General features: G+C 72.0%; 51 protein-coding genes (2 of these 51 running past the window's edge). 21 read left to right on the forward strand and 30 right to left on the reverse strand.

The features are described from left to right. Positions 1-273 carry the end of a DNA recombination protein RmuC gene (gene rmuC, locus ACVCAG_RS26920; RefSeq protein ID WP_440085649.1) on the forward strand. Its footprint begins 1,032 nt before the window's first position, so 273 of the gene's 1,305 nt are visible here — the last part of the coding sequence; its start codon lies beyond the left edge, outside the window; its stop codon occupies positions 271-273. A 142-nt stretch (positions 274-415) separates the two neighbouring features. Further along, complete coding sequence (locus ACVCAG_RS26925; protein ID WP_440085586.1) at positions 416-955, forward strand: DUF6542 domain-containing protein; 540 nt, start codon at positions 416-418, stop codon at positions 953-955. A gap of 109 nt (positions 956-1,064) precedes the next feature. On the opposite strand, the gene ACVCAG_RS26930 is transcribed toward ACVCAG_RS26925, so the two are convergent. Beyond that, positions 1,065-2,033: a 4-hydroxy-3-methylbut-2-enyl diphosphate reductase gene (locus ACVCAG_RS26930; protein WP_440085587.1), complete on the reverse strand. Its 969-nt coding sequence runs from the start codon at positions 2,031-2,033 to the stop codon at positions 1,065-1,067. 112 nt (positions 2,034-2,145) lie between these two features. Between ACVCAG_RS26930 and ACVCAG_RS26935 the strand changes: the two genes are divergently transcribed. Further along, entirely contained in the window at positions 2,146-3,660 is a 1,515-nt protein-coding gene (locus ACVCAG_RS26935) for a hypothetical protein (RefSeq protein WP_440085588.1), read from the forward strand. A gap of 27 nt (positions 3,661-3,687) precedes the next feature. After that, positions 3,688-4,896, forward strand: coding sequence for an exodeoxyribonuclease VII large subunit (gene xseA, locus ACVCAG_RS26940; protein WP_440068353.1), 1,209 nt, complete (start codon positions 3,688-3,690; stop codon positions 4,894-4,896). On the opposite strand, the gene ACVCAG_RS26945 is transcribed toward xseA, so the two are convergent. Next, positions 4,874-5,341, reverse strand: a complete 468-nt coding sequence (locus tag ACVCAG_RS26945) for a GNAT family N-acetyltransferase (RefSeq protein WP_440085589.1) — start codon at positions 5,339-5,341, stop codon at positions 4,874-4,876. The genes xseA and ACVCAG_RS26945 overlap by 23 nt on opposite strands. A gap of 188 nt (positions 5,342-5,529) precedes the next feature. Here ACVCAG_RS26945 and ACVCAG_RS26950 point away from each other — a divergent pair, with 188 nt between their 5' ends. Further along, positions 5,530-5,760: an exodeoxyribonuclease VII small subunit gene (locus tag ACVCAG_RS26950; RefSeq protein ID WP_350971911.1), complete on the forward strand. Its 231-nt coding sequence runs from the start codon at positions 5,530-5,532 to the stop codon at positions 5,758-5,760. Positions 5,761-5,994: 234 nt separating this feature from the next. Here ACVCAG_RS26950 and ACVCAG_RS26955 read toward each other — a convergent pair whose 3' ends face one another. The 5 genes from ACVCAG_RS26955 to ACVCAG_RS26975 all read right to left on the reverse strand — a co-directional run bounded on the left by ACVCAG_RS26955 (position 5,995) and on the right by ACVCAG_RS26975 (position 10,983). Next, positions 5,995-7,032 (reverse strand): hypothetical protein, encoded by a 1,038-nt coding sequence (locus ACVCAG_RS26955; protein WP_440085590.1) that lies wholly within the window; start codon positions 7,030-7,032, stop codon positions 5,995-5,997. Between the two features lie 218 nt (positions 7,033-7,250). Then, positions 7,251-8,384: an FAD-dependent oxidoreductase gene (locus ACVCAG_RS26960; RefSeq protein ID WP_440085591.1), complete on the reverse strand. Its 1,134-nt coding sequence runs from the start codon at positions 8,382-8,384 to the stop codon at positions 7,251-7,253. Between the two features lie 78 nt (positions 8,385-8,462). Further along, positions 8,463-9,341: an RNA polymerase sigma-70 factor gene (locus ACVCAG_RS26965; protein WP_440085592.1), complete on the reverse strand. Its 879-nt coding sequence runs from the start codon at positions 9,339-9,341 to the stop codon at positions 8,463-8,465. A gap of 464 nt (positions 9,342-9,805) precedes the next feature. Further along, on the reverse strand, positions 9,806-10,339 hold the full coding sequence (locus ACVCAG_RS26970) for a DUF4245 domain-containing protein (protein ID WP_440085593.1): 534 nt from the start codon (positions 10,337-10,339) through the stop codon (positions 9,806-9,808). A gap of 38 nt (positions 10,340-10,377) precedes the next feature. Continuing rightward, on the reverse strand, positions 10,378-10,983 hold the full coding sequence (locus ACVCAG_RS26975) for a TetR family transcriptional regulator (RefSeq protein ID WP_440068346.1): 606 nt from the start codon (positions 10,981-10,983) through the stop codon (positions 10,378-10,380). A gap of 82 nt (positions 10,984-11,065) precedes the next feature. Between ACVCAG_RS26975 and glpX the strand changes: the two genes are divergently transcribed. Further along, entirely contained in the window at positions 11,066-12,100 is a 1,035-nt protein-coding gene (glpX, locus tag ACVCAG_RS26980; protein WP_440085594.1) for a class II fructose-bisphosphatase, read from the forward strand. A gap of 6 nt (positions 12,101-12,106) precedes the next feature. On the opposite strand, the gene ACVCAG_RS26985 is transcribed toward glpX, so the two are convergent. Then, a complete protein-coding gene (locus tag ACVCAG_RS26985; RefSeq protein WP_440085595.1) occupies positions 12,107-12,709 on the reverse strand; it encodes a DUF1707 SHOCT-like domain-containing protein in 603 nt (200 codons plus the stop codon). A gap of 286 nt (positions 12,710-12,995) precedes the next feature. Here ACVCAG_RS26985 and ACVCAG_RS26990 point away from each other — a divergent pair, with 286 nt between their 5' ends. Continuing rightward, on the forward strand, positions 12,996-14,162 hold the full coding sequence (locus ACVCAG_RS26990; protein WP_447190488.1) for an MFS transporter: 1,167 nt from the start codon (positions 12,996-12,998) through the stop codon (positions 14,160-14,162). Positions 14,163-14,172: 10 nt separating this feature from the next. Here the strand turns inward: ACVCAG_RS26990 and iolD are convergent, their stop codons facing one another. The 7 genes from iolD to pdxR all read right to left on the reverse strand — a co-directional run bounded on the left by iolD (position 14,173) and on the right by pdxR (position 22,504). Next, the gene (gene iolD / locus ACVCAG_RS26995) at positions 14,173-16,014 is read right to left on the reverse strand and encodes a 3D-(3,5/4)-trihydroxycyclohexane-1,2-dione acylhydrolase (decyclizing) (RefSeq protein ID WP_440085597.1); all 1,842 of its coding nucleotides are present in this window, start codon (positions 16,012-16,014) and stop codon (positions 14,173-14,175) included. Positions 16,015-16,033: 19 nt separating this feature from the next. Continuing rightward, positions 16,034-16,852: a 5-deoxy-glucuronate isomerase gene (gene iolB, locus ACVCAG_RS27000; RefSeq protein ID WP_447190489.1), complete on the reverse strand. Its 819-nt coding sequence runs from the start codon at positions 16,850-16,852 to the stop codon at positions 16,034-16,036. A gap of 79 nt (positions 16,853-16,931) precedes the next feature. Beyond that, complete coding sequence (locus ACVCAG_RS27005; RefSeq protein ID WP_447190490.1) at positions 16,932-17,816, reverse strand: class I fructose-bisphosphate aldolase; 885 nt, start codon at positions 17,814-17,816, stop codon at positions 16,932-16,934. Beyond that, positions 17,813-18,778 carry a 5-dehydro-2-deoxygluconokinase gene (iolC, locus tag ACVCAG_RS27010; RefSeq protein WP_440085600.1) on the reverse strand — a complete coding sequence of 322 codons (966 nt, stop codon included), beginning with the start codon at positions 18,776-18,778 and terminating at the stop codon, positions 17,813-17,815. The genes ACVCAG_RS27005 and iolC overlap by 4 nt, the downstream gene beginning before the upstream one ends. Further along, positions 18,775-19,794, reverse strand: a complete 1,020-nt coding sequence (locus tag ACVCAG_RS27015; RefSeq protein ID WP_447190491.1) for a TIM barrel protein — start codon at positions 19,792-19,794, stop codon at positions 18,775-18,777. The genes iolC and ACVCAG_RS27015 overlap by 4 nt, the downstream gene beginning before the upstream one ends. A 50-nt stretch (positions 19,795-19,844) precedes the next feature. Next, a complete protein-coding gene (locus tag ACVCAG_RS27020) occupies positions 19,845-20,822 on the reverse strand; it encodes a Gfo/Idh/MocA family protein (protein WP_447190492.1) in 978 nt (325 codons plus the stop codon). Positions 20,823-20,965: 143 nt separating this feature from the next. Beyond that, positions 20,966-22,504: a MocR-like pyridoxine biosynthesis transcription factor PdxR gene (gene pdxR, locus ACVCAG_RS27025; RefSeq protein WP_447190493.1), complete on the reverse strand. Its 1,539-nt coding sequence runs from the start codon at positions 22,502-22,504 to the stop codon at positions 20,966-20,968. Between the two features lie 67 nt (positions 22,505-22,571). Between pdxR and ACVCAG_RS27030 the strand changes: the two genes are divergently transcribed. Then, positions 22,572-23,543 carry a DMT family transporter gene (locus ACVCAG_RS27030; protein WP_440085604.1) on the forward strand — a complete coding sequence of 324 codons (972 nt, stop codon included), beginning with the start codon at positions 22,572-22,574 and terminating at the stop codon, positions 23,541-23,543. On the opposite strand, the gene ACVCAG_RS27035 is transcribed toward ACVCAG_RS27030, so the two are convergent. Next, complete coding sequence (locus ACVCAG_RS27035; protein ID WP_440085605.1) at positions 23,449-23,817, reverse strand: hypothetical protein; 369 nt, start codon at positions 23,815-23,817, stop codon at positions 23,449-23,451. The genes ACVCAG_RS27030 and ACVCAG_RS27035 overlap by 95 nt on opposite strands. A 248-nt stretch (positions 23,818-24,065) precedes the next feature. Here ACVCAG_RS27035 and ACVCAG_RS27040 point away from each other — a divergent pair, with 248 nt between their 5' ends. Next, the gene (locus tag ACVCAG_RS27040; protein WP_440068323.1) at positions 24,066-25,718 is read left to right on the forward strand and encodes a FumA C-terminus/TtdB family hydratase beta subunit; all 1,653 of its coding nucleotides are present in this window, start codon (positions 24,066-24,068) and stop codon (positions 25,716-25,718) included. Between the two features lie 26 nt (positions 25,719-25,744). Here the strand turns inward: ACVCAG_RS27040 and ACVCAG_RS27045 are convergent, their stop codons facing one another. Further along, positions 25,745-27,085, reverse strand: coding sequence for an AAA family ATPase (locus ACVCAG_RS27045; RefSeq protein WP_440085606.1), 1,341 nt, complete (start codon positions 27,083-27,085; stop codon positions 25,745-25,747). Positions 27,086-27,328: 243 nt separating this feature from the next. On the opposite strand from ACVCAG_RS27045, the gene ACVCAG_RS27050 reads away from it, so the two are divergent. The 9 genes from ACVCAG_RS27050 to ACVCAG_RS27090 all read left to right on the forward strand — a co-directional run bounded on the left by ACVCAG_RS27050 (position 27,329) and on the right by ACVCAG_RS27090 (position 39,305). Further along, positions 27,329-28,513, forward strand: coding sequence for a protein kinase domain-containing protein (locus tag ACVCAG_RS27050; RefSeq protein WP_440085607.1), 1,185 nt, complete (start codon positions 27,329-27,331; stop codon positions 28,511-28,513). Between the two features lie 35 nt (positions 28,514-28,548). Continuing rightward, on the forward strand, positions 28,549-30,387 hold the full coding sequence (locus tag ACVCAG_RS27055) for a protein kinase domain-containing protein (protein WP_447190494.1): 1,839 nt from the start codon (positions 28,549-28,551) through the stop codon (positions 30,385-30,387). Positions 30,388-30,510: 123 nt separating this feature from the next. After that, on the forward strand, positions 30,511-31,902 hold the full coding sequence (locus ACVCAG_RS27060; RefSeq protein WP_440085609.1) for an aspartate ammonia-lyase: 1,392 nt from the start codon (positions 30,511-30,513) through the stop codon (positions 31,900-31,902). 29 nt (positions 31,903-31,931) lie between these two features. Then, positions 31,932-32,318, forward strand: coding sequence for a tautomerase family protein (locus ACVCAG_RS27065; protein ID WP_440085610.1), 387 nt, complete (start codon positions 31,932-31,934; stop codon positions 32,316-32,318). Positions 32,319-32,507: 189 nt separating this feature from the next. Further along, positions 32,508-33,254, forward strand: a complete 747-nt coding sequence (locus ACVCAG_RS27070) for a 3-hydroxybutyrate dehydrogenase (protein ID WP_440085611.1) — start codon at positions 32,508-32,510, stop codon at positions 33,252-33,254. Positions 33,255-33,348: 94 nt separating this feature from the next. After that, positions 33,349-35,343 (forward strand): helix-turn-helix domain-containing protein, encoded by a 1,995-nt coding sequence (locus ACVCAG_RS27075; protein ID WP_447190495.1) that lies wholly within the window; start codon positions 33,349-33,351, stop codon positions 35,341-35,343. Between the two features lie 151 nt (positions 35,344-35,494). Then, the gene (locus tag ACVCAG_RS27080) at positions 35,495-36,814 is read left to right on the forward strand and encodes an MFS transporter (RefSeq protein WP_440085613.1); all 1,320 of its coding nucleotides are present in this window, start codon (positions 35,495-35,497) and stop codon (positions 36,812-36,814) included. Between the two features lie 20 nt (positions 36,815-36,834). After that, the gene (locus tag ACVCAG_RS27085) at positions 36,835-37,878 is read left to right on the forward strand and encodes an alpha/beta fold hydrolase (RefSeq protein ID WP_440085614.1); all 1,044 of its coding nucleotides are present in this window, start codon (positions 36,835-36,837) and stop codon (positions 37,876-37,878) included. 2 nt (positions 37,879-37,880) lie between these two features. After that, entirely contained in the window at positions 37,881-39,305 is a 1,425-nt protein-coding gene (locus ACVCAG_RS27090; RefSeq protein WP_440085615.1) for a tannase/feruloyl esterase family alpha/beta hydrolase, read from the forward strand. An 85-nt stretch (positions 39,306-39,390) separates the two neighbouring features. Here the strand turns inward: ACVCAG_RS27090 and ACVCAG_RS27095 are convergent, their stop codons facing one another. Further along, complete coding sequence (locus tag ACVCAG_RS27095; protein ID WP_447190496.1) at positions 39,391-41,367, reverse strand: glycosyltransferase family 2 protein; 1,977 nt, start codon at positions 41,365-41,367, stop codon at positions 39,391-39,393. Positions 41,368-41,427: 60 nt separating this feature from the next. After that, positions 41,428-42,171, reverse strand: coding sequence for an aggregation-promoting factor C-terminal-like domain-containing protein (locus ACVCAG_RS27100; RefSeq protein WP_440085617.1), 744 nt, complete (start codon positions 42,169-42,171; stop codon positions 41,428-41,430). 313 nt (positions 42,172-42,484) lie between these two features. Between ACVCAG_RS27100 and ACVCAG_RS27105 the strand changes: the two genes are divergently transcribed. Genes ACVCAG_RS27105 through ACVCAG_RS27115 form a run of 3 tightly spaced genes read left to right on the forward strand, consistent with a single transcriptional unit; the run spans position 42,485 to position 45,266 of the window. Beyond that, positions 42,485-43,159, forward strand: a complete 675-nt coding sequence (locus ACVCAG_RS27105) for a response regulator transcription factor (protein WP_344921373.1) — start codon at positions 42,485-42,487, stop codon at positions 43,157-43,159. A gap of 50 nt (positions 43,160-43,209) precedes the next feature. Continuing rightward, positions 43,210-44,607: an ATP-binding protein gene (locus ACVCAG_RS27110; protein WP_440085650.1), complete on the forward strand. Its 1,398-nt coding sequence runs from the start codon at positions 43,210-43,212 to the stop codon at positions 44,605-44,607. Then, positions 44,604-45,266 carry a hypothetical protein gene (locus ACVCAG_RS27115; RefSeq protein WP_440085618.1) on the forward strand — a complete coding sequence of 221 codons (663 nt, stop codon included), beginning with the start codon at positions 44,604-44,606 and terminating at the stop codon, positions 45,264-45,266. Before ACVCAG_RS27110 ends, ACVCAG_RS27115 begins: the two co-directional genes overlap by 4 nt. Before the next feature lie 163 nt (positions 45,267-45,429). On the opposite strand, the gene ACVCAG_RS27120 is transcribed toward ACVCAG_RS27115, so the two are convergent. The 11 genes from ACVCAG_RS27120 to ACVCAG_RS27170 form a co-directional block, all read right to left on the reverse strand. Next, on the reverse strand, positions 45,430-46,773 hold the full coding sequence (locus tag ACVCAG_RS27120; RefSeq protein ID WP_440085619.1) for a PhoH family protein: 1,344 nt from the start codon (positions 46,771-46,773) through the stop codon (positions 45,430-45,432). Positions 46,774-46,994: 221 nt separating this feature from the next. Beyond that, positions 46,995-47,762, reverse strand: a complete 768-nt coding sequence (locus ACVCAG_RS27125) for an isoprenyl transferase (RefSeq protein ID WP_344750149.1) — start codon at positions 47,760-47,762, stop codon at positions 46,995-46,997. Between the two features lie 79 nt (positions 47,763-47,841). After that, positions 47,842-48,318, reverse strand: coding sequence for a hypothetical protein (locus tag ACVCAG_RS27130; RefSeq protein WP_440085620.1), 477 nt, complete (start codon positions 48,316-48,318; stop codon positions 47,842-47,844). Positions 48,319-48,406: 88 nt separating this feature from the next. Then, positions 48,407-49,414, reverse strand: coding sequence for a DUF7064 domain-containing protein (locus ACVCAG_RS27135; RefSeq protein ID WP_447190497.1), 1,008 nt, complete (start codon positions 49,412-49,414; stop codon positions 48,407-48,409). A gap of 139 nt (positions 49,415-49,553) precedes the next feature. Further along, positions 49,554-50,336 (reverse strand): TIGR04222 domain-containing membrane protein, encoded by a 783-nt coding sequence (locus tag ACVCAG_RS27140; RefSeq protein ID WP_440085622.1) that lies wholly within the window; start codon positions 50,334-50,336, stop codon positions 49,554-49,556. 194 nt (positions 50,337-50,530) lie between these two features. After that, the gene (locus ACVCAG_RS27145; protein ID WP_447190498.1) at positions 50,531-51,070 is read right to left on the reverse strand and encodes a hypothetical protein; all 540 of its coding nucleotides are present in this window, start codon (positions 51,068-51,070) and stop codon (positions 50,531-50,533) included. Next, the gene (locus tag ACVCAG_RS27150) at positions 51,063-51,878 is read right to left on the reverse strand and encodes a DUF692 domain-containing protein (protein WP_447190499.1); all 816 of its coding nucleotides are present in this window, start codon (positions 51,876-51,878) and stop codon (positions 51,063-51,065) included. The genes ACVCAG_RS27145 and ACVCAG_RS27150 overlap by 8 nt, the downstream gene beginning before the upstream one ends. Positions 51,879-51,967: 89 nt before the next feature. Further along, the gene (locus ACVCAG_RS27155) at positions 51,968-52,930 is read right to left on the reverse strand and encodes a TIGR04222 domain-containing membrane protein (RefSeq protein WP_447190500.1); all 963 of its coding nucleotides are present in this window, start codon (positions 52,928-52,930) and stop codon (positions 51,968-51,970) included. A gap of 396 nt (positions 52,931-53,326) precedes the next feature. After that, positions 53,327-55,126, reverse strand: coding sequence for a phosphoenolpyruvate carboxykinase (GTP) (locus tag ACVCAG_RS27160; protein WP_440085626.1), 1,800 nt, complete (start codon positions 55,124-55,126; stop codon positions 53,327-53,329). 290 nt (positions 55,127-55,416) lie between these two features. Continuing rightward, positions 55,417-55,944, reverse strand: coding sequence for a hypothetical protein (locus tag ACVCAG_RS27165; protein ID WP_440085627.1), 528 nt, complete (start codon positions 55,942-55,944; stop codon positions 55,417-55,419). Between the two features lie 132 nt (positions 55,945-56,076). Next, positions 56,077-56,349 carry the 3' end of an NlpC/P60 family protein gene (locus tag ACVCAG_RS27170; protein ID WP_440085628.1) on the reverse strand. It continues 1,002 nt past the right edge of the window, so only the last 273 of its 1,275 coding nucleotides appear in the window; its start codon lies off the right edge, out of view; its stop codon occupies positions 56,077-56,079.

Below are 56,349 nucleotides of genomic sequence, written 5' to 3' on the forward strand. Positions count from 1 at the left end.
AGCAGCATGGGACGCAACGTCGACGCCCTGGGCCGCTCGCTGAGCCGGGCCGTGGAGTCGTACAACAGGACGGTCGGCTCGCTGGAGACCCGGGTGCTGGTGAGCGCCCGCAAGCTGAACGATCTGGGGCTGGTCGAGACCGACCTGGACACGCCGCAGGCGGTCGAGGACCTGCCGCGCGCCCTGACCTCGCCGGAACTGCTCACGCAAGAGGAGCCAAGCTCACCTCTCGTATCCCGCCTGAACGGTAGGTTGGCCAACGACCTGCCCTAGAAACTGTTCCCTGACGGCTCCGGCGGCCGGACACTGGAGACATCGGGGTCGACGACGCGGAGGTCCGCGAGGGCCGGGCAGGGTCAAGGGGGCGAGTGGTGGACGAGCGAGGCGGCGTGCAGCCGGCCGGCGGGGTGATCGCATGAGTGAGCTTGACCGGACCGCGGGCATCCGGCTGACCGTCCGGGGCGCGCTGGCCTTCGTACTGGCGTCCACGCTGGTGGGCAGCCTGCTGCAGGCGTTGCTGGGAGTGGCGGCGCTGACCGGGGCGGCGTTCGTGGCCGGTTGCGTGGCCGCCGCGTCGCTCGTGAACCGCCGGGACCTGCTGTCGCTGGTGGTGTCCCCGCCCCTGGTCTTCTTCGTGACCACCGCGCTCATCGAGGCGGTCCGCTCCCTGTTCGCGGCCACCCCCGTCCAGGCCTTCGGCCTGGGCATGTACACGGCGCTGTCGCAGGGAGCCCCCTGGCTGTTCGGCGGCTCGTTCCTGGTGCTGGTCATCGCCTGGCGCCGCGGCCTGACCCGCTGCGTCCGGGAGCTGCGCGAGGAGCTCAAGGCGACCAAGGCCTCGGTCCCCCGCCCGAGGAGCGGCGGCGACGGCGGCGACGGCGGCACCGCCTTCGCCCCCGAGCCCGAGGGATACTTCGAGCCCAAGGTGTACGGCACCCCGCGCGAGGGGCAGTAGCGGCCGGGTGTGAGGCCTCGCCGGTGAGCGAGGCCTCGCCTGAGGGTCCCCGGGTGACGGGGTCTCCCGAGGGGGCGCCTGATCGGAGCCGCGTGATCCGGATCCGTGATCAGACCGTGGCGCGCAGGTCCTTGCGCAGCTCGTGCGGGAGCGCGAAGCGCACGCTCTCGTGGACGGACTCGACCTCTTCGACGTCCTCGAAACCGTTCCGCGCCAGGCGGGCCAGGACCTCGGCGACGAGCTCCTCGGGCACCGAGGCGCCACTCGTCACGCCGACCGTGGTGACGCCGTCGAACCAGGCGTCGTCGATGAGCGAGGCGTCGTCGACCAGGTAGGAGGCGTCGGCCCCGTGGTCGAGGGCGACCTCGACCAGCCGCTTGGAGTTGGAGGAGTTCTCCGAGCCGACGACGATGACCAGCTGGGCCTGGGCGGCGATCTCCTTGACCGCGACCTGGCGGTTCTGGGTGGCGTAGCAGATGTCGTCGCTCGGGGGGTCGATCAGGTTGGGGAAGCGCTCCTTGAGCCGGGAGACCGTCTCGGTCGTCTCGTCCACCGACAGCGTGGTCTGTGACAGCCAGACCAGCCGATCGGGATCCTTGACCCGCACGGTGTCGACCGAGTGCAGGCCGTCGACGAGCTGGACGTGGTCGGGCGCCTCGCCCGCGGTGCCCTCGACCTCCTCGTGGCCCTCGTGGCCGATGAGGAGGATGTCGTAGTCCTGGGAGGCGAAGCGCTTGGCCTCGTTGTGCACCTTGGTCACCAGGGGGCAGGTGGCGTCGATCGTCTTGAGGCTGCGCAGGGCGGCCTCCTGGTGGACGGCCGGGGAGACCCCGTGGGCGGAGAAGACGACGATGGCGCCCTCGGGCACCTCCTCGGTCTCCTCGACGAAGATCGCCCCGCGCTGCTCCAGCGTCTTGACCACGTGGGTGTTGTGGACGATCTGCTTACGAACGTAGATCGGGGCACCGTACTGCTCCAGTGCCTTCTCCACGGCCTGCACCGCACGATCAACCCCCGCGCAGTAACCACGGGGCTTCGCCACTAGTACGCGTCGGGTCGCGGGGGTGTCTGAAGTCATGCTCTTATGCTACGTGGACACGCCCGCGAGACAGCCCATACGTCCCACAGGTTCATGCGGCACAAGTCTTGCCACACTAGCCTTCTCGATACAGACCTCCCAGGGAGACGATATGTCAGTCCCCGACATGATCCGCAATGTCACACAAAAGGCAAAAGACCTGCCGCTGCACATGTTGCAGAGCGCGCTGAGCGGGGTCGGCCAGGCCCTGCTCCTCGGCGACCGCGTCCGGAACAGGTTCAAGGGCACCTCCGGCCAGGGCGAGACCGACGAGCCCCTCGGGACGGCCGGAGACAGCCCCGCGAAGACCGGCGAGAAGACCGCGGACCAGGCGGGGGAGCCCACCCGCCGCGAGCCCGTCATCTTCGCGCCGCGCCCGGAGAAGGCCGCGAGCAGGCCCGCCGCCGAGAGCAACGGGACCAGGACCACTCCCGACCCGGTCATCTTCAGCCCCACCAAGCCCGACACCGCGACGCCCTCCGCCCCCGAGGTCAAGGCTCCCGAGGCCGGGGCCGAGGCCGTCGACGCCCCGGCCGCCGCCGGAACCACCGAGGCACCCGCCGCTCCGGAGGCCGAGACCGCCACGGCGAAGCCCGCCGAGACCGTCGCCGCGGAGGCCCCCGCCGCGGAGCCGAAGACCACGCAGGCCCCCGCCGCCCCGGAGGCGAAGACCACGGAGGCCCCGGCCACCGCCGAAGCCGCCGAAGCCGCCGAAGCCGCCGAAGCCGCCGAAGCCAAGGTCGCGGAGGCCCCGGCCGCCGAGCCCACCAAGCCCGCCGAGCTCGAGGTCACCGAGAGCGCCGCCACAAAGGCCACAAAGGCCACAAAGGCCACGGAGACCACCGCCCCCGAGGCACCCGCCGCCGATGCCGAGGCTCCCGCCAGGAAGCCCAGGACCACCCGGGCCAAGGCTCCCGTCGCGAAGCCCGAGGCCGCGGAGCCCCAGGCCGCCGAGGCGAGCGCGGTCGCCGAGACCCCCGCCAAGAAGCCCCGGGCCACCCGGGCCACCCGGGCCAAGGCCAAGGCTCCGGCCAACGAGGCCGCCGCGCCCGAGACCGTGGAATCCAAGGCCGTGAGTTCCAAGGCCGCGCGGTCCAAGGCCGCGCAGTCCGGGACCACCGCGCCCGAGGCCGCCCAGACCGCTCCGAAGGCCAGGGCGACCAGGACCCGCAAGACCGCCAAGGCCGCCCCCGCGGAGACCGTGGCCGAGAACACGACCGAGAGCGCGGAGAGCGGCGCCCTGACGAGCGCCACGGAGAGCAGCACGGCGAACGCCTCCGCGGAGGCCGTGCTCGAGACCCCCTCGGCGGTGAAGGTCGAGGTGACGAAGGTCGAGACCGCGAAGCCTGAGACCGCGGACGCCGCGGTGGTCGAGGTGACGGAGACCAGGGCCGCGGTCCCCGAGGCGGCCGAGGCGACCGGTTCCTCCACGGCGACGACCGGCACGCCCGCCGAGCCGCTGCCCGGTTACGCGGAGCTGACGGTCGCGTCCCTGCGGGCGCGGATGCGCGGCAGGACGGCCGAGCAGATCCTGGAACTGATCACCTACGAGCGGGCCACCACCAACCGCGAGACCGTCGTGCGGATGTACGAGAACCGCCTGGCCAAGCTGGAGACCGCGGAATAGTCACGTCCGGCGCGTAGGCTCCCGGCCATGAGCTCGAAGACCACCCCTGAGCAGCCCCTCCCGGTTCGCACGGTGTTGCAGATGGTCGGCGGCTGGATCGGCAAGCTCGGCACCGTCTGGGTCGAGGGGCAGATCACCGAGCTGACCGCCCGCGGCGGCACGGTGTTCCTGACGTTGCGTGACCCGGTGGCCAACGTGTCGGCCCGGGTCACCTGCCCGCGCGGCGTGTACGAGGCGACCCTCCCCCGGCCGGTGGACGGCGCGAGGATCGTGGCCCACCTGAAGCCCGACTTCTGGGTCAACAAGGGTTCCTTCGCGTTCACCGCGCTGGAGTTGCGGCCGGTCGGGGTCGGCGAGCTGCTGGCGCGGCTGGAGCGGCTGCGCCAGCTGCTGGCCTCCGAGGGGCTCTTCGGTGTCGACAGGAAGCGGCGGCTGCCGTTCCTGCCGGGCACGGTCGGCCTGATCTGCGGTCGTGACTCGGCCGCCGAGCGCGACGTGCTGGAGAACTCGCGGCGCCGCTGGCCCGCCGTGCGGTTCAAGGTCGAGCCGGTGGCCGTGCAGGGGCCGTACGCGGTCGGCGAGGTCACCGAGGCGCTGCGCAAGTTCGACGCGGACGGCGAGGTCGACGTCATCGTGGTCGCGCGCGGCGGCGGGTCGATGGAGGACCTGCTGCCCTTCTCGGACGAGGCCCTCGTCCGGGCGGTGGCGGCGTGCCGCACGCCCGTGGTCAGCGCGATCGGCCACGAGCAGGACAACCCGCTGCTCGACCTCGTCGCCGACGTGCGCGCGTCCACGCCGACGGACGCGGCGAAGAAGGTCGTGCCGGACGTCGGCGAGCAGATGACGCTGATCCGCCAGCTCCGCGACCGGGGCCGCAGGGTGGCGGGCGGCTGGCTCGACCGCGAGACGGCCTGGCTGGCGGCGGCCCGCTCCCGGCCCTCTCTCGCCGACCCGGTGCGCGAGGTCGAGCGCAGGGCCGAGCAGGCCGAGCAGCTCAGAGACCGGGCGAGACGCTCCCTCACCGCCTCCCTGGACCGCGCCCAGGATTCGCTGGAGCACCTGCGCGCCCGCCTGGTCTCGCTGTCCCCGGCCGCCACGCTGGAGCGCGGCTACGCGATCGTGCAGCGCCCCTCGGGCGATGTCGTACGTCTCGCGAGCGAGGTCTCCCCCGGTGACGAGCTGACGGTGCGCTTCCCCGACGACCGGGTGACGGTCAGGAGTGAGACCGCCACGTGAGCGAGGGATAGCCGTCGTCGACGAAGCCGAACTGCCGGTAGAGGGGCTCGGCGTCGGAGGTCGCGTGCAGGTCGACCCTGTGGACCCCGCTGTCGCGGTACCACTCCAGGAGGGCTCCCATGATCGCCCGGCCGTGGCCCCGGCGCCGGTGCCGGGGGTCGGTGGCCATGCCCTGGACGTAGCCGTAGCGGCCGTCGGGGAGGGAGGGGCCGGGGAAACGCTGGAAGATGAGGCCGATCCCGCAGGCCGCCAGTCCTCGGGGGGCGTCCACCACGTAGACGGCCGTGTCGGAACTGCCCAGCCGCTCCTCAAGGCTCTCCGCGTAGGCCCCCTGCCACTCCTCGTCGATGGGGTAGGTGCCGTCCTGAGCCATCCGGTCGGCCAGGACCTCACGGAGACGCACCAGCTCGGGGATGTCCTCGGGGGTCGCGTCGCGAACACTCATCCGAGCATCCTCCCAGCCGTACGCCGCGGTGGAGCGACCGGGGAGGCGCCTTGTGGATCACCCGCGGGCGGCCGGTACGGCGAGCCGGGGCGCCGCCGGGTGGGCGTCACCGGTGAGACCGTGCCGTGACCACGCCGGGTGGACGTCACGGGCTGAAGATCCCCGGGACACGACCTAAGGTGGGAGGTGTGGCCGATGAGAAGACACCGTCGTACGAGCAGGCGCGCGAGGAGCTGACCGAGGTGGTCCGCAGCCTTGAGGCGGGCGGGCTCACTCTGGAACAGTCGATCGAGCTCTGGGAGCGCGGCGAGAGGCTGGCCGCGGTCTGCGAGGAGTGGCTCCAGGGGGCCAGGGTGAAGCTCGCGGCGGCCATGGCGCAGCGGCGGCAGCCCGACCCCGCCGGAGACGCCCCCTTCTGAGCCTTCTGAGCGGCCCGGTCCGAGCGCGCCCGCGCCAACGGTCACCTCGTGTTCGGCGTCGTCCGGACGGTCCTCGCGGTCACGTGACGGTCCGGCCCGGAGCTCCCGGTCGAGGGCGAGGAGTCTGGCCGCCGTTCCTTGAAGCGTCCGCCAAAGCGGCTTCTCCCGAAGAAACTCCACCCGGCCGTGGCGCACCGGGTCACCGTCCCCGTCGGCACGGGCGGCCCGGGACGGTCACATCACGGCCACCGCCGTCGCCTCGGGTCGCGGACGGCGGGCGGCGCGGCGGTCCGCGACGAGGAGGGACAGCAGGCCGGCGAGGGTCCAGAATCCCAAGGTGAGGGCGGGGGCGCCGGCTCCGGTGCCGTCGAAGAAGCCGATGGCGCGCACGAGGCTGCCGGAGGCGCCCGGGGGGAGCAACTGGCCGAGGGTGGCCCAGCCGGTGGGCAGCCAGTGGGGGCCGGCCAGGCCCGACAGCGGGTTGCCGAGGAACATCATCACGGCGGCGCCGGCGCCGAGGCCCGCCAAGCCGAACAGGGACTCCAGCGCGAGGAAGGGGATCGACAGCGCGGCCATGCCAAGGGCCAGCCCGAGCGCGGTGAGCCAGTAGGTGCCGTGCAGGGAGCCGAACCCGTACTGCAGGACGGCGGCGACGGCGGCTCCGGCGACCAGGGCGAACAGGATCACCCCGGCCAGGCGGCGGCGCAGGCCGGCGTGCCCGGGGAACAGGCGCAGCAGGGCGACCGCGGGCAGGATCCCGCCGATGAGCAGGGGGAAGGCGCCGGCGGTGAATCCGGCACCGCGGGGGTCGTCGGCGGGGAAGGGCACCACGTCCTGGACGGTGGCCCCGCTCCGCTGCCCGGCGGCCATCGCGGTGCCCAGAGCGCTGATCGCCGCGCCGGCCTGCTGACCGGCCGCGCTCGCGGTGTAGACGGTGATGCCGTCGGCACCGAGAGCGAGCCCGCCGACGACATCGCGCTGCTCGATGGCGCTCTGGAGGGCCCGCGGGTCGGAATAGACGGTGACGTCCCAGGCCTCGCCGTCCAGGCCGCCCTGGACGGCGTGGACGGCCTGCCGCGGTCCGGTCAGGCCGAGGGGCACGTGGTGGGGACCGCTGTTGAGGGAGGGGAGGGCGAAGGCGCACAGCATCACGAGGAGCACCGCGGTCAGCCCGACGACGACGCCGAGCAGCGTGCGCACCGTGGCGGGGGGCCGCGGACCGGACGGGGCGTCGGGGCCGGTGGCGGGGTGGGTCATGGGGGTGGCGGACATCGGGAATCTTCTACTTTCGGCTGTCGGGGAGGCGTTGTCGGCCGGTTGCCGGCCGGTTGCCGGCCGTCTTCTGTCCGGCTGCGCCGGTGGCCGTGTATCCGGCGTCTCCGGCGTCTCCGGCGTCTTCAGGGGTGCAGAGGCGTTGGGGCATGGTCACGCGGGGCCGCGGAGATCGTGTCCCACCCGGATCCACCGGTCGGCGGATCCGGGCGGGAGCGTCACCCCTGCCTGGCGCCGATCACGGTCACGGCGGGGTGGCGAAGGTTGTACCAACCGGTGACGCCGAGCACGAACTTCTTGAGCATCGCCACCGGGCGACCCGTGCGCACCTTCCCGTGGGGGCTGCCGTCGAGGTCGGTGGGCTGGAGGAGGCCGTCCCACTCGCCGAGGCTGACGCACAGGGCGTCGGCCTTGACGCGCAGCGGCTTCGGGCTACGCCCGGCCATACGGGCTGTGATCGCGTGGAAGGCGCACGCGGCCGCCAGCCCCCCGGGTCCGCAGCCCATGCGCAGCACCTGTCCGTCCTGGGTGTGCGCGGCGGCGGCGTCCCCGATGCCGTAGACCTCCGGGTGCGACCGCGAGCGCAGGGTTCCGTCCACGACCATGCGGCCGTGGTCGTCCACGGCCAGCCCGGCCTCGCGCGCCAGCTCCGGGACCGTGAAGCCGGTGGTCCACGCCACCGTGTCGGCGGCGACGTGCTCGCCCCCCTCCAGCAGCACGCCGTCCGCGCCGACCTTGGCGACCCTGGCGTGTTCCCACACCTGGACGCCGAGGCGGCTCAGAGCGCGGTGCAGGTAGTCACGGCCCTGCTCGGACAGTTCCTGGCCCAGCGCTCCGCCGGTGACCAGCCGCACCGTGCGGTCGGGGTAGGTCTCGGCCAGCGCGGTGGCCGTCTCCAGACCGGTCGGCCCGGCGCCGACCACGGCGACCGTGTCGGCGGTGCGCATCCGGTCGCGCAGCCGCTCGGCCTGTTCCCCGCCGGCGACGGTGTAGGCGTGCTCGGCCACCCCGGGGACGGTGTCCAGGTCGGCGCGGCTGCCCAGCGCGTACACCAGCAGGTCGTAGCCGATCGGTTCGGCGCCACCGGCCAGTTCCACCCGCCTGCCCTCCGTGTCGACGCGCGTGACCCGGTCGACGATCAGCCGGACGCCGGTGCCCTCGAACAGTCCGCGCAGCGGCAGGTGGCGCACCCTCCGGCCGGAGGCGAGCTGGTGGTTGCGCATCCGCTCCACGAACCGGTCACGGTCGTTGACGATCGTGACGTTCGCGCCGGTGCGCCTGGCGAGCAGCTTGGCGGTCGTGACGCCGGTGTATCCGGCGCCCAGGACCGCGATGTTCGGTGTCGTCGTCATGAGCGTTCTCCATCCGTCGTTCGACGCTGGATGAACGGGATACGGCGGCGATTCGTGACACCTCGACCCGAGAAACGATTACATCTTTTGCTTCGCGATGAAGGTGAGCTTGTCTGGGTTGGCGATGGTACGGAGGGTAACGACGCGGTCGCCGTCGAACTCGAGGGCGGTGACTCCGGACAACCGGCCGTCCAGGTACACCATGAGGGCGGGCTCCCCGTTCACCACGTCCGGTACGAGGCGGATGCGCTGCGCGTACTCGGCGAGGACGCGCAGGTAACGCAGGACCTGCTCCCGGCCGACCAGCGGACGCCGCACCGCTCGCGCCTTGCCGCCACCGTCGGCCCAGGCGACGACGTCCTCGGCCAGCATCCGCTCCAGCGCCGGCACGTCACCGGCCAGCGTGGCCTCCAGGAACCGCTCCAGGAGTTTCCGGTGCTGCCCGGACGGGGCGGTGAACCGCTTGCGCTCCTCGGCGACATGCCGCTGCGCCCGGCGGTACAACTGCCGTGCGTGCGGCTCGCTCACCTCCAGGATCTCCGCGACCTCGCGGTGGCTGTGACCGAACGCCTCGCGCAGCACGAACACCGCCCGTTCCGGCGGGGTGAGCCGCTCCAGCAGCACCAGCATCCCCAGCGACAGCGACTCCCGCTGCTCCACCGTCTCCAGCGGGCCGAGCGCGCCGCCACCGGTGACGACCGGCTCGGGCAGCCACGTCCCGACATAGCGCTCCCGCTGCGCCCGCGCCGAGGTGAGCCGGTCCAGGCACAGGTTGGTGACCACCTTGGTCAGCCACGCCTCCGGCGAGATCGCCGTGTCGCTGCGCTCCCAGCGCAGGTAGGCGTCCTGCACCACGTCCTCGGCCCCTGAGGCCTCCCCGAGCAGCCGGTAGGCCACCCCAAACAGGCGCCCGCGGTTGGCCTCGAACCGCTCCAGCCGCTCCTCGGTCACGCCCATGACCGGCTCCCGCCCGCGCGTGGCGGGATCCGGGCCGCTATGGCCGGGCCCGCGCTCCGGCCGCGCGTGTCAGGGGGGAAGGACATCACGGACGCGCTTCCGCTCGGCTCCCGCAAAGATCGGACACTCGATCAGCGTAACCGCCGGTCGGGTCGCCCTCTTCTTCCCCTGTCACCACACGGGTCCGGAGGCCCCCGGCACGCTCGTGACCGGCGCCGTCCCGTTCGTCACCGGCATTGCCTGCGGCGTCGGAGGCGGAACGGCGCGCCCATGGCATGTCCGGCGGAACGGAGGCGGAACGGCACGCCCCACGGCATGACCGGCGGCGGCGGCGGATGTGGAGCGGCGCGCCCGATGGCCGGGACCCGCGACGAGAGGAGCCGGCGTGCGGCGAGCGCGGAACCGGGCCGGGCCGGGCCGGGCCCCAGAGTGAGCGCGATCTTCGACCTGCGGGGAAACGGGCCTCAGGAGGTGACTCTCGGCTGCTGCTTGAGGGATCCGGCCAGGGCGGACAGCTCGTCCCACGGGGCGGTGCCGGTGACGACGATCGTGACGTCCGGCAGGAACCGGACGAGGGAACGCTGGTTCTTGTCCTCGCGGAGGCGCTGCTCCCAGGTCACGCCGTTGATCTGGACGGTGCCGGTGACCGTGGAGGTGTTGGAGAGCCGGTTGGCGAACCCGGCCGCGGGCTTCTCGTTGCTCTGGGCGAGCATCGCGTGGAAGCGCTTGGCGGTGGCGAAGCCGAGCCTCCAGGTCGTGACGCCGTTGACGTTCGTGTTCCTGGAGCTGTTCGGGACCCATCCGGTGGCGACGGGCTCGGGTGCCCACACCTGGAAGGGCGCCGTGCGTCGCAGGTCGGCCAGGGCGATCGAGTAGTCGACCCTGGGAATGTGCTCGGTTCTGCTCTGCGGCGTGACCAGCAGGAACAGGCCGACGGCGCCCAGGCAGACCGCCATCGCGAACACGTAGCCGTAGAAGCCCTGAGTGAACTTTTGCACGACTGTCGACACTATCCGTTCGGGAGGGCGGTCCGGCCTCAGGGGCGGCGGATCTGGGCGATGATGGTCAGCACGTCCTCGGCCAGGGCCCGGGAGGCGTCCTCGTCGTCGGACAGGGCGACCTCGGAGACCGCGGCGGCGAGTGCGCCGGTGAGGACCACGACCAGCGCTCCCTCGTCGCCCTCGAACAGGGCCGCGTTGCGCTTGGCCCACTGCCTGAGCCGGTCGCGCATGATGAGCTCGAACCCCGGCGGCCCGTCTCCGCGCAGGAACAGCGCGGAGATCTCCCGCTCGGTCAGGCAGCCCTCCAGGTAGGCGCGGGCCCCGGCGATGAACAGCCGCATCGGGTCGCTCTCACCGTCGGCCCTGGAGTCCTGGACCGCCTGCTTGGTCCGCTGGGTCTGACGGGTCTGGAACTCCTCGAAGAGGGTGAGGTAGAGATCGGCCTTTCCGGAAAAATGGTGGTAAAGACTTCCGACACTCGCTCCCGCGCGGGCGACCACGTCGGTGACCCCGGTCTCGGCGAAACCGCTCGTGACGAAGATCTCCCTCGCGGCGGACAGGAGCGCGACGCGCGTGGCGGCACCCCGCTCGGAGGTCCGCGCACCCACGCCCTTCACCAGTCGTTCCGTGTCGCTGCTCATGGTGGGCACATTATCCTCCGCCGACCGGTCAGAGGGGCGCCAACTACGATCGTTGCATTGACCACGAGAGGGGTTTCCCACCATGTCCGATGAGACGTCCGTTCCCGACGCCCTCGCCACGGGAGAACACGCACCCGATCGCAACCTCGCTCTGGAACTGGTCCGGGTCACGGAGGCGGCCGCGATGGCCGGCGCCCGCTGGGTCGGGCGGGGTGACAAGAACGGTGCCGACGGCGCCGCGGTGAACGCCATGCGCCAGCTGATCAACACGGTGTCCATGAGCGGCGTGGTGGTGATCGGTGAAGGCGAGAAGGACAACGCGCCGATGCTCTACAACGGCGAGCACGTGGGCGACGGCAGCGGCCCGGCGTGCGACGTGGCCGTGGACCCGATCGACGGCACCCGGCTCACCGCACTCGGCATGCCCAACGGCATCTCGGTGATCGCGGTCAGCGAGCGCGGCTCGATGTACGACCCGTCGGCCGTCTTCTACATGGACAAGCTGGTCACCGGCCCCGAGGCCGCCTCTTCGGTCGACATCAACGCCCCGGTGGCCGACAACATCGCCGCGGTGGCCCGCGCCAAGGGCGGCGAGCCCTCGGACGTGACCGTGGTCGTCCTCGACCGGCCCCGCCACGAAAAGATCATCCGTGAGATCCGGGAGGCCGGAGCCCGGATCAGGCTCATCACCGACGGTGACGTGGCCGGTGCGATCATGGCGGCCCGGGTGGGCACGGGAGTCGACCTGATGCTCGGCATCGGCGGCACCCCGGAGGGCATCATCGCCGCCTGCGCGCTCAAGTGCCTGGGCGGCGTCATCCAGGGCAGGCTCTGGCCGCAGGACGACGCCGAGCGCCGCCGGGCGCTGGACGCGGGCCTCGACCTCGACGCCACACTGAGCACCGACGACCTGGTCAGGTCCGACGACGTGTTCTTCGCGGCCACCGGGATCACCGACGGTGAGCTGATGCAGGGCGTCCGCTACCGCGCGGGGAGGGCCATCACCAACTCCCTGGTCATGCGCGGCCGTTCCGGGACGATACGGAAGATCGAGAGCGAGCACCAGCTCTGGAAGCTGCGGGCCTACAGCGCGATCAACTTCGACAGCGCCAGCTGAGCGGCGTCAGCGGCGGAACCAGGAGCGGCGAGGACGCTTGGGAGACTTGGCCACGATGCTCCCGAGCGTGACGACGCCGGTGATCTCGATGACCGGCCCGTCGGGCGAGGCCGGGACCTGGTTCTTCTTCCCGCCCATGAACGCCGAGGCGGGCATCTCGATCCGCACGCCCTCGGGGACGATCAGGGTGAGGGTGCCGCCCATCACGGTGACGTGCAGGGTCACGTGGCTGGACTGGAGCAGCGCGTCACGCAGGTCGAGCTTGACGTTGGCGCAGATCGCGGTGGCCGTGAACCTGGTCGGCACGACCCAGCGGCCCGAGCGCTCCTCGGAGCCGAAGAACGCCGTCACCGGGCGGACGTCGGTGCGGAGCGGCTGCGCCTCGGGCGGCAGCAGGTCGGCGGTGAGCGCGGAGAGCTCTCCCAGCGTGCGGACGCGGTAGAGGGCCTCGGTGCGCTCGTCGTGCTCCTCGTGGTCGAGGCGCCCGTCGGCGAGCGCGTCGCCCAGCACGGCGGCCACCCTCTCGCGGTCGGCGTCTCCGGCCCTCAGGTCGGCGGGGCGGGGCTCGGGGGCGTAACGGCGGACGGCGGGGGGACGGGGACTCTCCACCCTTCGACCATAATCCCTGCCGGGGCTCCGGCAGCGGCGCGAGAGCACCGGCGTGCCCCGGACGTTCGGGCCCACGACGCCGCGGGCCCGTTCGCCGGCGGGTTCTCCGGTCACCCCGATCCCGGACACGGCGAACCCCGGCCTCCTCCGCTTCGAGCGCCCCCGTCCGGTCCCCCGCCCTCGACGGCACCGGTGAAACCGGCAGGTGACCGGCCATTGACCCCCGGATGGCCCGCCCATACCCTGACGTGAACTTGAATCCCCCTCATGTTCCCCGGAGGTCGTCATGCCGACCCCACGTGACCGGCAGGCGCGCGTGGCGACCTGGGCGGCCTTCTTCGTCCAGGGCCTCTGCCTCTCCACCCTGCTCACCCATGTGATCGACCTCCAGCGCAGGTTCGGGCTCAGCGACGGCGATCTCATCCTGGTCCTGCTGCTCGTGCCGGTGATCGCCGGTGTCGGCAGCGCGGTCGCGGGTCTCCTGGCGAGCCGGTACGGCAGCGCCCCGGTCCTGCGGATCTCCCAGGTCGGCGTCTGCACCGCGGTGGTCCTGTCGGGCTGGAACGACCAGCTCGTCGGCCTGTACGCGCTCAGCGCCGTGTTCGGCCTGTTCCTCGGCGCGGTGGACGCGGCGATGAACATGCAGGCGGTCGCGGTCGAGCGCCGGTACGGCGTGAGCGTGCTGACCGGCTTCCACGCCGTGTGGAGCGTCGGCTCGATGCTGGGGGCCGGATTCAACTCCGCCTTCAGCGAGCTCGGCGTGGAACTGCGCTGGTCCTTCTCCGTCCCGGTGCTGATCGGCGCGGTGATCTCAGTGATCATGCTTCCCCGCCTCTACGGGCGGGAGGAGGAGAGGTCCACCGAGCGGGCCGCGCACGTGGCGGCCCGGGTGCCGTGGCGGCCGATCATCCCGCTCTGCCTGGCGATGGCGTTCCTGTACGTCGGCGACGCGGCGGTCTCCGACTACAGCACGGTCTACATGGAGAAGGCGCTGGCGGCGAGCGGCTGGCTGGTGCCGTTCGCCTACTTCGTCTACCAGGCGACCATGCTCCTGGCCCGGGTACCCGGCGATCTCGCCGTCCGCAGGTACGGCCCTGCGCCGGTGGTCCGGGTGGGCGCGGTGATCGCGGCCGTGGGCACGCTGGGGGTCGTCGTGGCGCCCGGCGTCGCGGTGGCCGTCGTGTCGTTCGGCCTGATCGGCGTCGGCCTGTCCGTCATCGCCCCGCTGTCGTTCTCGGCGGCGGGCCGGATGGGCGCCGGGGCGGAGACCGCGATCGCGCGGGTCAACATGTTCAACTACGTCGGCTTCCTCGTCGGTGTCGCCGTGGTCGGGACGCTCAACGACACGGTGGGCATCCGGGTCGCCTTCGTGCCCGCCGCCGTCCTGGTGGCCCTGATCGTGTTCCTCGCCAGGGGCTTCCGGCCGGACCCGGAACCCGCCGCACGGCCGTAGCCCGGGGACCTCACAGGTAGGTGCGCTGGTCCCGTTTGGCCTGTTCGTAGGCGGCGCGGGCCCGCCGCGCCTCCGGCAGCCCCGACACCTCCGCCACCGGGACGTCCCACCAGGCCGTGGTCTGCGGAGCGGGACCCGGCACCGTCTCGACGTACACGACGGTGGTGCCGACGGCCTCCCTCGCCTTGGTGAGCGCCACCCGCAGGGATTCGGGGCCGTCGGCGCGGATCACGTCGGCGCCCAGGCTGGCCGCGTTGGCGGCCAGGTCGACCGGGAGGAGGGCCCCGTCCAGCGCGCCCCCGGCCCCGCGCATCCGGTAGGCGGTGCCCAGGCGCCCCGCGCCGACCGCCTCCGACAGCCCGCCGATGGAGGCGAAGCCCCGGTTGTCGACCAGCACCACGACGAGCTTGACGCCCTCCTGCACGGCGGTGGCGATCTCCTGGGCCATCATCAGGTAGGACCCGTCGCCGACCAGCACGAACACCTCGCGCTCGGGCGCGGCCAGCTTCACCCCGAGCCCTCCGGCGATCTCGTAGCCCATGCAGGAGTAGCCGTACTCGACGTGGTAGGACTTCGGGTCGCTCGCCCGCCACAGCTTGTGCAGGTCGCCGGGCATCGATCCGGCCGCGTTGACCACCACGTCCGAGGGCCGGGCCACCTCGTTGACCATGCCGAGCACCACCGGCTGGGTCAGCGCGTCCCCGGTCGTCAGCAGGGAGACCTGCTCCTGCCACTCGTGGGTCAGGCGCGTCGCCCTGGCGGTCCAGCCGAGGTCGGCGCTCCAGTCGCCGAGGTCCAGGGCGCGCAGTGCCTCGCGGGCGTCGGCGACGAGCATCTCGCCGGAGTGCTTGGCGGCGTCGAAGGCCGCGACGTTGACGTTGAGGAACGCGGCCTCGCCGAACAGGGTGCGGGAGGCGGTGGTGAAGTCGGTGTAGCGGGTGCCGACCCCGATGACCAGGTCGGCGTCGCGGGCCAGGTCGTTGGCGGCGGCGGTGCCGGTGTGCCCGATCGCGCCGACCGCGCAGGGGTGGTCGTAGGGCAGCGTCCCCTTGCCCGCCTGGGTCTCCCCCACCGGGACGCCGTGGTCGGCGGCGAACGCGGCCAGCGTCTCCCACGCCTCGCTGTAGACCACCCCGCCCCCCGCCACGATCAACGGCCGTCGCGACCGCCTGACCAGCTCGGCCGCCCGCGCCAGCGCGGCGGGTTCGGGGACGGGGCGCGCCACGTGCCACACCCGGCGGGCGAACAGCTCCTCGGGCCAGTCGTACGCCTCCGCCTGCACGTCCTGCGGCAGCGCCAGGGTGACCGCGCCCGTCTCGGCCGGGTCGGCCAGCACCCGCATCGCGGCCGGAAGGGCCGCGAGAAGCTGCTCGGGCCGGTTGATCCTGTCGAAGAACCGGGAGACGGGACGCAGCGCGTCGTTGACGGTCACGTCGGGGAAGCGGGGATCCTCCAGCTGCTGCAGGACCGGGTCGGCGGCGCGGGTGGCGAAGACGTCGCCGGGCAACAGCAGCACCGGGATCCGGTTGATCGTGGCCAGCGCCGCCCCGGTGACCATGTTGGTGGCGCCGGGGCCGATCGAGGAGGTGCAGGCGAAGGTGGACAGCCGGTTGCGGGCCCGCGCGTAGCCGACGGCGGTGTGCACCATGGCCTGCTCGTTGCGCGCCAGGTAGTACGGGAGGTCGCCGTCCGTGCCCGCCCCTCGCTCGGCCAGGGCCTGCCCGATCCCGGCGACGTTGCCGTGGCCGAAGATGCCCAGGCATCCGGCCACCAGCCGGTGTTCCGCTCCGTCGCGCTCCGACCACTGGTTCGCGAGGAACCGCAGGAGCGCCTGTGCCACGGTGAGTCTCATCACAATGCCTCACAAGGTCTTACGGGGCCTTTGTCATCGGAAGCCTCGGGTCGATCGGCTGCTGTGCCCACGAGGAGCGGATCCAGGCGTGCCGGGGGTCGTCGCAGAAGGCCATCGACCGTTCGGGCGCGGGCCCGGCCAGCACGTTCAGGTAGTAGAGGTCGTAGCCGGGGGCCGCCATCGACGGGCCGTGGTAGCCGCTGGGCACGAGCACCACGTCTCCGGCGGCCACCTCGGCCAGGGTGTCGTGCGTGCCGTACACCCGCTGGTAGCCGGGGCCGCCCTCGAAGTAGTAGATCTCCTCGAGCACGGCCTCGTGCTCGGAGGCCGTGTCGTGCTTGTGCGGTGGGTACGACGACCAGTTGCCGCCGGGGGTCAGCACCTCCACCGCGACGAGTTTGTCGCAGTCGAAGGCGTCGGGGGCGCAGAAGTTGTTGACCTGGCGACTGGCCGGCCCCGTCCCGCGCACCTCGACGGGGACCGCCCGCGCGGGACCGTACCGTACGGGGAAACGCCTGGTCGCGCGGGCGGCGGGGAGGGCGAAGCGGCCCTCGCCGGTGATCCGCGCGGTCGCGCCGACGGGCAGGTACGCGAAGTCGGTGACCGCGTGGAAGACCGAGGTCCTGCCGTCCAGCGTGAGCCGCTCCCCGTCGCACTCGACCACGCACGTGCCCGACAGCGGCAGGACCAGCATCTCCTCGTCACCGGTGTCGAACTCCACGCCCTCGCCGGACAGGCAGAGCACGCGGAGCCCCGCGTACGTCCACCCGGCCGCCTCCGGGGTGATCGACAGCGCCCACGGCGCCCGCGCGGTGCTTCCCGCGGGAACGAAGGTCATGGCCGCTCCTCGCCGTCGCCGCCCCGGTCCGGTCTCCCGTGCGTGCCCTCGCCGATGCGGTTCCGGCCCGATCTCCCGTTCATGTCACCTCCAGCATCGCCGCGGCGGTGTCGACGGCCGCGGCCACGTCGTCATCGGAGGGATACAGCAACGCGCGGCCCACCACCAGACCCCGCACGCCCGGAAGTCGCAGAGCCTCGCGCCAGGCCGCGTAGGTGAGCTCCGGCGCGCCGCCCGGGTCGCCCCCCAGGAGCAGCGTCGGCAGCGTGGTGGCCCGCATCACCCGTTCCATGCCCTCCACGACCGGGATCTTGAGCCAGGTGTACGCGGAGGTCGCGCCGAGCCCCTGGGCGACGTGCATGGACCGGATGACCCCCTCGGGCGACAGGTCGTGGGTGATCGCGCCGTCCCCCGCCCGCCGGGACCAGAACGGCTCGACCATCGCGACCAGGCCGTGCGAGGCCAGCTCGGTGACGGCCCGGCCGCACGATTCCAGGGTGCGGGCGGTGGCGGGGTCGTCCATGCCGATCCGGCAGAGCATCTTGCCGCCGTCCAGACCCATCCGGCCGATCGAGGAGGTGTCGTAGGCGGTGAAGCGGTCGTCGAACTCGAAGGCCGACCCGTGCAGGCCACCCCGGTTCATCGACCCGATCACGACCTTGCCCTCCAGCGCGCCGAGCAGCAGGAGGTCCTCGACGATGTCGGGGGTGCCGAGCACGCCGTCCACGCCGGGCCTGGCCAGCGCCACGCACAGCCGGTCCAGCAGCTCGACGCGGCTCTCCATCGCCCCGGGACGGCTGCCGACGCCGACGACCCCCCTGGCCGTGTGGTCGGCAGCGATGATCAGGAGCCGGTCGCGTTCCTCCAGCGGCCCCCCGCGCCGCCGCGCCCGCGCCGCCTCGGCGATCCGCCCGGGAAACCGCGCCCGCGTGTCGATGAGCGCCCGGTGCTCCTGCTCGTTCATGCGCCTCCCGCCTCCGCCCGACCGCCACCGCTCGCGCCGAGCACGTCCATCACCTCGTCGATCCGTGGCATCGCCGGGGCGCAGGCCAGCCGTCCCGCGACGATGGACCCGGCCGCGTTGGCGAACCGCAGCGTGGTCTCCAGGGGCCAGCGTTCGAGGAGGCCGTGGCAGAGGGCACCGCCGAAGGCGTCTCCCGCGCCGAGGCCGTTGACCACCTCCACCGGCACCGGCGGCACCTCCACCGTCTCGCCCGCGGTCATGCCGAGCACCCCGCCCGCCCCCCGCTTCACGATCGCGAGCTCGACGCCCGCCGCCAGCAGCGCCGCCGCCGCCTCGTGCGGCTCGCGGGTGCCGGTCGCCACCTCGGCCTCGTCCTGGTTCCCCACCGCCACCGTGACGTGGCGCAGGGCCTCGCGCACCTGCTCGCGGGCCTCCTCCGCGCCGGACCAGAACATCGGGCGGTAGTCGAGGTCGAGCACGGTGTGCGGCACGCGTCCTCTGGCCCGCCAGGCCGCGAGGTGCGCGCTCCTGGAGGGCTCCTGGGACAACCCGGTGACGGTCGCCCAGAACAGCCGGGCTCCCGCGACGGCCTCCAGATCCAGCTCCTCGGGGAAGATCTCCAGGTCCGGGGCCTTGGGGAAGCGATAGAAGTAGAGGGGGAAGTCGTCCGGCGGCCGGATCTCGCAGAACGTCACCGGGGTGGGCAGGTGCGCGACCGGGGTCACGTAGCCGTCGTCGACCCCGTACTCGCGCAGCGCGTCGTGCACGAAGAGCCCGAACGGGTCGTCCCCGGTCCTGGTGATCACCGCGCTGGAGCGGCCCAGCCGGGCGGCGGCCACGGCCACGTTGGTGGGACTGCCGCCCAGATACTTGCCGAAGGTCTCGACCTCGCGCAGCGACACCCCCACCTGCAGCGGGTAGATGTCCACCCCGGCCCGCCCCATGGCCAGAACCTCGATCATGCGCGTCCCCCGCCGGGCGGCTCGCCGCTCCCGGTCCCGCCGCTCCCCGGCCCGCCGCTTCCGGACGGCCCGGCCTCGTCGCCGGTGAGCTTCCTCAGGTACGCCAGGCTCTCGCGGACGTTCTCCTTGGGGTCGCCGGAACCCCTGGGCGCGTCGGGGCCGCCGGGATCACCGTCGGGATCACCGCCGGAATCACCGTCGGGATCACCGTCGGGATCACCGTCGGCGGAGCCCAGCACGACGTCCTGCTCCAGGACGTACCAGCCGTCGTACCCGGCCCTGGTCAGGCCGCCGACGATGGCGGGAAGGTCCACGTCGCCCCGGCCCAGCGGGCGGTAGAGGCCGTCCTTCACCGCCCGGGTGTAGGTCAGCTCGCCCGCCCTGACCCGCCCGGCCGTGGCGGCGTCCACGTCCTTGAGGTGGACGTGCGCGATCCGCTCCGCGGCGTGGGAGACCAGTTCCGCGGGGTCGGTGCCGCCCGCGAGGAGGTGGCCGGTGTCGAGGCAGAGCGGCATAGCGCTGTCGTCGAGCACCCGCTGGACCTCCTTCCGGTTCTCCACCACGGTCCCGATGTGCGGGTGCAGGGTGACGGTCCTGCCGAACTCCTTGGCGTTCTTGAGGATCCGGCGCAGGTTGCCCATGAGGGTCTTCCAGGCGGCCGCGTCCAGCTCCGGCCTGGCGTCGTAGCTCTCACCGCCGGTGGAGGCGGCCAGCACGACCACGTCCACCGCGCCGTCCATGAAGGCGCGCATCGCGGCCCGGACGACCGGGAGCGGGTCGTGGTCGGCCTCGTGCAGGACGACGGGGACGAACCCGCCCACCGCCCGCAGCCCGTACTCCGCGAGAAGGGAGCGGCAGCGCGTCGGCGAGGGCGGCAGGAACCCCTGGGGGCCGAGCTCGGTGGCCGTCAGGCCCAGCTCCCTCATCTCGGCGAGCACCTGGGAACGATCCAGCTGCCGCCCCCAGCCGGGGACCTCGCAGACCCCCCAGGAAATGGGCGCGCCGGCCGTTCGCACCGGACCGCCTCCGCCGGCGGAGCCGGTCTCTCTCACCGGGTCGCCTCTTCTCACACGATCACCTCCGTGACGCGCACCGGACGACCCTCGCGCCGGGACAGCTCCGCGGCCTCGGCGAGGTAGAGCGCCGCGAGGGCGTCCTCGACAGTGCAGGGACTCTCCGTCTCCCCCCGCGCCGCGCCGAGAAACGCGTCGAGCTCGGCGACGTAGGCGTGCTCGAACCTGGCCGCGAAGTCGGGCCAGGGCTCGCCCGGCGGCTGCAGGCCCTCGGAGCTGGTCAGCGGCACGCGCGGGTCGAGGCCGACCGCCCAGGTCCGCAGGGTGCCCGCCAGCTCCATCCGCACGTCGTACCCGGCGCCGTTGTACCGCGACCCCTGGAGGGTGACGAGCGTGCCGTCGTCCATGGTGAGCAGCGCGGCGCTGTTGTCGACGTCCCCCACCTCGGCGAAGAACGCCTCGCCCCGGTTGGCGCCGGTCGCGTAGACGGTGTCGGCCTCCCCGCCGGTGACCCAGCGCAGGATGTCGAAGTCGTGGATGTGGCAGTCGCGGTAGATGCCACCGGACATCGGGATGTATCCGGGGTCGGGTGGGCAGGGGTCGGCGCTCACCATGTGCACCCGGTACAGCGTGCCCAGCTCGCCGCCGGCGAGCGCCCTCCTCGCCGCGGCGTACCCGGCGTCGAAGCGCCGCTGGAAGCCGATGTGCACGACCGTGCCGCTCCGCCTGGCCGCGTCCAGCACGCGGAGGGTGTCCCGTACGCCGGGCGCCACCGGTTTCTCGCAGAACGCCGGCACCCCCTTGGCGCAGGCGCGCATCAGCAGCTCGGCGTGGGTCGCCGTGGGAGTGGCGATGACCACCGCGTCGCTGTCGAACGCGTCCCCCACCCGCGCTCCCAGCCTGGCGGCCACCTCCGCCGCCCGCCCGCCGTCCGCGTCGCTCACCACCAGCTCGTCGACCCCGGGATGCGCCGCCAGGGTCGCGGCGTGGAACACCCCGATCCTGCCGAGTCCCAGTAGTCCAACACGCATCGTGCCTCCGAAGAAGAAAGCGGTCGATCTCCAGTTCTAAGCGACGAGTCAGAAGCCGTCAAGAATTTGTCAGGACATCCAGACGATCTATCGGTCCGTACAGGAAGCTCCGACGTGAACGTATCCGCAGGCGGGAGGCCTGCTCATGGGGCGGGGCGACGGCGCAGGGCGTCCGCGAGGGCGCGGATCGTCGCGTCGGCGCGGCGGGCAGGCAGGCGGGCGAAGCCCATTACCAGCGCCGGTGGGCCCGGGGCGTGCCGCATCGGGCCCACCGGCTCGACCGCGAGCCCGCAGTCCTGGGCCGTCTCCGCCACCGCCGCCTCGTCCCAGCCGTACGGCAGCTCGGCGAGCAGGTGGAGCCCGGCGGAGACGCCCCGCACGGTGATCTCGGGAAGGTGCTCGCCGAGCGCCAGCGCGAAGGCGTCGCGGCGGGCGCGGTACTCCCGGCGCATCCTTCTCAGGTGCCGGTCGTAGCCGCCCGTCGTGACGAAGTCGGCCAGGACGTACTGCTCCAGGACGGGCGAGCCCAGATCCAGCTCGCCGCGGGCCAGCCGCAGCGACTCGGCGATCTCGGGCGGCGCGGCCACCCAGCCCAGGCGGAGCCCGGGGGCCAGGGACTTGCTGACGCTCCCGATCAGGATCACCCGGTCGGCGGCGAGGCCCTGCAGGCAGCCCACCGGGTCGCGGTCGAAGCGGAACTCCGCGTCGTAGTCGTCCTCCAGGATCGCCGCTCCGGTCGCGGCGGCCCACTCGATCAGCTCGGCGCGGCGGCGGGGCGAGAGCACGACGCCCGTCGGGTACTGGTGCGCGGGGGTGAGCAGCACCGCGCGCGCCCCGGTCGCGGCCAGGGCCCCGACGTCGACGCCCTCGCCGTCCACCGGGACGGCGACCAGGTCCGCGCCCGCGGCGTGCAGCAGCGGGAGCTGGCGTCCCCCGGCCGGGTCCTCGACCGCCAGCCGGATCCGGCCGGGGGACGGCGCCGGACGCGAGGCCCGCCGGACGAACCAGCCGAGATCGTGGGGCGACCGGCCCCGGGGAAGCCTCCCCGCGAGCGCCTGGATCGTGAGACTGATCCCCTGGGCCACCCCGCCCACGATCACCAGGTTGTCCGGGCTCACATCGGCCGCCCTGACCCTCCTGAGATAGGCGGCCAGCTCCTCGCGCAGCGCCGGGACGCCGCCGGGATCGCCGTAGTCCAGGGCCTCGGCGGGCAGCGCGGCGAGCGTCCTGCGCATCGAGGCCAGCCATCGCTCCCTGGGGAACGCCCCCAGGTCGGGCGCGGTGGAGCGGCGCCCGTGATACGGCTCGCGCTCCCTTTCCGCGCCGCGGGCCTCCGCGGTCCGGGACCCGGCGCGCGGCGGGTCCTCCGGCGTCCGGGAAGGGCCCTCGGGGCCGTCAGGACCGCCGGGAGGGACGGGGAGGGCGGCGGGACGGCCCGCGGCGGGGGCCACGACGGTTCCCGCCCCGATCCGGGAGATCAGGAACCCCTCGGCGACGAGTTGCTCGTACGCCTCGACCACCACACCCCGGGAGAGGCCGAGATCCCTGGCCAGCTCGCGGCTGGCGGGCAGCCTGACCCCCGCGGCCAGCCGCCCGCGGCGTACCGCCTCGCGGAGCTCGCGGGCGATCTGGGCGGCGACGCCGCCCGCCGCCCGGTCGACGACGAGGTGCAGATCGGCCAATTGGTCCTCTGTTTCGCTGCCACATTGGACCCGACAGGGGTGCCATTGGCTTCCTAGCATTCCGCACATGAACGTGGATGTCAGCACCACCCGCCCCACCACCCGCTCCACCGTCCTACGGGAGTCGCGCGGCCTGGTCCAGGCCGCGACGGCGATGTTCCTGGTGGGCACCCTGGCGGGGGTCGCCGGGGTGATCGGGGACTATCCGGTCTACGGCGGCCAGGCCCTGCGCCACCTGCTCGCGGCCGCGGCCCTGCTCACCGTCGCCCGGGTCGCGGGGCTGCGGTTCGTCCGGCTCACGGCCCGCGAGACGGCGCTGCTGGCGACGCTCTCCCTGACGGGACTGGTGATCTTCAACGTGTGCGTTGTCGAGGCCACCCGGCACGGCGGTCCGGCCCTGGTCGGGACCGTCCTCGGCACCGTGCCGCTGGCGCTGGCCCTGCTCGGCGGGCGCCCCTCGCCCCGGCTGCTCGGGGCGGCGGCGCTGGTCGCCGCCGGGGCGACGGTGGCCGCCGGGCTGGGCAGCGGCGACCTGGCCGGGCTGCTCTGGTCACTGGGCGCGCTGGGCTGCGAGCTCTGCTTCTCCATGCTGGCCATCCCGCTGCTGCCGAAGCTGGGCGCGGTGCGCGTCTCCGCGTACTCGGTGACGCTGGCCGTGCCGATGCTGGTGGTCGCCGGTCTGCTCGCGGACGGCACCGCGATGTTCCGCGTGCCGACGGTCTCCGAGGCAGCGGGCCTGGGTTACCAGGCGCTGATCGTGACGACCGTGGCGTTCTTCCTCTGGTACGACGCCCTGCCCCGGCTCGGCCCGGGAAGGGCGGGGCTGTTCGCCGGGCTGATCCCGGTCGGCGCCATCGTCACCGGCGCCGTCCTCGGCCTGGGCGCGCCGTCGGTGCCCGACCTGCTCGGCGCCGCGCTCGTGGTCACCGGCATCGTCATCGGCCTCAGCTCAGCGGGCTCACCCGCTGCGGGGGTACGTCGGCCGGCTGAGGCGGAGCGGGTCGCTGCCGGGGTATCTCGACCCGCTGGGGCAGGTTGATCTGCCGCGCGGGCTCGCCGGCCCGCCGCAGGGACAGGGTCACCTGCTGCGAGGGCAGGCTCGCCCGGCCGGAGGCGACCTTCGGCCGCTGCCGGGAGAGGGTCATCGGGGGTTCCGGCCAGCTCACCGGCCACTGGGGGGTACGGCCGTTGGATTCCTTGATGCTCGCCAGCGTGATGGCTATCAGTGACACGCCGAGGCCGGCCACCACGAAGACGGCCACGATTGCCAGCAGGACGATGTTTCCGGCCAGGACGGTGTTTCCGATATTCATGCTGTCCCCCAGCTTCCGCCGGACGCTCGGCCCGGCTCTTCTCCCTTTCCCCGTACATTCGGACATATGTCCTCAAAAGACGCATAACCTACTAATGCTTGTCCCAAATATGCTGATTTAGTGCTATATGTCCATGCGGTTGTGCGCGGCTCGGGGAGGAGGGCCGCCGCACCGACCGCGAGGACGGAGCGTGAAGGCGAGGCCGTACCCTCTAGGGAAAACAGCGCCCGCACGGAGGATCGACGACGATGCCCGAGTTCGACTACACCGACCTGCTTCCCATGGGACCGGACGAGACGGAGTACCGTCTGATCACCGCCGAGGGGGTACGGGTCGTCGAGGCCGCGGGCCGCAGGTTCCTGGAGGTCGAGCCCGAGGCGCTGCGGCTCCTCACCGAGAACGCCGTCCACGACATCTCCCACTACCTGCGGTCGTCCCATCTCGCCCAGCTCCGCAAGATCATCGAGGACCCCGAGTCGAGCGGGAACGACCGCTTCGTCGCCCTCGACCTGCTGAAGAACGCGTCGATCTCGGCGGGCGGCGTGCTCCCGATGTGCCAGGACACCGGCACCGCGATCGTGATGGGCAAGCGCGGCCGTCACGTGCTCACCGACGGCGCCGACGCCGAGCACATCTCCCGCGGGGTCTACGACGCCTACACCCGGCTCAACCTGCGCTACTCCCAGATGGCCCCCCTCACCATGTGGGAGGAGAAGAACACCGGCTCCAACCTCCCCGCGCAGATCGAGCTCTACGCCGAGGACCCGGGCGGCCACCCCGACGAGTACAAGCTGCTGTTCATGGCCAAGGGCGGCGGCAGCGCCAACAAGTCGTTCCTGTACCAGGAGACGAAGGCGGTGCTCAACGAGAAGCGGATGCTCCAGTTCCTGGAGGAGAAGATCCGCTCCCTCGGAACGGCCGCCTGCCCGCCGTACCACCTGGCGATCGTCGTCGGCGGCACGTCCGCCGAGTTCGCCCTGAAGACCGCCAAGTACGCCAGCGCCCGCTACCTGGACTCCATCCCCACCGAGGGCTCCCCCTCGGGCCACGGCTTCCGCGACACCGAGCTGGAGGCCAAGGTCTTCGAGCTCACCCAGAAGCTCGGCATCGGCGCGCAGTTCGGCGGCAAGTACTTCTGCCACGACGTCCGCGTCATCCGCCTCCCCCGCCACGGCGCCTCCTGCCCCGTCGCCATCGCGGTCTCCTGCAGCGCCGACCGCCAGGCCCTGGCGAAGATCACCCCCGAGGGGGTCTTCCTGGAGCAGCTGGAGACCGACCCGGCGAGGTTCCTGCCGGAGACCACGGACGACCACCTCTCGGACGACGTCGTCAAGATCGACCTCAACCGCCCGATGCCGGAGATCCTCGCCGAGCTGACCAGATACCCGGTCAAGACCCGCCTGTCGCTGACCGGGCCGCTGGTGGTCGCCCGCGACATCGCGCACGCCAAGATCGGCGAGCTGCTGGACGCGGGCGGCGAGATGCCGGAATACCTCAAGAACCACGCGGTCTACTACGCCGGACCCGCCAAGACCCCCGAGGGCTACGCCTCGGGCTCCTTCGGTCCCACCACCGCCGGGCGGATGGACTCCTACGTCGAACGCTTCCAGGCGGCCGGAGGCTCCAAGGTCATGCTCGCCAAGGGCAACCGCTCCAAGCAGGTCACCGACGCGTGCCGGACCCACGGCGGCTTCTACCTCGGCTCCATCGGCGGCCCCGCCGCCCGCCTCGCCCAGGACTGCATCAAGAAGGTTGAGGTCCTGGAATACCCCGAGCTGGGCATGGAGGCCGTCTGGAAGATCGAGGTCGAGGACTTCCCCGCCTTCATCGTCGTGGACGACAAGGGCGAGGACTTCTTCACCGACTCCACCGGCCCCGTCCTGACCATCGGCCGCCGCTGACGTCCCCCTGGCGGGGCGCCGCCCCGTCAGGATCCGCCGTACAGGCGCCCGAGGTCGACGAGTTCGACGTCGGAGCGCCGTGCGGCGGTGTGCGCGAGGTCGGCGGTGAAGCCCGACCGGGAGAACAGCAGGAGCTTGGGCTGCGCGGTGACCTTCGCGCCGGGAAGCAGCCCCCGCAGGTGTTCGAGGCGCTGGAGCTCGGCGAGGGGGACGGGTGTGGTCGTGCCTTTGGCCTCCCCGATGGCGATGATCCTGTCGGCGGCGAACGGAGCCGTCTCGGTCACCACGATGTCCAGCTCGTGGCCCTGCCGGTGCTCCTTGCAGGGGATCTGCGTGGGCCGGACGGCCGCCGCGACACCTCCGAGGGTTTCGGCGGCGGCGTGTTCGAGGCACCACTCCCTGGAGAGGTCCTCGAAGTGCGGACCGTAGATCTTCCCTGAGACCGTGTCCGCGTTGGCGGCCCAGACCTGGGCCGCTCGCCGTACGACCAGTTCCGGCTCGTGCCGCTGAATGAGCAGCTGGTGGAAGCGGACGACGGGTTCCGCGACGCGGAACAGGGCGCGCTTGTCCCGCAGGGCGTCGTCGACCTGCTCGATCAGGCCGATGTCCTGAAGCCCCGACAGCAGGTGCGCCAGGGCGCTACTCGGGCGGCCGAGCGCCGAGGCGATCTCCGAACGCCGGTGGTTACCGGCGCTGAGAGCGCTCAACGTGGCGGCGTAGGAGGTCGGATCGGCGATCGAGGGCTCCTCCCTGAGCAGGAGCGCACCCTCGCGGAACATGGCCGAGGCCGGGTTGAGCAGACGGCGCTCCACCCATCTGTCGAACGCCGCGAGGTCGGCCGGCCCGGATCCACCGCACATCTCAAGGTAGGCCGGAGTCCCGCCGACCAGGGCGTTCAGCCGGAACGCGAGTTCGGGGTCGTGGCCGACGTTCCAGAAGGCGGCGGCATCGCGGAACCTGAACGGCCGGACGACCAACTCCAGCGAGGCTCGTCCGCGAAGTGGTGCTCCACTCCCCAGAAGCCGGGCCATGGTGGTGAGAGCGCTACCGCAGAGGATCATCCTGGTCCGCGTACGCTCCTTCGCGTGGCCGAGCGGGCTGAGCGCCGCCTGGAGGTACGAGGGCAGGGCGGGGGTCGTCGCGGTCAGGTAGGGGAACTCGTCGACGATGACGGGTACGGCCCGCTCCTCGCCGAGACGCAGCAGTTCGTCCAGCGCGTCACGCCAGGTGCCGAAGACGACGGGCACGCCCAGTCCGCGAAAGGCCGCGTAGGCGGCACCGAGATCCGCGAGGTTCTGCCGCTCGCTCTGCTGGGTGGCCGCGAACAGGAATCCGCCAGTCTCCCTGGCGAGCAGGTCTACGACCATCACGGCAATGTCGGGACGAAATCCACCTCGCCGCTGGTGTTCGACGCCTGAAAGCACGCCTATTACCTGCAGTAACGCAACGTACGGCCCGATCATGGAGAGAAGCTGTGGAGCCTGGCCAACTGGGCAGATGTCACGCAAAGTTTCTCAACAGTCACGAGCGCGAAAATCTGACCCAAGTTGGCAAGAAGATTCGGCCCGGTCTCTACTGGTCGCATTACGCAAATCGGTAAGCTGCACCACATGCGTGCGCCGCCCGGATACCTTCTCGCAGCGCGCTACCGGCTGTCAGAACCGGTGGGGCGCGGTGGCATGGGCACCGTCTGGCGAGCACACGACGAGTTGCTCAACCGCGAGGTGGCCGTCAAGGAGGTCCGCCTCCCCCTGGTCCTCGACGAGGAGCTCCGTGCCGAGCTGTGCGCCAGGACCGAGCGCGAGGGACGCGCGACCGCGATGGTCGCCCACCCCTCCGTCATCACCGTCTTCGACGTCGTCACCGAGGACGAGCGCCCCTGGATCGTGATGGAGCTGCTCCGCGCCCGATCGCTGGAGCAGCTCCTCCAGGACCACGGGCCGCTGCCGCCGCGCCAGGTGGCCGAGATCGGCCGGCAGGTCCTGGGGGCGTTGCGCGCCGTGCACGCCAAGGGGATCCTCCACCGCGACGTGAAGCCGAGCAACGTCCTGGTGACCGACGACCGGGCCGTGCTCACCGACTTCGGCCTGGCCGCGCTCGAAGGCGACGTGTCGATCACCCAGGCGGGCATCGTGCTGGGTTCCGCCGGATACATCGCCCCCGAGCGCGTGCTGGGGGCCAAGGCAAGCCCGTCCGGCGACCTGTGGTCGCTCGGCGCGACCCTCTACACCGCCGTCGAGGGCCGGGGCCTGCACGGGCGCCGTACGGCGGCGGCCGCGCTCGCCGCGCTGACCAGTGGTGAGCCGATCCCCATGGAGCGGGCCGGACCGCTCACGCCGGTGCTGCGCGGCCTCCTCACGATCGACCCGAACTCCCGGCTCGAGGCGGGGCGGGCCTCGATGATGCTCGCCAGGGTGGCGGCCGGCGGGATGGCCGAGGAGTCCCTCCCCAGGCCCCCCGGGCGGCCCGAGGGCAGGCCGTCCCCGGGCGGGTCCGACGGGGCGTCGGCTCCGCAGTTCAGCCGCCGCTCGCAGCACCGCGGGCTGCACCGGGTCGGCTCCGCGCCGCCCCCGGCACCGCGGCCCTCCTCGCCCGGATCGCCCCCGCCGCCGTCGGGGCCCGCGTCGGGGCCGACGCCCCAGCTTCGCGCGCACCGGCGTCCCGGCGAGGGCGTCCACCGGAAGCCGACGGAGATTTCGCCAACCTATCGCCCAATTGTCCGTTTTATGACACCCTTCATAAGGTTGGTCCTCCCGCGTCTTCTCTGGCCGAGGGAACTCCGTAAGCGCGGGTAAAGCGCTTCTCAAGGTGGAATGGCTATCTTCTTCTCATGCCGGAACAGCAGACGCGTGTGCTCGCGGACCGTTACGAGCTGATCGCGCCGCTCGGCCGGGGCACGATGGGCACCGTTTGGAAAGCCCACGACCGTTCCCTCGGCCGTGAGGTCGCCATCAAGGAGATCCGCCAGGAGCCCGGCCTCAGCGAGGCGCAGCGCACCGAACTTCGGGAACGGATGATCCGCGAGGGTCGTACGGCCGCCCGCATCAGCCACCCCTCGGTGGCCACCGTCCACGACGCCATCGTCGAGGACGGCAGCCCCTGGATCATCATGGAGCTCGTGCAGGCGCGTTCCCTGGAGCAGGTGATCGAGGAGGAGGGTCCCCTCCCACCCCGCCTCGTCGCCGAGATCGGGGCCGACCTGCTGGGGGCGCTCCGCGCGGCCCATGCCCAGGGGGTCCTGCACCGCGACGTGAAGCCCGGCAACGTGCTGATCACCGAGAGCGGCCGGGTGGTCCTCACCGACTTCGGCATCGCCAAGGCGGAGGGCGACACGAGCCTCACCAAGACCGGCATGGTGATCGGCTCCCCCGGATACACCGCGCCCGAGCGGGCACGCGGCGAGCACACCGGGCCCGAGTCCGACCTGTGGTCCCTCGGCGCCACGCTGTACTTCGCGGTCGAGGGCCGCCCGGCCTACGAGCGGTCCTCGGTGGCGGAGACCCTGGCCGCGCTGATGAGCGAGCAGGTCGACCCGCCGACCCAGGCGGGGCCGCTGCGCCCGGTGCTCGAGCAGCTGCTGGAGAAGGACCACACGACGCGGCTGACGGCCGCCCAGGCGGGCGCGCTGCTCCGGGCGGTGGCCGACACCCCCTCGCACCTCGCGGAGTCCCTCCCCCCGCCCCCGGCGCCCGCCGCGGCCCCTTCCGCCCCCGCCTTCGCACCGTCTCCCCCGGCCTCCGAGACCCCCCTCGTGGAGGACGCCGGAGACACCGGACACATCGGAGACGCAGGAGACGCCGAAGACACCGAAGACGCCGGGCAGGAGCCGGATGGCCCCGGCGCCCCCGAGGACGGCGCCGGCGGTTTCGACGCCGACCGCACCATGGTGGTCATCCGCCCCAAGGACGGTCTGCGCATCCCCGGCGGAACGGCGCCCACGGAACCCTCCGGACCCTCCGGACCCTCCGGACCCACCGCCTCCCCGGCGCCGGCCTCCGGCCGTCCGACGACCTCGCCCTACCCGGACCGGCCGCCTCTCGCGGAGCCGGGCAGACCGGTCGCGGGACGAAAGGGTCCCGCCGGTCTCGGCACCCCCGTCGCGCGAGGACCCGCGGCTCCCGGTGGCGCCTTCGGGAGGCCTGGGGCGTTCGGGCCGGGTGCCTTCGAGGCGCCGGCCGAGGAGACGGCGGTCTTCGGAGGCCCGGGAAGCGAGTCGGCGGCCACCCCGCCCCACGGTTTCCCGGTGAGCGGCAGACCCGATCTCTCCGCCACCCCGCCGCACGGCTTCCCCCCGGTCGATCCGGAGCTCGCGGCCTCCGGCGAGGGGCGCCCGGGGTCCCCCGACTCCGAAGCGCCCCCTCCGCCGCTGAGGCTCTTCCCCGGCAACCGGCCGCCCGGCGCCGGCGGCCCGCCCGACCGGGGAGGGCCGGGGGCCGCGCAGCCCTGGCGTCCGCCGGGCCCCGAGGCGTCCGACGGCGCCTACCGCTCCCCGGGCCTGGGCACCGACCTGTTCGCGATCGCGAACCAGAACGCCCGGCCCGACCCCGGCCGTCCCGGACCGAGGAAGCCGCCGTCGCAGAAGACCCGGATCGGCGTCCTCGTCCTCATGGGCGTGGCGGCGATCGCCCTCGTGGTGATCATGATTCTGACGGTGGCCGCCTTCTTCTGAGCACTTCCGGGCACGGTCCTGAGCACTTCTGAGCACGGTCACGAGCACGGCCCGCGAGGAGAACCCCGTACCCACCCGCTCCCCACCCGGTTTGATTCCCCCTCCAGGACGCAGACTGGGTTCATGAGCGAGTATCGGATCGAGCATGACTCGATGGGTGAGGTACGGGTTCCCGCGGGTGCGAAGTGGCGGGCGCAGACCCAGCGGGCGGTGGAGAACTTCCCCGTCTCCGGGCGCGGGCTGGAGGTCCCGCACATCGCGGCGCTCGGCCTGATCAAGGCACTCGCGGCCGAGGTCAACGCGGAGCTGGGGGTGCTCGACAAGGAGCTGGCGCAGGCGATCGCCGAGGCCGCCACCGACGTCGCGGAGAACGAGTGGGACGGCGAGTTCCCCGTCGACGTCTTCCAGACCGGCTCCGGCACCTCCTCCAACATGAACGCCAACGAGGTGATCGCCACCCTCGCCGAGGAGCGGCTCGGCCGTCCCGTCCACCCCAACGACCACGTGAACGCCTCGCAGTCGTCCAACGACGTGTTCCCCACGTCCATCCACGTCGCCGCCACGACCGAGGTCTCGTACCACCTGATCCCCTCGCTGCGGCACCTGGCCACCGCGCTGCGGGACAAGTCGCTGGAGTTCGACGGCGTGGTCAAGGCCGGGCGCACGCACCTGATGGACGCCACCCCGGTCACGCTGGGGCAGGAGTTCGGCGGGTACGCCACGCAGGTCGAGAACGCCATCGCGCGGGTGCGGGGCGCGCTCCCGCGCCTCACCCAGCTGCCCCTGGGCGGCACGGCGGTCGGCACCGGCGTCAACACCCCTCCCGGCTTCGCGGCCAAGGTCATCGAGAGGCTGCGCGAGGCCACCGGGCTGCCGTTCTCCGAGGCTCCCGACCACTTCGAGGCCCAGGGTGCCCGGGACGCCGTCGTCGAGCTCTCCGGCCAGCTCCGCACGGTCGCGATCTCGCTCAACAAGATCGCCAATGATCTGCGCTGGATGGGGTCCGGCCCTCGGGCGGGACTGGGCGAGATCAACCTGCCCGACCTGCAGCCCGGTTCCTCGATCATGCCGGGCAAGGTCAACCCCGTCGTCCCCGAGGCGGTGACCATGGTCGCCGCCCAGGTCATCGGGAACGACGCGGCCATCGCCTTCTCCGGCGCCTCGGGCACGTTCGAGCTCAACGTGATGCTCCCGGTCATCGCGCGCAACGTCCTGGAGTCGGTACGGCTGCTCGCCAACGCCTCCCGGCTGCTGGCCGACCGGTGCGTGCACGGCATCACCGCCAACGTCGACCGCATGCGCGAGTACGCGGAGTCGTCGCCGTCGATCGTCACCCCGCTCAACCCGTACGTCGGATACGAGGAGGCCGCGAAGATAGCGAAGCAGGCCCTGGCGGAGCGCAAGACCATCCGCGAGGTCGTCATCGAGCGCGGCCACGTCGCCAACGGCACCCTCACCGAGGAACGGCTCGACGAGCTGCTCGACGTGCTCTCCATGACCCGGCCGCCCTCGTAGACCGTGCCCCGGCCTGGGAGACTCAAGGCATGACCCAGATCAAGTTCTACGGCCGCAGGGACGTGTGGGCCGACCGACGCCGGGAGATCTCCGACACCGTCCACGGCTGCCTGGTGGACGTCTGGCAACTCCCCGAGGACAAGCGATTCCACCGGTTCCTGCTGCTGGACGCCGAGGACATGATCTGCCCGCAGCGGAGCGAGCGGTACCTCATCGTGGAGATCGCCTGTTTCAGCGGCCGGTCGGACGAGGCCAAGCGCTCGCTGATCCGCGCCCTGTTCACCAGGACCGGCGAGGCGCTCGACCTCCCCGCAGAGGACCTGGAAATCGTGATCATGGAGTCGCCCAAGGTCAACTGGGGCATCCGCGGCCTCCCCGGCGACGAGCTCACGCTCATGTACCCGGTCACCATCTGAGAGTCGCGCGACCCCCGGCGGCCGGCTCCGGGCGTTCGCGTCCCGGAACGCGCGAAGGCGCCCCCTGGAACGGGTGCGGAGGGAAGACGGCGCCCCTGCCGGAGCGGAGACTCGCCACATAAGCACGTAACGGAGTGTGGGGGTGGGCGACATGGGCCGGGATTCGGGTCATTGCCTAGATTCGGCAGCATGATTGACCTAGCGGGTCGGCGAGCCGTGGTGACCGGGGCGGGCAGCGGGATCGGGCGCGCCTGCGCGCACCGGCTGGCCGCGGCCGGCGCGCACGTGCTGGCGGTCGACATCGACGCCGAGGCGGCGGCGAAGGTCGCCGCGGAGATCTCGGGAACACCCGTCGTCGCGGACCTGTCGGACCCGGACTTCGTCCGGGCGATCCCGCCCGGCACGGACATCGTGGTGAACAACGCCGGGTTCCAGCACGTCGCCCCGATCGAGGAGTTCCCCCCCGAGGTGTTCTCCAAGATCCTCAAAGTGATGGTCGAGGCACCCTTCCTGCTGGTCAGGGAGGTCCTGCCGGGCATGTACGAGCGCGGCTGGGGCCGGATCGTCAACATCTCCTCGGTCCACGGGCTCCGCGCCTCGCCCTACAAGTCGGCGTACGTCACCGCCAAGCACGCCCTCGAAGGGCTGTCCAAGACGATCGCCCTGGAGGGCGCCCCCCACGGCGTCACCTCCAACTGCGTGAGCCCCGCCTACGTCCGCACGCCCCTGGTGGAGAACCAGATCGGCGCCCAGGCCGGCACCCACGGCATCGGCAGGGACGAGGTGGTCGAGCAGATCATGCTCGCCCCCGCCGCCGTCAAACGGCTGATCGAACCGGAGGAGGTCGCCGAGCTCGTCGCCTACCTCTGCGGCCCGCACGGCTCCTTCATGACCGGCACCTCCCTCCCCATAGACGGCGGCTGGACCGCTCGCTGAGCCCGGTGAACCCGTGGGACCGGCGCCGGAGATCGAACCGACGGGGGAAGGAGCCGGACCTGAGCGGCGTCGCGAGCATCGGAGAATGGTCGGTATGAGCGCACGGGTCTTTCTCGAACTGCTGGCCAGGGAGGCTTCGGCGGTCGAGTTCGAGGGGCCCGTTCTCTCGGCGAGGACCGGCGGGGTCGGCGCGGAGGCGCTGGCGGAGCTGGAGGAGACCAAGCTCGCCGCGCTGAAGGTGCGGGCGCTGCTGCGGCGCAGGGCGAAGCGGGAGGCGGAGCTGTCGGCGCTGTTCGACACGGCGGGCGACCTGGCCGGGCTGCGGGACCTGGACGCCGTCCTGGAGGCCATCGTGCACCGGGCCAGGCAGCTGCTCGGCACCGACGCGGCCTACATGACCCTGCACGACCCGGAGCGGGGCGACACCTGGATGCGGGTGACCGACGGCTCGGTGTCGGCGAAGTTCCGGGCGCTGCGGCTGGCCATGGGCGCGGGGCTCGGCGGGCTGGTGGCCCAGACCGCCACCCCGTACTCGACCGCCGACTACTTCGCCGACGAGCGCTTCCGCCACAAGACCGACATCGACGACGCGGTGCTCGAAGAGGGGCTGGTCGCCATCCTCGGCGTACCGCTCAAGCTGGGCGCCCGGGTGATCGGCGTGCTGTTCGCGGCCAACCGGAGCGTGCGGCCCTTCACCCAGGACGAGGTCGTGCTGCTGGGCTCGCTGGCGGCGCACGCGGCGGTGGCGATCGACAACGCCCGGCTGCTGCAGGAGACCAGGAACGCGCTGGAGGAGCTCAGCGAGGCCAACCGGCAGGTGAACGCGCACAGCCAGGCCGTGGAGCGCGCCGCGCTCGCGCACGACCGGATGACCGGCCTGGTGCTGCGCGGCGGCGGGGTCGAGGACGTGGCGGCGGTGGTGACGGAGGTGCTCGGCGGCTCGCTGACGGTGCTCGACGACGCCGGGCACCCGATCGCCGGGGACGCGGGCGTGCTGGAGGAGGGCGCGCTGGGCGAGGCGGCGTCCGACCAGCCGGCGTCCGGCCAAGAGACGGGATCGAGAACGGGATCGGGGACGAACTCGGGGACCGGCCGGAGACCGGGCTCGAAGCCGGCCGCCAGGCGAGGGACGCGGAAGGCCGCGGACGTGATCGCGGACGCCGCGCGGTCGTCGAGGGCGCTGGGACGCACCGTGCGGCAGGGAGACCTGCTGGTCGCGTCGGTGGACGTGGGCGCGGAGCCGCTGTGCACGCTGGTGCTGCGCAACGGCGGCCAGGTGTCGGACGCCGACCAGCGCATCCTGGAGCGGGCCGCGCTGGTGACCGCGTTGCTGCTGCTGTTCAGGCGTACGGTGGCCGAGGCGGAGGGCCGGGTCAGGGGCGAGCTGCTCGACGACCTGATCTCGCGGCCCGCCCTCGACGGCCTGGCCGACCGCGCCCGGCGGGTCGGGGTGAACCTGGACCACGACCACGTGGTGGTCGTGGTCCGCCACGGCGGCGGGCGGGAGCGGGCAGCGTTCTGGGCGTCCTCCCAGGCGACGCTGCACCACGGCCTCGCCGCGCAGCGCGGCGACGAGGTGGTCCTGCTGCTTCCCGGGGACCGGCCGGGACCCCTGGCCAAGCGGGTGGCGGCCGAGCTGAGCGCCTCGCTCGGCCACCCGGCCACCGCGGGCGCCGGAGGGCCCGTGCGCGGCACCGCGGAGGTGGCCGCCGCGCACCGGGAGGCGCAGCGCTGCGCCGACGCCCTGGTGGCCCTGGGGAGGGCCGGGGAGGGCGCCGGAGCCAGGGAGCTGGGCTTCGTCGGCCTGCTCGTCAGCGAGGGGCGCGACATCGGGGCGTTCCTCGCCTCGGCGCTCGGCCCGGTGATCGACTACGACGCCCGCAGGGGCACCGCGCTGGTCCAGACGCTCACCGCGTACTTCGGCACGGGCGGCTCGCTGTCGCGGACGAGCGAGGCCCTGCACATCCACGTCAACACGGTCACCCAGCGGCTGGACCGGATCGGCCAGCTGCTCGGCGACGACTGGCAGGCCCCCGAGCGGGCCCTGGAGATCCAGCTCGCCCTGCGCCTGCACCGGCTCAGCGGCTGATCCGGCCGCCGGCGGGCCTCGCGGCGGGGCGGCCTCACACATCCACATAGGGCGCCCGTCGGCTATGGCGGTCGTACCCATAGGAGTGACGCCTACCACTACGTACGGTAGCCGGAATCCCCCCCAACAGCGATTCCCCTTGGTGAGTGAGATGGCAGAGAAAACCCGTACCCCCATCGGAAAGATCGTGGGTGCCAGCCTCGTCGGCACCACGATCGAGTGGTATGACTTCTTCCTGTACGGCTCCGCCGCCGCGCTGGTCTTCCCGCAGCTGTTCTTCCCCCAGTCGGAGCCGCTGACGGGCACCCTGCTGGCGTTCCTGACCTACGCGGTGGGCTTCGTGGCCCGCCCGCTGGGCGCGCTGGTCTTCGGGCACTTCGGCGACCGGATCGGCCGCAAGAAGCTGCTGGTGGTCAGCCTGCTGATGATGGGCGGGGCGACCTTCCTGATCGGCTGCCTGCCGACCCACGCGGCGATCGGCATGGCGGCGCCGCTGCTGCTGACCCTGCTCCGGCTCGTCCAGGGCTTCGCCCTCGGCGGCGAGTGGGGCGGCGCGGTACTGATCGTCTCCGAGCACGGCGACGCAGCGCGCCGCGGCTTCTGGGCCTCCTGGCCGCAGGCGGGCGCCCCCGGCGGCAACCTGCTGGCCACCGCCGTGCTGGCGGTGCTGGCCGCGGTCCAGACGGAGGAGGCGTTCGTGAGCTGGGGCTGGCGGATCCCGTTCCTGCTCTCCGGCGTGCTGGTGCTGGTCGGCATGTGGATCCGGCTCTCCATCAGCGAGTCGCCGGTCTTCCAGCAGGCGGTCGCGAACGCCAAGCCCTCGAAGTCCCTGCCGATCGTCGAGGTCTTCAGGTACCACTGGCGCGACGTCCTCATCGCGATCGGCGCCCGCTTCGCGGAGAACGTCTCCTACTACGTGATCACCGCGTTCGTGCTGGTCTACGCGACGGCGCAGGCCGGGCTGGCGAAGCCGGTCGTGCTCAACGCGGTGCTGATCGGCTCGGCCATCCACTTCGTCTCGATCCCGATGTGGGGGGCGCTGTCCGACAGGCTGGGCCGCCGGCCCGTCTACCTGCTCGGCGCCGCCGGGGTGGGGCTGTGGTCCTTCGCGTTCTTCCCGCTGATCGACACGAAGAACTTCGCCGCCGTCACCCTGGCGGTGACCGTCGGGCTGATCCTGCACGGCGCGATGTACGGCCCGCAGGCCGCGTTCTTCTCCGAGCTGTTCGCCACGAGGATGCGCTACTCGGGCGTCTCGATCGGCTCGCAGCTCGCCTCGATCGTCGCGGGCGCCCTCGCCCCGCTGATCGCGGTCGCCCTGCTGGACGCCTACAAGTCGTCGCTCCCCGTCACGCTGTACGTGGCCGGGGCCGCCGTGCTCACCCTGATCACCGTGTACGTCTCGCGCGAGACCCGTGGCCGCGACCTCGTCACCATCGGCACCCACGACGAGGCCGAGACCACTCGCTGACCGGTACGGAGAGACATCTGATGCGCATCGAGAACCGGCCGGTGCCCACCGGCCGGATCACCCAGAACGTCCTGTCGGTCACCGGGAACGACCAGAACGCCGGAAACACTCTGGAAAGCGGCGAGACCGTGCTGTTCGTGCACGGGAACGTGTCGAGCGCCGCCTTCTGGCGGGGCACGCTGCTCGCCCTCGCGGAGGCGGGCCACCGGCCGCTCGCCGTGGACCTGCGGGGCTTCGGCGACACCGAGCCCGCCCCTGTCGACGCCACCCGCGGCCTGCGGGACTACTCCGACGACGTGCTCGCCCTCCTCGACGCCCTCGGGCTGGACGGCGTGCACCTGGTCGGCTGGAGCATGGGCGGCGGGGTCGTGCTGCAGGCGCTGCGCGACCGTCCGTCCGCCGTGCGGAGCGTGACCCTGGTCAACCCGATCTCCCCGTACGGCTTCGGCGGCACGCACGGTGCCGACGGCGTGCTGAACCACCCCGACGGCACGGGCGGCGGGGCGGGGGCGGCCAACCCCGACTTCGTGAAGCTGCTCGCGGAAGGGGACACCTCGGACGGCTCCCCGGTCTCGCCGAGGAACGTGATGCGGACCACGTACGTGAAACCCGGCACGGTGATCGAGGACGAGGACGCCCTGGTCGCGTCGATGCTGTCCACGAGGGTCGGCGAGGACCACTACCCGGGTGACGCGGCGGCGTCGGAGGAGTGGCCGGGGGTCCGTCCCGGCACGCGGGGCGTGCTCAACTCGTTCGCCCCGACGCACTTCCGGATCGACGACCTGCACACGATCGACCCGAAGCCGCCGATCCTGTGGATCAGGGGCGAGGCCGACGTGATCGTCTCCGACACCTCGCTGTTCGACCTGGCCCACCTGGGCGCCCTGGGGGCCGTCCCCGGCTCGCCGGGCACCCCCGCGCAGCCGATGGTCACCCAGACCCGCGCCGTCCTGGAGCGGTACGGCCCGTACACCGAGATCGTCCTGGACTGCGGCCACAGCCCGCACATCGAGCGGCCCGCCGAGTTCCGCTCCGCCCTCTCCGACCACCTGAAGCGGAGCTGACGATGCACAGTACCCATGGCGACGCTTCGCGTCGCGGTTCGGCCGCTCGAACCCGGCTCCTCGGTCCGGTCCCCGGCGCGACCTCACGTACCAGAACGGCCGCGGGATTCGCCGCCGCCGGCCTCGCAGCCCTGGTGGCCCTGTCCGGGGCGCCGGCGGCGAGCGCGGGGACCTCACCGGCGCACTGCGCCCGGCTGGACCGGGTGGCGGTGCCGGGTGCCGAGCACCAGGTGAAGGCCTGCCTGGACGACCTCACGACGGCCGGCACGACCGTCTCCGGGCACACCGACCCGGCCGACTGGGCGGGCCTGCACCCGGCGGGGGCGGTCAACCCGAAGGGCGTGCCCGGCATCCAGGTCGACGGCTACTTCCCCGACACCTCGACCTCCAACACGACGCACGGCTGGAACCACGACTCGCAGTTCGTCCTGCGGCTGCCCGACGACTGGAACGGCGGGCTGGTGGTCACCGGCACCCCGGGCAACCGGGAGCAGTACGCCAACGACTTCACCGTCTCCGACTGGGCGCTGGCCAAGGGCTACGCCTACGCGGTGACGGACAAGGGCAACGTCGGCGCCACCTTCTACAAGGACGGCCGCCGGCCCGGTGACGCGGTCGCCGAGTGGAACGACCGGGTCACGCAGGTCGCGATCGCGGCCAAGGCCGTCGTCGCCCAGCGCTACGGCAGGCTTCCCGAGCGGACCTACGCCGCGGGCATCTCCAACGGCGGGTACCTGGTCCGCTGGCAACTGGAGAACCGGGCCTGGCTGTATGACGGCGGTATCGACTGGGAGGGCACGCTCTGGCGGGTCAAGGGCGACAACCTGCTCAACTACCTGCCCCCGGCGCTGCGGGCCTACCCGGCGGGCGACACCCAGGCGATGTACGACGCGGGTTTCGCCCGCGGCTCGGAGTTCCTGTGGCCGTTCCACCACCAGTACTACTGGGACCTGACCCAGCGCGTCTACCGTGAGGAGCTCGACCCCTCCTTCGACGGCGACACCGACGCGGGCACCCCCTTCTGCGCCTCGGGAACCCCTGCCTGCGACGCCGACTACGACTACGACGCGCGCAAGCCGTACGCGGCGGTGAGGAAGATCGGGCTCACCGGCCGGATCGGCAAGCCGCTGATCACGATCCACGGCACGCTGGACACGCTGCTGCCGATCTCCCGCTCCGGCGACGTCTACGCGGACATGGTCGGCGAGCACCGGCCGTTCCGCTACTACCGGATCACCGACGGCACCCACGTGGACAGCCTCTACGCCTCCTACCCCGACAGGCTCCGCCCGCTGCTGCCGTGTTTCCGCAGCGCGTTCGAGACCCTGGAGGGCTGGGTGGAGCGCAGGCAGAGCCCGCCGCCGAGCGCGACCCTGCCGAGGCCCTCGACCGGCGACCTGCCCAACGAGTGCCGGCTGAGCCTGTGACACCACCCGTGTGACACGCCACCCGTGTGACGCACCGCCCGGCACCACACCGCCCCCCGACGGGGCGGGTGGCGCCGGGCGGATGTCAGTTGAGCATGTAGCGCCGCCGGACGGTCCTGGTCACCCGGACCGCGTTCCTGACCAGCGGTATCCGCAGCGCGACCCGCTTCAGCAGCGGGTACCAGGGCTCGGAGAGCCTGGCGGCGGCGGACCTGTGGATCTCCACCCGGCCGCCGCGGTTCATCTCCACCTTGAAGCGGAGCCCGGTCTCCTTGCCGTCCACCCGCAGGAACGGCGCCCAGACGCCCGGCGCGAGAAACCCCTCCCGGTACGCCAGCCGGGTCGGGATCTTGGCGATCAGCCGCCCGGCCAGTTCCCCGGGGACGCCGGGTTCGACCAGCGCGGGGGCGGCGACCTCGCGTTCCCTGCCCGCGGTCTGGCGGAACACCAGCTCCGCGGGCGGCCCCCCGCTCGGCGGCACGTACGGCACGGGCACGACGACGAAGACGTGCTTGCGCTGCCTGATGACCGTCGTACCCGGGGAGACGAGGACGATCGACTCGGGGAACGAGCGCGGCTCCACGCAGATCCCCAGCTCCCCCCGGTCGGACCACCAGGGGACGATCAGCCGCTTGGAGCGGTCGGCGACCATCCCGGTGCAGTTCAGCGGCGACCCGGTCACCCGGGTGCGCGCCTGCTGCGCCCCTCCGTACATGCGCACGTGTATCTCCCAGAGCCCGGGGGGCAGCGGGCCGCCCATGGCCGCCGAGTCGACGTCCAGCCGGGCCTCGCCGGTGACCTGGAGCCTGACCCCGTTGCGGTGACGGCTGCGGATCATCGAGCACTCCGAGGGCAGGAAGTGGACGTCCCCGGTGTCCTCGTGCCTGATGTAGACCTCGAACCGCGCCCTGGCGGCGGCCTGGCTGACGTCGGCCATCTCGGGCGGCAGGCGGAGCCCGTCGAGGGGGACCGGAGGCTGCCAGAGCAGGCCGTCGTTCCCGTACGGGACGAAGCGCATCGGGGTGCCGTCGGCCTGCATGATCTCCACGGTGAGCCCCAGGGCGAGCGCGCCGTCGTCCCAGGTGAGGGCCTCGAGGTCGGCCTGGAGGCGGACGCCGCGCATGGCCCCGGCCAGGACGACGAGCTGGTCGAGCCTGCCCGCGCGGAGCAGCGCGGCGCGGGCCCGCAGCGGGACGGGCAGCAGGAGGTCGAGGTGCGGGGGGAAGCGCTGGACCACCAGCTCGCGCAGGGTGGTGAAGGTGGCCGCCCGGCCCGTGGAGGAGGTGACGAACCTGCCCCCGCCGAGCCGCCGCAGCACCGCGGTGCGGAACCACTGGGCGTACATCCGGTCGCGCCGGCGTCCCTCGGGCACCTCGTCGTCGATGATGTCGAGCAGCTCGCGCAGTTCCGCGGCCCAGACGTAGGGGTCCTGGGGCGGGTCGGGCCGCTCGGTGACGTGGCAGCAGACCCGGCCGGCCATGACGACGACTCTCCCGGCCCGCAGGTAGGCACGGAGCGCGAAGGCCTGCTCGGCCAGGCATCCGCCGGGGTCGGAGAAGTTCAGCGCCTCGGCGTCGAGGAAGGCCCTGCGGAAGAGCTTGTGCGGGGTGAGCAGCGTGAGCAGCCGGTCCTCGACGATGTCGGCGTTCTCGCGGTCGGTGTCGAAGACCGTGGAGGGCGGCCTCTGGTCGCTGATCAGCCGCCCGAGGAGGATGTCGGCCCCGGTCCCCACGGCGCGCGAGTACATGCGCTCCAGAGCGTCCCGCTCCAGGCGGTCGGTCTGGTTCAGCAGGTAGACGTACCTGCCCCTGGCGACCATGAGGGCGACGTTGCGGCCGCGCATCGGCGAGCCGGTCCGCTCGAGGTGGAGCACCCTGACGTTCGACCGCGCCGCCGCCAGGGTGTCGAGGCGCTGCCGGGTCCCGTCGTCGGAGCCGTCGTCGGCGAAGATGACCTCGTAGTTCTCGGAGGCCATCGACTGTTCCAGCACCGACCGGATACAGGCGTCGGCGCCATCACCGGGGTTGTGCACCGGCACCACCACGCTGACCTTCACGTCCATGCGGCCAAGGGTGCGGCGCGCGGCGCCGGGAGAAGGTCAGACTTGCCGACTCCTGGTCTCTCAGTACCAGCCTTTGGCCTGGGAATGGGCCCACGCGCCGCAGGGCGAGCCGTAGCGGCCCTTGATGTAGGTGAGCCCCCACTCGATCTGGGTCGCCGCGTTGGTCTGCCAGTCGCTTCCGGCGCTGGCCATCTTGTGGCCGGGGAGGGACTGCGGGATGCCGTAGGCGCCACTGGAGGTGTTCATGGCGCGCTCGTTCCAGCCGCTCTCCTTCATCCAGAGCTTCTCCAGGCAGCCCCACTCGCCGGCCCAGCCCCTGGCCTCCAGCATCTGCTTGCCCAGCGCCCTGTTGCCGGTCGGGTTGGAGGTGCCCGGGGGGAGTTGCTGCGGGTTGAACCCGCCGCCGCCCGGAGCCTCGTCAACGATCTTGACCTGGTTGAGGGCCTTGCGGTTCTCGCGCTCGGCGGCGATCTTGTCGGCCTTGAGCGCCTGGGCGGCCTGGGCCTTCAGCATGTCGGACTCCAGGTCGGAGCCGAACGGGTCGGAGCCGAGCATCTTTGACATCTCGTCCAGGGTGAGCGGCTTCGTCGGCGGCGCCGAGGCGTTCTGCACGGCGGTGTAGGCGGTGAAGGCGCCTCCGCCCACCAGGACCACGAGCGCGGCGCCCAGGATCAGCGCGCGCTTGGAGGTCATACCGCGCTTCGAGCTGGGACCGTCGAGGCCCTTCCCCTTGGCCGCCCTGCGGTTCGTGCGGCGAGGGCGGGGCGCCGAGCGCTCCTTCAGTTGCTGTGATCCTGGACTCACGACCTATGAGCTTGCCGTGGGGAGGGGGGTGGTCCGCAACCGAAACGGCGGAGTTGGTCGGCGTCGGTCGGCGTCCGGCCAGGTTCGCCGGGGTTTCTCACGACCTAACCGCCAGGCCACGAGCCCTTTCCCGGCAAGGAAAGCCTGGGAGTGATTTTGCTCACATTTTGCCGTACGGGGTCTCTTGACCCCCTTTAGTGATCATGGAATTGCCCGAATCGTGGTCTGACCACCACGTTCAGGTACTGTTTGCCTTATGTCTGGGTTTTGTGACCCGGCAGATCCATCCGAGCCTTGGGAGAATGATTACCCGGTGGCAGGCATCCTCCTCGTCGAAGACGATCCCTCGGTCCGTACCGGGTTGGAGCTCGCGCTCACCCGGCAGGGCCACTCCGTCACCGCCTACGCCAGCGGTGAGGAGGCCCTTGAGCACATCAGGTCCCGCCGTCCGGAGATCGCCATCCTGGACGTCATGCTGCCCGGCATCGACGGCGTCGAGGTGTGCCGCCGCATCCGCAGGCTCGACCAGCTGCCGGTGATCCTCCTCACCGCCAGGGGCGACGACCTCGACGTGGTCGTGGGACTGGAGGCGGGGGCCGACGACTACGTGGTCAAGCCGGTCGAGCCCCGGGTGCTGGACGCCCGCATCCGCGCCGTCCTGCGCCGGATGGAGTCGGTCGCCTCCGACCGCATCACCTTCGGCGACCTGGTCATCGACCGGGGCGCGCTCAAGGTGGCGCTGGGGGGCCGCGAGGTCCACCTCACCCCCACGGAACTGCGCCTGCTGCTCGAACTCGTCCGCCACCCCGGTCAGGTGCTCAACCGCAGGTATCTGCTGCGGGCCGTCTGGGACCACACCCACGTCGCCGACTCCCGGCTGGTCGACGCCTGCGTCCAGCGGGTCCGCGCCAAGATCGAGGCGGTTCCCGCCGAGCCCGAGTTCATCCACACGGTACGGGGATTCGGCTACCGGTTCAGCCCGCCGTGAAGCGGACGTTCCCCCCCTCGAAGCGGACGTTCCCTCCTTCGGTGCGGCGGATGTACACCGGCCTGCGCGGGCGCCTGGTGATCACCTTCACCCTGATCGCCGTCACAGCCTCCGCGGTCGTCGCGGGAATCGGCTACGAGTTCGTCAAGAACAGCATGATCAGGCGGGCCGAGCACGTGGCCGTGAAAGAGGTGCGCGACATCCTGGAGGGCAGCAGGCTGCCCGTCGGCGCGCTCTGGCCGGGAGACAGCCCGCCGACCGACGAGGAGATCAGCGCGCTGCAGAAGAGCCTGCGCCCCCAGGGCGGCAGGGTGGTGGTCCGCTACGAGAACTACCCCTACCCCGACGGCGACTTCGGCCCCAAGGACGTCCCCGACGACCTCGCCGCCAGGGCCACCCAGCGGATGGTCGCCAAGCGCATGACCATCGGCGGCGACATGTGGCTGCTCATCGGCACCCCCGTCTGGCGGATCGAGCCCATACACACCGCCCAGCCCACCGGAATGACCGTCTTCGTGTTCGCCCCCCTCATCGAGGAGGAGCGGCTCCTGAACGGCCTGCGGCAGCCGCTCGCCGTCGCCGGCGCCGCCATGCTGATCATCGCGCTGTCCCTGGGGCTGGTGTCGGCCCGCCAGCTGCTGCTGCCGGTCAGGCGGCTCGGCTCGGCGGCCCGCGCGCTCGGTGCCGGCCACCTCGACACCCGCCTGCCCGTACACGGCCAGGACGAGCTCGCCGAGCTCACCGCCACGTTCAACGACACCGCCGCCGCCCTGGAGCGGAGCGTCACCGAGCTGCGCGCGCTGGAGGCGATGTCCCGCCGCTTCGTCGCCGACGTCTCCCACGAGCTCAGGACCCCGCTGACCGCGATGACCGCGGTGACCGACATGCTCTCCGAGGAGGCCGACCGGCTGCCGCCCGAGCCCGCGGCGGCCGTGCGGCTGGTGCTGCGCGAGATCGCGCGGCTGCGCACCCTGATCGAACAGCTCATCGAGGCGAGCCGGTTCGACTCGGGGACGGCCACGCTGAACATGGACACCGTGAACATCGTCGACGTGGTCTGCGACTGCCTGGAGATGCGCGGATGGTCGGACCGGGTACGGGTGAACGTCCCCGAGGGACTGACCTTCTCCGTCGACCCCAGGCGCTTCGACGTCATCGTGGCCAACCTGGTGGGCAACGCCCTGCGCCACGGTGAGCTCCCGGTGATGGTGACCGCCCGCAGCACCCCGAACGGCCTGGAGGTGAAGGTGCGCGACCACGGCAAGGGCATCCCCGCGAAGGACCTGCCCTTCGTGTTCAACCGTTTCTACAAGGCCGGAGCCCGGGGTGACGGCAGCGGGCTCGGCCTGTCCATCGCGCGGGCCAACGCCCAGCTGCACGGGGGCACGATCTCGGTCCGCGCGCAGCGGCCGGGCACCCTCTTCACGGTCTGGCTCCCCCCGGCATGAGACGGCCCACCCGCCCGTACGCCCCGGGCACGGGCGAGCTCACCGGCCCGGCCGCCCCCGGTGGGAGAAGGCTCACCCGCCCGGCCGTCCCCGGCACGAGACGGCCCGCCGGCGCGAGGTGGTTCGCCTGCCTGCTCGCCGCCCTGGTGCTCTGCGGCTGCGGCATCTCCCCGACCGACGTCCAGGACTACGGCCACCCGCCGGTGATCAGCTACAGCCCCACGTGGGTGACGGTCTATCTGCTCCGCGACGGCCGGTTGGAGCCCGTCAAGGTCCCGGTGGTCTCCGACTCGGCCAAGAACATCATCGACACCCTGTTCCGGGCCGGCAAGCAGCCGCCGAAGGCGGGGCTGACCAGCGCGCTCAACGACTTCAGCCACTACGACACCAAGACGACCCGCTACTCGGACAACACCGACCAGCGCAACGAACCGGACGACAACCTGGGCTACCGGCTGAACGTGATCATCACGGGTGAGGGCAAGGTCTCCAAGGAGGCCCTCGCCCAGATCACCTGCACCATCCGGCAGAACAAGCAGGAGAGCATCTGGAGCGTCGAGGTCACCCGCCTCTTCCCCGGCACCCCGGAGACGATGGGCGACCGGGGCTGCTTCGAGTACCGCAATCTCGCGGCGCCCGGCGTGCGGCTGCCGCCCTGAGGGTCCCGCCCCGCCCCGTCACCGCGAGAGACTCTCACCACGAGAGACCCGCACCGAGAGACCGTGTTCACGAGAGACCCGGCGCCGTAACGCGCGGAGCGCGGTCGCGGGTGCTCGTACGGCACCCGCGACCGCGCTCCGGCGGTGGCGTCGGGACGCCCCGTCACATCGTGATGTCCTCCAGCATCTCGGTGACCAGCGCCGCGATCGGCGAGCGCTCCGAGCGGGTCAGGGTGACGTGCGCGAACAGCGGGTGCCCCTTGAGCTTCTCCACCACCGCCACGACGCCGTCGTGGCGGCCCACCCGCAGGTTGTCGCGCTGGGCGATGTCGTGGGTGAGGACGACCCGGGAGTTGGCGCCGATCCGGCTCAGCACGGTGAGCAGCACCCCGCGCTCCAGCGACTGCGCCTCGTCCACGATGACGAAGGCGTCGTGGAGCGACCGGCCGCGGATGTGGGTGAGCGGGAGCACCTCCAGCATGCCCCGGTCCATGACCTCCTCGATCACCTCGGGCGTGGTGACCGCGCCCAGCGTGTCGTAGACCGCCTGCCCCCACGGGCCCATCTTCTCGTTCTCGGAACCGGGCAGGTAGCCCAGCTCCTGGCCGCCCACGGCGTACAGGGGACGGAAGACGATGACCTTGCGGTGCTGGCGGCGCTCCAGGACCGCCTCCAGGCCCGCGCAGAGGGCGAGCGCGGACTTTCCCGTGCCCGCCCGGCCGCCCAGCGAGACGATGCCCACCTCGGGATCCATCAGGAGGTCGAGCGCGATGCGCTGCTCGGCGGAACGGCCGTGCAGGCCGAACACCTCGCGGTCGCCGCGCACCAGCCGCACCGACTTGTCGGGCAGCACCCGGCCCAGCGCGGAACCCTTGCTGGACAGCAGGCGCAGGCCCGTGTGGGCGGGCAGGTCACGGGCCTCGACCATGTCGGCCGTGCCGTGCTCGAAGAGGGTCTCGACGTCCTCCGAGGTCACCTGGAGCTCGTCCATGCCGGTCCAGCCGGACTCCACCACGAGTTCGGCGCGGTACTCGTCCGCGGCGAGCCCGATGGAGGCGGCCTTCACCCGCATCGGCAGGTCCTTGGAGACCAGCACCACGTCCGCGCCCTCCGCGGCGAGGGTCTTCGCCACGGTCAGGATGCGGGTGTCGTTGTCGCCGAGCCGGAACCCGACGGGCAGGATGGACGGGTCACTGTGGTTGAGCTCGACCCGGATGGTGCCCTCGCCGATCGGCATGGGCTCGTCCAGTCGTCCGTGCGTCACCCGGAGTTCGTCGAGGGACCTTAGCGCCTTGCGCGCGAAGTATCCGAGCTCTGGATGATGGCGTTTGCCCTCCAACTCGGTGATGACGACGATCGGGATGACGACCTCATGCTCGGCGAAACGGCTCATCGCCGTTGGATCCGCCAGGAGCACCGAGGTGTCCAGGACGTACGTGCGCCGCTGCACTGCCGGCGACGTGGGTGAGGACGAAGGGTTTGCCACGCGTTCTCCCCCGGGCGCCATGGACGGCGCCCTGCCATGAGCTGGGATGCGGACCGGCCCCGGGCCCGCTCACGAGAACGTCGAGCAGGGACCGTTGACCGGCCCTCCTCAGCAGGTCGTGACGCAAAGGCGGGCCCTCTCCGGCGTAGGTGAGCTGTGCTCTCCTACTTCTTACGGTACGTCCTGAATGCCCGACTTCCAACTGCTTAAGACTGACCGAAAGGGGCCGTTCATGTGGAGTTTCAGGAACCGTACCTGCGGTGCCGCGCGGCGTAGGAGCGGAGAGCCCGCAAGAAGTCGACCCTGCGGAAGTCAGGCCAGTAGGCCTCGCAGAAGTAGAATTCGGAGTGAGCGCTCTGCCAGAGCAGGAAGCCGGAGAGCCGCTGCTCTCCCGAGGTCCGGATGACCAGATCCGGGTCGGGCTGACCGCGCGTGTAGAGATGCTCCGCGATGTGCTCGACATCGAGGACCTCGACAAGGTCCTCGATACTCGCGCCCTTGCTCGCGTGCTCCTGGAGAAGGGAGCGCACCGCATCAGCGATCTCACGCCTTCCTCCATACCCAACAGCAACGTTCACAATCAAACCGGGACGATGTGATGTCGCTTCTTTTGCGTTCTTGAGGACACGGGCCGTGTGATCGGGCAGAAGATCGAGCGCGCCCATGGGCTTGATGTGCCATCCGTCGGCCACGAGCTCCTGGACGACGTCCTCGATGATCTTCATCAGGAGATCCAGCTCGTCCTTGGAACGGTTGATGTTGTCGCTCGACAGCAGCCACACGGTGACGACCTCGACACCGGCCTCGCGGCACCAGCCGAGCAGCTCCGAGATCTTGTCGGCGCCCTTGCGATGCCCGCGGCTCACATCGTCGATGCCCATCGAGCGCGCCCAGCGCCGGTTGCCGTCGACGATCACGCCGACGTGCCGGGGAGCCATCTCCCGCTGACGGGACAGCTTCGCCTCAAGCCTGCGTTCGTACACCCGGTAGACGAGATCGCGCACGCCCATTGAAGCCCCTCCCTCAGCACCCGCCACGAATGGGCACTGACAGGCAATTATCGCCGCCCCGCGGACCCCTCCGCCCCCTCTACAGGGTTCCGGCGGGCTTGCCCGGCTTGCGGGCCCCCAGGCAGTCCTCGGCCTCCGCGACGAGCGCCTCCACGAAAACACCCAGCTCAGAGGATGTCAGAACGGCGCGCATCCCCATCCCGCCGCCGCCCCATGCCTCCAGGAAGGCCCTTCTGGTGAGCCGCCACTCCCCGCCGGGCCCCCGCAGCCCCGGGACCCAGACCGGGATGGTCCGCAGCTGGCAGCGGAGTTCGCCGCCGCCGACGACACCGTTCCTGGCCCGGTAACGAAAGGCGAACAGTTCCGTGTCGCCGGGAAAGCGGTCGTCGGGGTCGGGCCACCGTGCCTCGTGGCCCGCGCGCGCCTCGGCGACCCCCCGCGCCAGCCGGGTGAGGAACCAGCCGCACCGCTCGCCCACCGTCCCGTACAGCGCGCCGTCGCGGTGCAGCTGCAGGGTGATCTCGTACGGTGTGCCGACACTGTCACGGCACGCCACCGGCGTAACAGTCAGATAAGAACCATCAAGACAACGCAGTCCCCCCACCTCAGAGAGGGTATCCCTGGCCCAGTCCGCCAAAACACGATCAACGCCATCCATGTCCCCGCCAGCCGGGCGGCTGATGCCATTCGGTCCAGCCGTACCCGGACCGCCCGTCCTCGGCCTCGAACCGGCACAGGGCACGCGGGAAGCGGGCGACCTCCCCGTCGGGGGACGTCATGGCGACCGGGGCGAAGGCGAGCGGGACGACCGTCATCGGCATGCCGGGCACCTCCAGCCGCGCCCCGGACGGGAAGCCGTCCGCGCCGAACTCGCTCGCCGCGGTGAAACCCTCCCGCTCCTCGGTCGCCCCGCCCGGCGGGACGGTGAAGCACGGCCAGGGCATCTCGAAGCCGACGTTGGCGCGCATGCCGTGGAAGAACGTGCCGTCGTCGAGCCGCCCCGAGCTCCACAGCCACGACATCCGCCACCAGTCGCGCTCCCCCCAGCTGTGGTCGCGCTCGCCGTACCCGGAGAAGGCGATCTCCTCACCCCCGCCGACCCGAATCGTCCCCGCGACCGCGCAGGGGATCTCGTACCGGGACATGAAGCGGTACGGGTACGGGTCGCCGCCGCTCCGCCACTCCAGGTCGAACGCGAGCGAGGTCGTCTCGGCGCCCCCGAGGTCCCCGTACGCCATGGCGGGGTCGTCCAGGACGGCCGCCGCCCCGGCGTCGAGGGTCACCCGGAAGGACCGCATGGGGTCCGTCACGTCGTGGACGGCCCGGAACCCCCCGCAACCCTCGCCGCGCACCGCGAGGACCCCGGGACGCGTCCCCGCCCCGTCCTGCGCGGGAGGACCGGGGACGGACAGCGGGACGTGGTGGTCGGCCAGCAGCACCGCGGGCCGGTCCCTGCCGACCAGGCACGCCCAGTACCAGGCGCGGTTCCAGTTGGGATACAGGCCGAGCCGGACGTAACCGGCGAGCGAGCCGTCCTCGGCCGCGAAGTCGAGATAGACGGACTCGCTCCACAGCGGCTCGGGGCCGGCCGGGTGCGGCCCCTCGTCCTCGGGCCGCAGCGGCCATGTCTCGTGATCGACGAACTTTCCCACGGTCACTCCGATGCAGGCGCCCGATCATGGGTCGGCACGTGCCGGCCGGCGTGGATCGACCGGCGTGGATCGACCGGCACGTGTCGGGCGGCATGTGTCGGCCCAACCTAACCGACCGCGCCCCGGCCGGACAGGATCCTCAGGAGCTGCCGCCGCAGCCGCCCCCGCCCCCGCAGCCGGAACCCGAGCCGGAATCGGAGCCGCCGTCCCCACCCCCGCCGCCGAAGAAGCCGTAGGAGGCACCCGCCGAGGCACCGGAGGCGCCGCGGCGGCGGGAACCGCGTCGGGGCGCGGGAGGCGGTGGCGGGCCGTCCATGGACAGGATGGCCGACAGCCGTCCGTCCTCCCACTGCTTCAGGCCGTGCAGGGCGACGCCCAGGATGTTCAGCTCGTCGTGGTCGACGTGGCCGCCGCCCCGGGGCGGCAGGGACCTGTCCTCGCGGTGGCGCAGGCGGTGGTGGGCCAGCGCGGTCTTCCCCGCACGGTTGGGGTGGGTGGGGTCGGCCCGGCCGGAACCGGGCGCGTCGATCAGCCCCAGGTCCCTCAGCCGCGCGATCAGCATGGTCACCGCGGCCCCCCGGGCCACCCTGTCCCTGATCACCCAGACCGGCACGCCGCCCCCCTGCCCCCTGAGGTGGTCGAGGATCTCGGTCTGCACCGGCTGGGTGAGCACACCGACCTGGCCTGACACCTGCGTCAGCCGCCCGTCGCGCCGCGCCCTGACCGCCCCTGTCGCGGTCAGCGAGGCCAGTGCGGTGTCGACCACCCTGGGCCGGCCGCCCGCGAGCAGCGCCAGCTCGTACGGCGTCAGCTCGGGCCCCTCGTAGACGCGCGGGGGGCGCACGGCCAGGCGCAGCGCGATCAGCACCGCCACGCCCAGAAGCGCGAGACCCACCACGACGATGATCTGTACGGTCTGCATGACGGCCTCCGGGATGACGTCCCTGCGCCAGGTTCACTACCCAGTGGACGAACGGGGAGGACCAGAAGTTTCGGCGGCGCCCGGTCCGGCACGCCCGATGTGGGGCGGCACCCGGCTCAGCGCCTCCGGTCCGGCGGCACCCGGCTCGACGCGCGCGGTTCGACGCGGCCGGTTCGACCGGCTCGACGCGCGGTTCAACGGCGTCTGCCGAAGAGCGACCACCGGCGGGGCACGGGGCCGGGCTCGGGGGTCACGGGCTCCTCCGGCAGCCGTCCCGCCGCGCGGAGGCGGCCGGCGAAGTCGCGGGCGTCGGCGTGGGAGCCGCCCGGCGGCTTGGGGCGGCCTCTCGCGTACGCGTCGAACTCCCCGGCGAAGCCGTCGCCGAGCGACGCGACCAGATCGGGCCGTAGCCTGGCCACCGTCCTGCGCCGTTTGGCGATCAGGCCGGCCTCCTGGACGCGCAGCCGCTCCCGGTCGAACCCCCGCGGCGCCTCCCGCCCGGCCACCAGGGCCGCCACCAGGGCCTCCTGGGCCCTGGCAAGGGCCTCACGCGCCGTGTCACCGGTGCCCGGCTCCCGGTGCGTCCCCCGCCCCTCCCCGGCCTCCAGCGGCTCTCTCGCGGCCTCCCGCTCCCTGGCGATCTCTCGAACCCCCTCGACGGCTGCCCGCCCCTCGTGGCCGCCCGGCTCCCGTACCCGGCCGGTGGCGTCCCCGGACACCGCGTCGTCAGACACGGGCCATCGCGCCGCGGATCCGGTCGAGCTCCCCCTCCAGGGCGCCGTCGCTGGGGTAGTCGTCGTCCCATTCGAGCAGCACACCGGGCGGATCGACCCGGGCGCACAGCTCGGAGAGGATGTCCAGCACGTCCTGCGGGACGTGGGCGGTGTGGGTGTCGTGCCACAGCCCCTGGCGGAAGTGGCCTCCGGCGACGTGGACGTAGGCCAGCTCGGACAGCGGGAGGCCGTCCAGCGCGGCGGTGGCCGACAGGCCCAGGTTGACCTGGTTCGTGTAGAGGTTCGCCACGTCGATCAGGAGCCCGACGCCGGTCATCTCCACCAGTTCGCCGAGGAAGGCCGCCTCGGTCATCTCGTCCTCCGGCCAGCCGAACAGGGCCGCGACGTTCTCCAGAGCCAGCGGTACGGGAAGCGCGTCCTGCGCCCGCCGCACGTTCTCGGCGACGACGGAGAGCGCGGCCCGGGTGCGCGGGACCGGAAGCAGGTGCCCGACCTCCATCCCGCCCGCCCGTACGAAGGCGAGGTGCTCGCTGACCAGCGGCGCGTCCAGGGCGCGGGCGCAGTCCGCCAGGTGCGCCAGCCGCCGCGGGTCGGGAGGCTCGGCGCCGCCGATGCCCAGCCCGACACCGTGCGGGATCACCGGAACCCCGCGGGCGCGGAGCACCCGCAGCGACTCGGGGAGCCGGGCGGGGCCGATGTTCTCGGCGATGACCTCGACGAAGTCGACCCCGGGCAGCCGCTCCACGGTCAGGTCGATCTCCGGCCGCCAGCCGATGCCCACCCCCAGCGCCGGAGACTCAGCCGCCATCGGAGGCGTCCCCGTTCCGGCCTGCCCGCCGGGCCGCCACCGCCCCTCCGGTGGCACCGGCCGTCCTCACCGCCGGGGCCGGATGCCGCTCACCCACCGCAACCGCCACCGCCGCACCCTCCGCCGCAGCTGGACCCGCCACCGCCGTCACCCGACCCGCCGGAGTCACCCCAGCCACCGGAGCCGAAGTCACCGCCACCGCCGAAGGAGGAACCGTCCCCCGAGCTCGAACCGCCGCCGCAGGCGCCCGTGGCGCAGCTGCTCGAACCGCCTGCGGCCTGGCGCTGGAGCTCCTCCTCCAGGCCGGGCTCGTTGAGCTCGCTCAGGCCGTACAGGGCGACGGGGATGCCGACCGCGAAGGCGAGATCAGGCGCGACGGGGCGGGCACCCCGCGCGTAGGTCCGGCGGGCGGAGGCGAGCACCTCGTGGCCGGCGTGACTCAGAACGTCGCGCAGCGCCCGCTTCTGCCGCGCGTAGACGGAGAAACCACCGATCACCGAGAACATGCCCACCAGCAGCGCGAAGGTGCCGAGTCCCCCGGTGGCCCCCGCGAGCAGGATGCCCGCCACGACGATCACCTCGATGATCGAGGTGATCTGGAGCCGGCTCAGCAGCACCTGAGCGTGGTCGAGCGCGCCCTCGGGCACCAGCAGGCCGAGCCCCAGCAGGCGGTAGCGCAGGCCGTCGACGCTCTGCCCCTCGGCCACCGCGCGGCGGACCTCGCCCACCGGGGCCGAGCCTCCGCGCAGGTGGAGCGACTCCATGACGGCGTACTCGATCGGGTCGGGAGACGGCTGGGCCCCGGCGACCAGGCTGGCCTGACCCCCTCGCGAGATCCGGATCGCCCCGGCCCTGGCCAGCAGGCCGAGCGCGGTGTTGATCACGCGGCGCGGCCCTCCGGAGAGATAGGCGAGCTCGTACGGGTTCGGTGGCCCGCCGTAGTGGCCGATCATGGCCGAGCGAACCCGGCGGTGCTCGCGGTGCAACGCGAAGGCCGTGGAGAGGATGACCAGGCCGACGACGAAGGCGATGACGAACAGTGAGAACCCCATGTCCGCCTCCTTGGGGGGAAGGTGGGCCACAGGAGTGACGTCCCGTGTACCCAGGTAGACGCGCACAGCCTGGCAGAAGTTTCACCCGACTTCGACGGCGACCCGGTGAGATGTCGGTCACCAGGCGAAACACATGTCACCGGCCCCGGCGCGGCCGGAGCCGGTGGCCTCGGACGCGCCTTTCCCCGGCCCGGGTGCCCGGCCCGGCGATCACCCCAGACGGACACCCGATCCGGCCCGGCGATCGATTCAGGCGGGCGCCCGGTCAGGTCCGGCGCTCGATCCAGGCGGGCGCCCGGTCAGGTCCGGCGCTCGATCCAGGCGGGCGCCCGGTCAGGTCCGGCGCTCGATCCAGGCGGGTGCCCAGCCCGGGCGGGTGCCCAGCCCGGGCGGCACTCAACCCAGGCGGGCGACGAGGGCCTCGTACTCCTCCCAGAGCTCCTTGGGCATGTGGTCGCCGAAGGTCTGGAAGAAGGCGGGCATGAGCGACGCCTCCTGCCTCCAGATCTCCTCGTCGACGCTCAGCAGTGTCCGCATGTTCTCCTCGGAGACGTCGAGGCCCTCGGTGTCGAGCTGGGCGGGAAGCAGGCCGATGGGGGTCCGTACCGCCTCCGCCCGGCCGTTGAGGCGGTCGACGATCCACTTGAGCACGCGGGTGTTCTCGCCGAAGCCGGGCCAGATGAACCTGCCCTCGTCGTCCTTGCGGAACCAGTTCACGTAGTAGATGCGCGGCAGCCGGGCGTTCTCCCGCCGGCCGATCCTGAGCCAGTGGGCGAAGTAGTCGCCCATGTTGTAGCCGCAGAAGGGCAGCATCGCGAACGGGTCGCGACGCAGCTCGCCGACCTTGCCCTCGGCGGCGGCGGTCTTCTCCGAGGCGATGTTGGCCCCTACGAAGACGCCGTGCTGCCAGCTCGTCGACTCCGTGACCAGGGGGACCGCGCTGGCCCGGCGCCCGCCGAACAGGATCGCGGAGATCGGCACCCCCTCGGGGTCCTGCCACTCGGGGGCGATCGTCGGGCACTGCGCGGCCGGGACCGTGAAGCGGGCGTTGGGGTGCGCGGCGGGCTCGCCGGAGTCCGGCGTCCAGGCGCGGCCCTTCCAGTCGGTCAGGCGCGCCGGGGGCCGGTCGGTGAGCCCCTCCCACCACACGTCGCCGTCGTCGGTGAGGGCGACGTTGGTGAAGATGCTGTTGCCCCAGAGCGTCCTGATCGCGTTGGCGTTGGTGGCCTCACCGGTTCCGGGGGCGACGCCGAAGAAACCCGCCTCGGGGTTGATGGCGCGCAGCCGCCCGTCGTCGCCGAAGCGCATCCAGGCGATGTCGTCGCCGATCGTCTCGACCTTCCATCCGGGAAGGGTCGGCTGGAGCATGGCGAGGTTCGTCTTCCCGCAGGCGCTCGGGAAGGCCGCCGCGACGTAACGCGTCTCCCCGGAGGGCGGGGTGATCTTGAGGATGAGCATGTGCTCGGCCAGCCAGCCCTCGTCACGGGCCATCGTGCTGGCGATGCGCAGGGCGTAGCACTTCTTGCCGAGCAGGGCGTTGCCGCCGTACCCGGAGCCGTAGGACCAGATCTCGCGGGTCTCGGGGAAGTGGCTGATGTACTTGGTGGGGTTGCACGGCCACGGCACGTCGTCCTGGCCGGGCTCCAGCGGGGCGCCGACCGAGTGGACGGCCTTGACGTAGCCGCCGCGCTCCTCGATGAGCCGCAGGGCGTCGTCGCCCATGCGGGTCATGACGCGCATGGACACGACCACGTACGGCGAGTCGGTGATCTCCACGCCGAGCTGGGAGATCTCACCGCCCAGAGGCCCCATGCAGAACGGCACCACGTACATCGTCCGGCCGCGCATGCTGCCCTTGAAGATCTCGCCGAAGGTACGGCGCATCTCGGCGGGGGCGATCCAGTTGTTGGTCGGTCCCGCGTCCTCCTCACGCTCGGAGCAGATGTAGGTCCGATCCTCGACCCTGGCGACGTCGCCGGGGTCGGAGGTGGCGTGGAAGCTGTTCTGTCGCTTGGCCAGACGCGTGAACGTGCCCTGCTCGACCAGCAGGTTCGTCAGGCGGGTCCATTCGGCCTCGGAGCCGTCGCACCATTCGATCCGGTCCGGCCGGGTCAGCGCGGCGATCTCCTTGACCCACCCGGCAAGCTCCTCGTGGCTGGTCGGGCTGACGGCGGTGACATCTACGGTAACGGACACTGCTGGGGCTCCTTTACACTTCTCCGGGCCAAAACATCATTGACGAACGAACCGCGCTCAATCCAATTGGCATAGACCAGTGAATTCGCACGATCACGCGTCATGGCGCTTCAGGCCCGGCGCCTCCCACGGCGTATGGCCTGGCAGGAGACGCAAGGTTTTGAAACCCCTACCCAAAAGAAGTGAATCTAAAAAAGCCGCATCGGCAGTGGTATAGGCCAATGAGAAAGGTCTAAACCAATCGGCGAACAGGTTCAGACCAATTCATTGGTCATTTCCGCTGCCCAGGCTCAGGAATTCACGTCCGGACCCGCCGCCCGGACGCGATCGACGTGCTGGAGCGCGTCCCTCAGATCCGCCAGCCAGGTGTCGGTGTGGTTGCCCACCAGGCGCACGCACCAGGCGAGCGCGTCACTGCGGCTGCGGGCCACCCCGGCCGCGACGAGGGTGTCGAGCACCTGACGCTCCGACTGCTTGAGCCGGGTCATGACAGGCACCGAGAGTGTGGTGAACATCACTGTCTTGTCGCCGACGGCGACTCCCCAGGAGACCTTTCTGCGGAAGCGCTGCTCGGCCTCGAGCGCGATCTCGACGCGCCGCTCCCTGGTCTCCTCGCGGAAGCGCAGGATGCCGCCCTCCATGGCGGCGGAGTGCTCCACCTCCGAGACGTCGTCATCGAGCACGGGAGCCCGGAGCCTGCCGACCACCGCGATCTCCTCGCGGTCCAGCACGATCTCCACCCCGCCCTCGAACCACTCCTCGGGCAGCCTGCCCGCGAACCAGCCGCGCAGCTTCGCCACCGCTTCATCTTTTCCCATGTAATTTAGATTACAACGCTTCACCGAACGAGGCCAGCATCGCGCCGCGCCGAACGCGGGCAGCCGAAACCCCGCGGGAACACGGGGAAACGCGGGGGAACGTGCGGGAGGCGTGGAAACGGAGGACGCGGGCTAGCGGACCCGGGCGGCGACCTGCGGGCTGATCCGTACGGCCCCGGCGAAGTTGCGGGTGGTGACGGGGACGAGCTTGACCACGTCGCCGGTCCTGGGGGCGTGCAGCATCTTGCCGCCTCCCCAGTAGATGGCCACGTGCGAGACGTAACCGGGGTTGGTGGGGTCGTGCCGCCAGAACAGCAGGTCACCGGGCTGGGCCTCGGAGAGCGGGATCTGGGGACCGGAGACGAACTGCTGGTGCGTCACCCGGGGCACCTTGATCCCCGCCTG

Source organism: Streptosporangium sp. G12 (assembly GCF_052983175.1).

What these genes read in the sequence shown, in the direction of transcription:
- ACVCAG_RS26925 (WP_440085586.1), top strand. Translation starts at nt 416, where the DNA reads ATGAGTGAGCTTGACCGGACCGCGGGCATCCGGCTGACCGTCCGGGGC.
- ACVCAG_RS26930 (WP_440085587.1), bottom strand. Translation starts at nt 2,033, where the DNA reads ATGACTTCAGACACCCCCGCGACCCGACGCGTACTAGTGGCGAAGCCC.
- ACVCAG_RS26935 (WP_440085588.1), top strand. Translation starts at nt 2,146, where the DNA reads ATGTCAGTCCCCGACATGATCCGCAATGTCACACAAAAGGCAAAAGAC.
- xseA (WP_440068353.1), top strand. Translation starts at nt 3,688, where the DNA reads ATGAGCTCGAAGACCACCCCTGAGCAGCCCCTCCCGGTTCGCACGGTG.
- ACVCAG_RS26945 (WP_440085589.1), bottom strand. Translation starts at nt 5,341, where the DNA reads ATGAGTGTTCGCGACGCGACCCCCGAGGACATCCCCGAGCTGGTGCGT.
- ACVCAG_RS26955 (WP_440085590.1), bottom strand. Translation starts at nt 7,032, where the DNA reads ATGTCCGCCACCCCCATGACCCACCCCGCCACCGGCCCCGACGCCCCG.
- ACVCAG_RS26960 (WP_440085591.1), bottom strand. Translation starts at nt 8,384, where the DNA reads ATGACGACGACACCGAACATCGCGGTCCTGGGCGCCGGATACACCGGC.
- ACVCAG_RS26965 (WP_440085592.1), bottom strand. Translation starts at nt 9,341, where the DNA reads ATGGGCGTGACCGAGGAGCGGCTGGAGCGGTTCGAGGCCAACCGCGGG.
- ACVCAG_RS26975 (WP_440068346.1), bottom strand. Translation starts at nt 10,983, where the DNA reads ATGAGCAGCGACACGGAACGACTGGTGAAGGGCGTGGGTGCGCGGACC.
- glpX (WP_440085594.1), top strand. Translation starts at nt 11,066, where the DNA reads ATGTCCGATGAGACGTCCGTTCCCGACGCCCTCGCCACGGGAGAACAC.
- ACVCAG_RS26990 (WP_447190488.1), top strand. Translation starts at nt 12,996, where the DNA reads ATGCCGACCCCACGTGACCGGCAGGCGCGCGTGGCGACCTGGGCGGCC.
- iolD (WP_440085597.1), bottom strand. Translation starts at nt 16,014, where the DNA reads ATGAGACTCACCGTGGCACAGGCGCTCCTGCGGTTCCTCGCGAACCAG.
- iolB (WP_447190489.1), bottom strand. Translation starts at nt 16,852, where the DNA reads ATGACCTTCGTTCCCGCGGGAAGCACCGCGCGGGCGCCGTGGGCGCTG.
- ACVCAG_RS27005 (WP_447190490.1), bottom strand. Translation starts at nt 17,816, where the DNA reads ATGAACGAGCAGGAGCACCGGGCGCTCATCGACACGCGGGCGCGGTTT.
- iolC (WP_440085600.1), bottom strand. Translation starts at nt 18,778, where the DNA reads ATGATCGAGGTTCTGGCCATGGGGCGGGCCGGGGTGGACATCTACCCG.
- ACVCAG_RS27020 (WP_447190492.1), bottom strand. Translation starts at nt 20,822, where the DNA reads ATGCGTGTTGGACTACTGGGACTCGGCAGGATCGGGGTGTTCCACGCC.
- ACVCAG_RS27030 (WP_440085604.1), top strand. Translation starts at nt 22,572, where the DNA reads ATGAACGTGGATGTCAGCACCACCCGCCCCACCACCCGCTCCACCGTC.
- ACVCAG_RS27035 (WP_440085605.1), bottom strand. Translation starts at nt 23,817, where the DNA reads ATGAATATCGGAAACACCGTCCTGGCCGGAAACATCGTCCTGCTGGCA.
- ACVCAG_RS27040 (WP_440068323.1), top strand. Translation starts at nt 24,066, where the DNA reads ATGCCCGAGTTCGACTACACCGACCTGCTTCCCATGGGACCGGACGAG.
- ACVCAG_RS27045 (WP_440085606.1), bottom strand. Translation starts at nt 27,085, where the DNA reads ATGGTCGTAGACCTGCTCGCCAGGGAGACTGGCGGATTCCTGTTCGCG.
- ACVCAG_RS27050 (WP_440085607.1), top strand. Translation starts at nt 27,329, where the DNA reads ATGCGTGCGCCGCCCGGATACCTTCTCGCAGCGCGCTACCGGCTGTCA.
- ACVCAG_RS27055 (WP_447190494.1), top strand. Translation starts at nt 28,549, where the DNA reads ATGCCGGAACAGCAGACGCGTGTGCTCGCGGACCGTTACGAGCTGATC.
- ACVCAG_RS27060 (WP_440085609.1), top strand. Translation starts at nt 30,511, where the DNA reads ATGAGCGAGTATCGGATCGAGCATGACTCGATGGGTGAGGTACGGGTT.
- ACVCAG_RS27065 (WP_440085610.1), top strand. Translation starts at nt 31,932, where the DNA reads ATGACCCAGATCAAGTTCTACGGCCGCAGGGACGTGTGGGCCGACCGA.
- ACVCAG_RS27070 (WP_440085611.1), top strand. Translation starts at nt 32,508, where the DNA reads ATGATTGACCTAGCGGGTCGGCGAGCCGTGGTGACCGGGGCGGGCAGC.
- ACVCAG_RS27075 (WP_447190495.1), top strand. Translation starts at nt 33,349, where the DNA reads ATGAGCGCACGGGTCTTTCTCGAACTGCTGGCCAGGGAGGCTTCGGCG.
- ACVCAG_RS27080 (WP_440085613.1), top strand. Translation starts at nt 35,495, where the DNA reads ATGGCAGAGAAAACCCGTACCCCCATCGGAAAGATCGTGGGTGCCAGC.
- ACVCAG_RS27085 (WP_440085614.1), top strand. Translation starts at nt 36,835, where the DNA reads ATGCGCATCGAGAACCGGCCGGTGCCCACCGGCCGGATCACCCAGAAC.
- ACVCAG_RS27090 (WP_440085615.1), top strand. Translation starts at nt 37,881, where the DNA reads ATGCACAGTACCCATGGCGACGCTTCGCGTCGCGGTTCGGCCGCTCGA.
- ACVCAG_RS27095 (WP_447190496.1), bottom strand. Translation starts at nt 41,367, where the DNA reads ATGGACGTGAAGGTCAGCGTGGTGGTGCCGGTGCACAACCCCGGTGAT.
- ACVCAG_RS27110 (WP_440085650.1), top strand. Translation starts at nt 43,210, where the DNA reads ATGTACACCGGCCTGCGCGGGCGCCTGGTGATCACCTTCACCCTGATC.
- ACVCAG_RS27115 (WP_440085618.1), top strand. Translation starts at nt 44,604, where the DNA reads ATGAGACGGCCCACCCGCCCGTACGCCCCGGGCACGGGCGAGCTCACC.
- ACVCAG_RS27120 (WP_440085619.1), bottom strand. Translation starts at nt 46,773, where the DNA reads ATGGCGCCCGGGGGAGAACGCGTGGCAAACCCTTCGTCCTCACCCACG.
- ACVCAG_RS27125 (WP_344750149.1), bottom strand. Translation starts at nt 47,762, where the DNA reads ATGGGCGTGCGCGATCTCGTCTACCGGGTGTACGAACGCAGGCTTGAG.
- ACVCAG_RS27140 (WP_440085622.1), bottom strand. Translation starts at nt 50,336, where the DNA reads ATGCAGACCGTACAGATCATCGTCGTGGTGGGTCTCGCGCTTCTGGGC.
- ACVCAG_RS27150 (WP_447190499.1), bottom strand. Translation starts at nt 51,878, where the DNA reads ATGGCGGCTGAGTCTCCGGCGCTGGGGGTGGGCATCGGCTGGCGGCCG.
- ACVCAG_RS27155 (WP_447190500.1), bottom strand. Translation starts at nt 52,930, where the DNA reads ATGGGGTTCTCACTGTTCGTCATCGCCTTCGTCGTCGGCCTGGTCATC.
- ACVCAG_RS27165 (WP_440085627.1), bottom strand. Translation starts at nt 55,944, where the DNA reads ATGGGAAAAGATGAAGCGGTGGCGAAGCTGCGCGGCTGGTTCGCGGGC.